Genomic DNA, 57,549 nt, shown 5'->3' with positions numbered 1-57,549 from the left:
TGCGCCAGTAGCGGACGAGGATCTCGCGTTCCTTGGCGGGCAGGATCTCGAAGTTGGCCTCGTAGTACAGCTTGCGGTGGGCCACGAGATCGGAGAGCTCCCGGATCTCGGTGGCGGTGATCCTGCGCGTGATGAGCGAGGAGGCGGCCAACGCGTCCTCGCGGGAGAGCATTTCGCGGGCGCGGGCCAGGCCGACGAGGGCGCGCCCTTCGCGTTCCAGTGCGACGTCGTCGAGTGCGTGCAGGGTGAGCAGGAAGCTGAAGCCAGGGTCGACAAGACGGTTGTAGTACTTCAGCGCCTTGCTGCGGGAGACCGTACTGGTCTCCACGGAGCGGCGCAGGGCACCGAGGCCGTCGAAAGCATCGATCAGTGCGGTGAGCTTCTGCTCGGATTCGGACGTCAGGCCGTCGCGGACCGAGGATTTCTGCGCGTTCGTCTTGATCACGGCGAGCGCGCTGTCGGTGGCCTCACGATCCAGACGCAGGGTCGGGAGAGCATCCGAGGCACGGCGGTCCGCAAGGTAGACGAGGGTCTGCTTGCGTTCCTTCTGGACGGAGTCGATGACTTCCTCGACGGGCCCGCCCAACTGCTCGGCGACGGTGCTGACCTCGAGCAGTCGATTCGCGTCCCGGCCGGTGAGCACGGTGGCGAACCCCCACAGTGCCGTGAGGGAGACCAGCGGAACGAGCAGCAACGCCACGATCTTCCGGCGGATGGACTTCCCGCGAAAGCGCATGGCCTCCCCCTGCTCGACCCGCCCGGTGCGGGTGATGTCCGTCAACAAACGGCGCGAGCCTACTACTGTCACCCAGCCAACTCGAAGGCGTGTCCGGGCAGTTTTCGGCCTGCGACGATCGTCTTGATCATGGGATGTCCTGGTATCCGGGGAGATGCTATCCCCCGTGTCGGCCGACGCGTCTCGCGTAGGTCACTTTTCGGACCGCGTCAGATGGCTGGAATTCTGTGCCGCACGGGAATCATCGCGGAGAGTCAATCGTCGTTCTGTACGGGGTGTTTCGCGCGTCCGGCCGTGGCCTTCCAGGGCTTGTGGGAGTTGTGGGTCCGGGTGCACGCCGCCCACGAGGCGGTGTGGTGCCGTGCGGCGCCGGGGCGGTGTAGGCCGGCGGATCCGGGGCAGCCACCCAGAAGTCGGACAGACGTGGGGAGTGAAACGATCCATGGACACGGACGAGCGTCGCGGCGAGGCGACGGCGTCGCGGGCGGCTGATGCGATCGGTGCGACGGGTGCCGTGGGCGGGCGGCAGCTGTGGGTGGAGGAGCCGGTGGGCAGACGGCGCATGGCCGACCCCGTGCGCACGGCTGCCGTCCGGGCGGTGATCATCGCGTCGGTGACACTGGTTCAGGCGATGGCGGCGGTGCTCTTCACGCTGACGGCGTCGTGGCTGGCCTTCCCCTTGGTGCTCAGCAGCGTGGCGAGCACGGTGGTGGCGACGTGGGCCGTCCTGGATGTGTGGGTGACCCGCCAGGTGTGGAACCAGCGGCACGGCGTGGTGTCGGAGCCCAGCAGCACCGCACGCGGGCTCCGACGCGAGCGCCGCCGGGCGCGGCGGACCGCGCGGGCGGCAGGCCGCGCGGCCGCACGCATACGGCGCCGGAGCGCCAACCGGCTTTCGGAGGCCTGACCTTCAGGGGCCGTCCCCGTCAGGACCGTCAGCCCGGCCGTTCCCCGTCAGGGCGGTGGGCCGGATGCCGTGGCGGGCCGACCCGGCCCGGCGCCGGCCGGCCATCCGCTACTCGGACAGCCCCGCGCCGTGGGGGGCCGACGTCTGCGTGGGCAGTCCGGCGGCCCGTTCCGGCGGGACCGGGGTCCTCTTGAACATGCGGGTCGCGGTGATCTCGCCGTGGACCGTCTCGCCCGACGGGTCGGTCTGCGGCAGTCCGGGGCGCAGATGCTCCTCGACGCTGATGTACTTCAGTCCCGCCCGAAGGTCGGCGTCGTTGCGCAGCCGGATCACCAGAGGGAACTCGGCGAGGGCCGTGGTGTCGAACAGCCCCGTCGTGTACAGCAGCTGCACACCCAGCGCGTCCGAGACCGCCCGCTGGAGCTCCAGCAGATACGTCGCGTTCGCGCGGCCGATGGGGTTGTCCAGGAACAGCGTGCCGGCGTGCCGGTGCTTGTCCCTGCCTCGGTCGTTGCTGCGCAGCGCGGCCATGGTGCAGTAGAGCGCGATGGCCGCGGTAAGCAGCTGGCCGCCGGAGAACACGTCGCCCATCTGCCCGACCGGCACCCGCTCGGCGCGCAGCACGGCATCCGGCTTGAGGATCTCCACCGCCACTCCCCTCGGCTGCAGCGCCGCCTGAACGCCGCGCAGCAGCAGTGACATACCGTCCCGCCGCAGGTCGGAGTTCTTCTTCACAGCGGCGTGGGTCGCCTCGTCGATGACCTCGCCGAGCCGCTCCGCGAGGGTCGCCTGGTCCGGCTCCTCGAAGCGGATGCGGAGGAACTCCTGCCCCGACCACTCGCCCAGGCCTTCGGGCAGCCTGGACAGCCGCTGAGCCGAACGCAGCGTGGTGAGCGCCGACTCCACCAGACCGCGCAGCCGGTCCACGATCGTGTCGCGGTTGCGCTCCAGCTGCTGCAGCTCGTCGGTGAGCACCCGCAGCCGCGGCGCGAACGCCTCTGCCCATTTCGCGGCGTGCTCCGGAAGTGCCGCCGCAGGCAGCTCACGGATCTGCTGGCGCGCGGGGGTGCGCACCTGCTCGTACCGGGTGGCGTTGGCGTGCCGTACGAGCACGTCGCTCGCCTCCCGTACGGCCGCCTCGGCCGCCGACAGGTCCGTCGCACAGCCGCGCAGGGAGCGGCGGGACTCGGCGGCGAGGTGGCGCGCCTCGTCCAGCGTGCCGGGATACGGCTCCGAGGCCTGCCCGCTCTCCTCCTCCTGGTGGTGGTCGCGCAGCAGGTCCCGCAGGAGCGCGGCCGTCTCCTCGAACCCGCCTGCCGCGTCCTCGGCAGCGCGGTGCGCCCGGAGCAGCGTGGCGTGTGCGGCCCGGGCCATGTCCAACGCGTCCGTACGGGAGGACAGTTCGGCGGTCGCCGAGCGCAGCAGGGTCTGGGCCTGCTCCACGTCCGCGGGAACCAGTTCGTCCGGCAGCTCGGTGTGTGAACCGCCGTCGGCGGGAGCGAGCCGCTCGGCCTCGCCCCGCAGCCGGCCGAGCTTCTCGCTCGCCTCCGTCGCGCGGGACTCCAGCATCTGGACAAGGGACTCGGCGCGGGCCGCGGCAGCCTGGCGCGAGGGGCCGTCGGCACCGTCCGTGCTCTCGAGGAGCTGGGCGGCGCGCGTGCGGACCTTGTTGGTGAGCCGGTCCAGCTCGGCGAGCGCGGCGCTCTCGTCGCTCTCGGCCCGGGCCTGCTCGGCCCGCAGGTCAGCGCCGACGCCCACCTTCTCGTACAGCTGCGACGCCGCACGGTAGGCCTCGCGCAGGGCGGGCAGCGCGGCGCGGGGTGCCGTGTCGTCCTGCCCGGGGAGGCTTTCGGGGGCTCCGGCGATCTCGGCACGCTCGGCGCGCAGCGCACGCGCCGTACGGCGGGCGTCGTCGCCCGCGCGCTGGGCGGCCCGGCGGTCCTCGTCGGCGGCCTTCGCCCGCTCCAGGCAGGTCGCCGCACGGGCCTCGGACTCGGCCGCCTCATCGGCCAGTTCACGCAGTTTCGCCTGCCAGCCGGCCCGTTCGCGCAGCCGGAAGGCAAGGCCGGCGAGGGCGTCGGCGACGCGGCGGGCACGCTGGGCGGCGTCCTGCCGCTCGTCCCGCACCCGGGCCGCGTCGGCGGCCGCCTCGTCCGCCTCCGACCGTGCCGTACGGGCCTCGGTGAGGGTCTGCTCTGCTTCCTCGGCCGCTGCGCGGGCCCTGCCGGCGGCGTCGGCGAGCTCGGCGAGCCTGCCGGGCGGGCAGTCCGCGCGCCAGGCGCCGAGCCGGGCCGAGAGTGCGCGGTCGCCCGCGAGCCGGGCCGCGAGCGCACGGATCTCCTCGTCCCGGGCGGTGGCCCGGCCTCGCAGCGCCTGCCGCTCCTCGTCGGCGGCCTGCTCGTCGTGCATGGCCGGGTTGGGCGGCACGAGGAAGACGTCCCCGTCCGCGTCGCCGGTCCCGGGGGCCGGCACGGGCGCGAGCAGTGCGGCGGCGGTGCCGACGGCCACGGTGGACCGGGGCAGCAGCGCTGCCCCGGCGAGCACGTCACGTGCCCGCACGTAGGACACCGGGTCGGTGATCACGACTCCGTCGACCAGCTCGGGCCGCGCGGCCAGCACGGCGGCGTGGTCGGCCGGATCGACGGCCTGGGCGAGATAGCGCCAGCCGGGGAGCGCCGGGATGCCGTGCTCGCCGAGGTACTCGACGGTGGCGAGCACGTCCGGCCCCGGCGGCAGCAGTCCGCCGTCGCCGAGCGCACCGAGGATGCGGGCGTCGTCGGCGGCGGCGGTCCGCAGGTCGAACAGCTGCCGCTCCGCCGAGGAGACGGACCGGTCGAGCAACTCGCGCAGTTCGTCGGCGAATCCGTCGAGCTCCTCGACGGTGAGGGGCCCGTCGCCGTTGCGCAGCGGCCGGCCGGGGACCGGGGCACGGGACACCGCCGCGGCGGTGTGTCCTGCGGGCGCACTGTCCCGGGGGGCGCCGGAAGCGGCAGGCGCCACGTCCGCCGAGGTGTCGCCGCGAGCCGCGTCACGGGTGGCGGCGTGCCCGGCGGGCGTCGTACCGGGTTCTCCGGGGCTGTCGCCCTGCGCTGCGGCTGCCGCGCCCCCGGCGAACGATCCTGCCGTCACGCCGGATACGCGTCCGGCGGACATGCCGTGGGCCGAGCCGGAGCCGGCGTGCCGCGTCTGCCCTCCGCCCGGCGCGGAGGGCAGAGCACCCGCGACCGGGGCACCCGGCGCAGCACCGGACCTGCCGTCGGCTGACACCTCACCACCGGCCGGGCCACCCGCCGCGGAGCCGGACCCGCCTCCGAAGGACACCTCACCACCGGCCGGGCCGGACCCGTTCCCCGCCGGGCCGCCCTCGGCGGTGCCGTCGGGCGCCGCCTCCGGGTCGTCCGGCTGGACCGGCACGGTCGCCCGCACACCCGGTGCGGCGTCATCTGCGGCAGGCGTGGATTCACCCGAGGCGTGGCGCGGGTGCGGGAACGCGGGAGACGGAGCTGCCGTCGGCGGCAGGCTCAGCAGCGCCGCGAGGCGTTCGTCCCGGGCGATCGACTCGGCGGCTCGGCGCTCCGTCTCGTAGGCGTGCTCCGCGGCGCTCGCCGCGTCCGCCGCGCGTGCAGCGGTCAGTTCGGCGCGGGACTCCGCGGCGGCGGCGTCGCGTGCCCGGTCGGCCGTGCCACGGGCGGCCTCGCGTGCGGTGTCCCACGCGGCGACCGCCGTCTTCTCGGCGTCGCTCGCGGCGAGCGCGGCGCGGGCCGGGTCGGCGTCCGGTGCGGTGTCGTCGAGCCAGCCGGCCCGTACCGCCTCGGCGGTCTCCTGCTCGACCTCGGTCAGCCGCTGGCGCAGATGGCCGATCTCGCTGCGGGCGCGCTGCGCCTCGGTCGCGGCGGCCGTGGCGTCGCGGTGCGCGGCCTCGCCGGCCTCCTGCAGCGCCTGGGAACGCTCTTCCTCCTCGTTGGCCACGCGCTCGCCGTCCTCCGCGGCCGCGTGCAGCGCGCGCACCAGGTCACCGGCGGCCTTGGCGCGTGCGGCAAGCGCGGGGGCGGCGTCCCGCTCGGCCTCGCGGATCGCCGCGGCGACGCGCGCGGAGCGGTCGCCCGCGGCGCGGTGGCGCAGTACCGCTTCGGCCGCCTGCCACGCGGAGTGGAGGGTGCGGGCGTCGGTCAGCTCACGTCGCTGTGCCGCGGCACCCTTTTCGGCGACGGTCAGGGCCAGCGAAGCGTGCCGGTAGGCCAGTTCCGCGGCGATCAGCGCACTGCGGCTGCGCGCCTGCTCCGCCTCGGTCACCGTGTGGGCGGCGGCGGTGACCTGCTGCGCGAGGTCGGCGGCCAGGCCCCGTTCGTCCCCGGCGCGGGCGGACATCCGGCGCGCGAGTGTGCGGGTGCGGCGCTCGGCGCCCCCGTGGATGTCGCGGGCACGGGCACGGGTCTCGGCGGCCTCGACAATGCGGCCGAGCAGGTCGACCGATCCGGACGTGAAGTCCCGCTCGGCGGTGAGCTCGGCGCGGCGGCCCAGCTTGTTGCCGAAACCGCTGACCAGGTCGGCCAGTCCGTCGGTGTCACGGGTGTCGGTGACGGCGCGCAGCAGCAGGTCGGTGAAGTCGGAGTCCTTCTTGACCGCGAAGAGGCCTGCCGCCTCGCCCTCGTCGGCGTTCATCTCCCGCTGGTAGCGGAACAGTTCGGGGTCGAGGCCGACGTCGCCGAGGTGCTCGTTCCAGCGGTCGTGGATCTCCTCCCAGTACACGTCGAGGTGCGGATAGACCTTGCCGGCCTCGGTGACGGCGTCGCGGAAGCCCTTCATGGTGCGGCGCCGGCCCTGCGCCCCGGAGGCGCCTTCGACGCGCGGCCGTACGGAGGTGGACTCGGCGACCGGCAGTGAGTCGAGGCTGAGGCCGGGACCCGGCCGGAAGGAGTACCAGGCCTCGGCGAACTTCCGCGGGTCGTTGGAGACCTGGCGGCCCCGCCACTCGCTGACCTTGCCGACGACGATCAGCTCACCGGTGAGCGTGTGCTGCCACTCCAGGGCGACATGGCCGCAGTCGTCGGCGAGCAGGAACTTGCGCAGCACGCCCGAGCTCGCGCCGCCGAGCGTGTTGCGGTGGCCGGGGAGCATGACGGAGAAGATCAGCTTGAGCAGTACGGACTTGCCGCCGCCGTTCTCGAGGAAGAGCACGCCCGCGGGCGCGGGGCGGCGCGGCGGGCCGACCGGCTCCTCCTCGAAGAATTCCGCCTGGGTGGGGGCGGGGTCGGGCACGGGCTCGCCGACACCCCGCAGGTCGAGCACGGTGTCGGCGTAGCGCGCACCGGCAGGACCGATGGAGTAGAGGCGGACCCGGGACAGCTCGTACATGTCGGCGGACTCTCAGTCGTCGTCTGGCGGTTACGCGTGGAAGGGCAGGCCGGCGTCGGCGGCCAGCTCCAGGTCGTCGCCCTCGGGCGGCGGCACGAGGGAGGCGCTGCCGTCGCTGACCGGTACGACACCGAGCTCCAGCAGTTCGGCCATGGCCGCGCTGCCCGCCATGTCTCGCACCTGCAGCTGGTAGCGGGCCGTCGTGCGGTAGGCGCCGCCGGCGTCGTCTCCGGTGCGCTGCAGGAATCCGGAGTCGGTCAGGAAGGCGACGGCCTTGCCCACGATGCCGGTGGTGGATCCGGCGAGACGGCGGGCGTCCTTGGTGGCGCCGGTTGCGCTGCGGCGGGCGTAGATACGCCAGGCGGCCTCGAGGCCGGGGGCGTCGGTGGCCGGGTCGGTGTTCTCGCCGTGCTCGTCGGCGCGCTCCTCGAGGCGCCGGCAGGCCTGGCGTACGAAGGAGTCGACGCCGTTGACGGTGATCCGGCCGATGTAGCCGTCGTCGGCGAGGTCCTCGGGGCGGGGGAACGCCAGGGCGGCGACCGCCAGATGGGCGAGGCCGTGCAGAAAGCGGTCCGCGGAGTCGGCGGCGGCGCGACGCGCGTAGTCCCCCATGCGGACGGCGAAGACCGAGTCCTCGCCCGCGGTCACGGCCATGCCCGCGCGGGGCGAGACCTCGAGGACCACGAGACCGAGGCCGGTGGCGACGGCGTCGGCGAGGCGGGCGAACGCGGTGTCCTCCCGGTAGCGGCGCAGCAGTTCGGCGTACTCGACGTCACGGGCGGGGAGCAGCTTGGGCTGGAGCCCGAAGGAGACGAGGCGCGCGGCGTCGGCGGCGTCGGCGGGGGTGACGCCCCCGGACGCCGAGATCGGTCCGGCCGGGGGCCCCTGCGGGGCGACGGGCTCGCTCAACGCGGCGGCGTGTTCGTGCAGGTCGCTCACGAAGGGGACTCCTCGGTGTGGTGGTGCCGTCGTACGGGGTGGACGGGTGCGCCTGTGGCGGGCGGGGCCCCGTCCCTTCCCGCGGTGTCGATGGACGGCTGCGCCGTCTCCCGCTCGGACCTGGGCGCGCCGGCGCGGACCCCGGGCTCGGTACTCACGCCGCCTCCGTGCGGTCGGCCGCCATGCCCGCAGCGTCCAGCAGCGCGGTACCCACGATCAGGTCGGCGCCGCCGAACTCGGGGTCGTCGAGCTCGGTGCCGTCGTCGACGGCGAACAGCAGGCGCTGTTCGCCCTGACGGTAGGCGGTGCCGACCGGCGGACTCGCCGCGTGGACGGCGAGCAGGGCGACCAGATAGGGCAGATCGGGGTCGCGACGGCGCGCCTCGGCGAGCAGGCCGGAGAGCCGGCGGGGGGCGTCGTGCTCCAGGTCGAGCAGCTGCATGGCGCTCGCCAGCTGCTCCTCGCTGAAGCGGCTGTCGTCGGGGGTGGCGATCAGGTCCGGCTCCGGCATCTCCGCGCCCAGGTGCTCGCGTTCCACGGGCGGGGTGAGCAGCAGGTCGACGAGATCGCCGACCCGGACCGAGGCCGGTGTACGCAGCCCGGTGCCGCGCGCGAAGAACGCGTCGGTGACGCGGATCGCCGACTCCACCGGCAGCGGCAGCAGCGGAGCCACCAGCTGGCCGTAGAGATCGAGACCGGTACGCGTGGTTGGCCGGGCGAAGGCCTGACGGTCCTGCTCGGCGCGGAACAGCGGGCCGGCCTCCAGCAGCCGGGACTGGAGCTGGGTGTGGCGGCGGATGCAGTCCTTGACTATGTCGACGAGCTCGGCGGCACGCCGCTTGTGCTCGGGGTCCTCGGCCTCGTCGCGTGCCTTGCGGATGTTGGTGAGGATCGCGTTCTCGTGGCGGTAGCGGTCGGCGACGTGGTCGAGCGCCTCGGCGATCATGTCGGGTACGGCATTGAGCCAGTCCACGGCGCGCACATTGCGCCGGGTGGCCTCCAGTGTCCTGCGCAGGATCTGCGAGTACTGCACGGTGCGGTAGCGCGCCTGCTCCGCGGCGAGCTGGGCGTCGGCGAGGCGGCCCCGGCTGATGAGGACCTCCAGCTTCACCTCGGCCGCGATCTGCGCGCTGGTGACATCCGTGTCCAGCGCCCCCACCAGGACGTTGACCGCTTCGTCGGTGGTGCGCAGATAGACACTGCCGCCGTAGCCGGGGACCTCTTCGATCAGCTTGAAGTCGTAGTCACGGCGCGTGTAGACGCCGTCGGCCCCGAACGTGCCGTACACGGCGCGGAATCCGCGGTCCACACTGCCGACGTTGATCAGGTTCTCCAGCACCCAGCGGGCGACCCGCTCGTGCTCGGCGACGGGCCGCTGCGGAGCCTGGGCCGCAACGCGCGGCAGGAGGCGCGCCACTATCTGGTCATGGTCGGCCCCGGTGTCGAAGTCCATGTTCAGTGTGACGAGATCGATGGCGGCCAGGGCGATCTCGGCCATCGCGTAGATCGAGTACTCCCCCGCGAGGTTCGCCTTGCGCACGTCGAGGTCGTGCAGCGGCGCGGTGCACGCGAGCGCACGGAGCCGCCGCGCGAGCCCTTCGTCGGCGGCCGGGCCCTGCGCGGGCCGCGGCCCCGCGCTGAGCTGGGGCGGAACGAAGTCCGTCGAGGCAGGCGAAGTCACGGTGCACAGATTAGGTCCTCGCACTGACAACGGTCGAAACGGCGCGATCCGCCCCGGCAGGCGGTGCGCGGTGTACGGGGCGCCCGTCCCGGGCCTGGCGCGAGGGGTACCCGTCGCGGGCCTGACGCGTCGGTGAGCGCGTGCCCATGAGCCCCCGCTCGGAACTGGCGGCGCTTACGGCGCGTTACGGCGCGGACACGACCTCTGCGCGTCCCTCGCCCGCGGCGCTCTTCCCGGGCGGCACGCCGTACCCGCCGCCTCCCGGCGTGCTCATGACCAGGACGTCGCCGGGCCCGACGTCCACGGCGTCGACGCCGCCGAGCCGGGACACGGTCCCGTCGGCGCGCTCCACATGGTTCTCGCCGAGCTCCCCGGGTGCCCCGCCGGCCATGCCGTACGGCGGGACGCGGCGATGCCCGGTCAGCAGCGCGGCCGTCATGGGCTCGAGGAAGCGGATCCTGCGGACGACTCCGCACCCGCCGCGATGACGTCCGTCGCCGCCGCTGCCCGTGCGTACGGCGAAGGAGTCCACGCGGACCGGATAGCGCCATTCCAGGACCTCGGGATCGGTCAGCCTGGAGTTGGTCATATGGGTCTGCACGGCATCGGCCCCGTCGAAGTCCTCGCCCGCTCCCGCTCCGCTCGCCACCGTCTCGTAGTACTGGACCCGCTCGTTGCCGAAGGTCAGGTTGTTCATCGTGCCCGAGCCCTCCGCCTGTACGCCGAGGGCCGCGTACAGCGCGCCGGTGACGGCCTGCGAGGTCTCCACATTGCCCGCGACGGTGGCGGCAGGATGGACGGGAGCGAGCATCGAACCGTCCGGCACGCGCACCTCCAGGGGTTCCAGACAGCCGCTGTTGAGCGGGATGTCGTCGGCGACCAGGGTGCGGAAGACGTACAGCACGGCGGCCATGACCACCGACTTCGGGGCGTTGAAGTTGCCGGGCTGCTGCGGCGATGTGCCGGTGAAGTCGATCACGGCGCTGCGGTGTTCGCGATCCACACGCAGCGCGACCTGGATGACGGCGCCGCCGTCGGTCTCGTAGCGGTACGAGCCGTCACCGAGCCCGGCGATGATGCGGCGCACCGACTCCTCGGCGTTGTCGCGGACGTGCCGCATGTAGGCCTGCACGACATCGTGTCCGAACTGGTCCACCATGCGCCGCAGTTCGGCGATGCCCTTCTCGTTGGCCGCGATCTGGGCGCGCAGGTCGGCGAGGTTGGTGTCCGGCGCACGCGACGGATAAGGAGCGCCCGTGAGCAGTGCGCGGGTCTCCGTCTCGCGCAGCCGCCCGTCCCGTACGAGAAGCCAGTTGTCGAAGAGCACGCCCTCCTCGTCGATGGTGCGGCTGAAGGCGGGCATGGAGCCGGGCGTGATGCCGCCGATCTCGGCGTGATGGCCGCGCGAGGCCACGAGGAAGCGAAGCTCCTCGCCCTCGAACACGGGCGTCACCACGGTCACATCGGGCAGATGCGTGCCACCGTGGTAGGGGTCGTTGATCGCGTAGACATCGCCCGGTCGCATCTGTCCTTCGTTGCGTCGCAGCACCTCCTTGATGGACTCGCCCATCGAACCGAGGTGCACGGGGATATGGGGTGCGTTGGCGATCAGGTTGCCGTCGGCGTCGAACAGGGCGCAGGAGAAGTCGAGACGTTCCTTGATGTTGACGGAGTGGGCGGTGTTCTCGAGACGGACGCCCATCTGCTCGGCGATGGCCATGAAGAGGTTGTTGAAGACCTCGAGGAGCACGGGGTCGACATCGGTGCCGGCGGCAGCCCTGCCGGGGCGGGGCCGGACGCGCGTGAGCAGCAGATGGCCGCCGTCGCCCGCCGCTGCCTGCCAGCCGGGGTCGACGACGGTCGTGGCATCGGCCTCGGCGACGATCGCCGGCCCTTGGAGCACGTCGCCGGGCCGCAGGTCGGTGCGGCCGTACAGCGGAATCTCGCGGCGCCCCCCGTCGACGAACATCCCGACGCGGTCGCGCGGGGCGACGTTCGCGGAGTCCCTGTCTCCTGCGGCCGCTTCCACCACGGTCTCACCGTGTTCGCCGGCCGCACCGATCGCTTCGACGGAGACCGCCTCGACCACGAGCGGCTTGTCCATGGTGAAGGCGTAGCGCGCGCGGTGCGCCGACTCGAAGGCGTCCTTCATGGCGGCGGCGGTGTCCAGCGGGACGGGCAGGCTCGCGTCCGTACCGGCGTAACGCAGCAGGACGCGGGCGCGGGTGCTGATCGCGGATTCGGGGATGTCGTCGGCACGCAGTTCGGTGCGGGTCCGGTCGGCCAGCTCGTCGCACAGGGCCCGGACATGGTCCACGGACCGTTCGTCAAGTTCCGCCTCCACGGACTGTTCGCGCATCGCGGTCGCATCGGCCAGTCCGATGCCGTACGCGGAGAGCACCCCGGCGAGCGGCGGCACGATCACCGTGTTGACGCCGAGCGCGTCGGCCACCGCGCACGCGTGCTGGCCGCCGGCCCCGCCGAAGGACGTGAGGGCGTAGCGGGTGATGTCGTGCCCCCGCTGCACCGAGATCTTCTTCACGGCGTTCGCCATGTTGAGGACGGCGATCTCGAGGAATCCTGCGGCGACCTCCTCGGGGGTGCGCTCTGTGCCGGTCTCCTCGCGAACCCGCGCGGCGAGCTCGGTGAAGCGCTCGCGCACGATGTCGGCGTCCAGCGGCCGGTCGCCGGCCGGACCGAAGACCGCCGGGAAGTGGGCGCCTTGGACCCGGCCGAGCATCACATTGGCGTCGGTGACGGTGAGCGGTCCGCCGCGCCGGTAGCAGGCCGGTCCGGGCACGGCGCCCGCCGAGTCGGGGCCCACCCGGTAGCGGCGGCCGTCGAAATGCAGCACGGAACCTCCGCCCGCGGCCACGGTGTGGATGTTCATCATGGGCGCACGCATCCGGACCCCGGCGACCTGAGTGCCGAGCTCACGCTCGAACTCGCCCGCGTAGTGCGAGACATCGGTGGATGTGCCGCCCATGTCGAAGCCGATGACCTGGCCGAACCCGGCCTGTTCCGAGGTGCGTGCCATCCCGACGACGCCGCCGGCCGGGCCGGAGAGCACTGCGTCCTTGCCGCGGAAGTGGGCGGCTTCGCGCAGCCCGCCGTTGGACTGCATGAACATCAGCCGGATGCCCTCGAGTTCGGCCGCGACCTCGTCGACGTACCGGCGCAGGATCGGCGAGAGATAGGCGTCGACGACGGTGGTGTCCCCGCGCGGCACCAGCTTGATCAGCGGGCTGACCTCGTGCGAACAGCTGACCTGGGTGAAGCCGAGTTCCCTGGCCGCGGCGGCGATGCGCCGCTCGTGGTCGGGGTGGCGGTAGCCGTGCATGAGGACGACGGCGGCGCTCGTGATGCCGTCGTCGCGGGCCGTCCTCAGCTGTTCGGTGACGGCCTCGAGGTCGAGCGGACGGACGGTGTCGCCGCGGGCGTCGGTGCGTTCGGGGACCTCGACGACCCGGTCGTACACCGCTTCGGGCAGCAGGATGCGGCGGTCGAAGATGCGCGGGCGGTTCTGGTACGCGATGCGCAGCGCGTCCCGGAACCCCTCGGTGATGACGAGTACCGTCGGCTCACCGCGCCGCTCCAGCAAGGCGTTGGTGGCAACGGTGGTGCCCATCTTGACGCAGGCGACGCTGTCCGCCGGGACGGGCCGGCCCTCGGGTGTGCCGAGCAGCAGCCTGATGCCGGCGACGGCAGCGTCGTGGTAGCGCTCGGGGTTGTGCGACAGGAGTTTGCGGGTCACGAGCCGGCCGTCGGGGCGTCGGCCCACGATGTCGGTGAAGGTCCCGCCACGGTCGATCCAGAACTCCCAGCGCCCGCTCATTCCCCCATTCTGGCAACGGGCACGTCCCTTGACACGGCGGCGAGCGCGGAGGAGAGGGCGAGCTCTGCGCTGCGGTCCAGGCGTGCGCTGGTGCCGCGCGCCCAGTGCTGGACCTCGTGTCCGGCGAGTCGCAGCAGCTGCGGCAGCAGATCGGTGCACCGGCGGGCGACCCATGCGGTACCGGCCGTGGCGAGCCACAGCACCGAGGCGGCACGGGTGGGCCTGGGCTGGTCGGGTTCCGTGGCGGGTGCGCTGCCGTGGGCGAGTCCGCGGGCGGCGAGCAGCTCGTGGAACCCCCGGGCGAGCATCCGGTGTCCCCGCTCGCCGGGATGCAGCCGGTCGGCGCTCCACATGGACCGGTCGGCGACCCAGGCGTCGTCGGCGGCGTGCAGATGTACGGCGTCGTAGCGGTCGGACAGGGCGTGGACGACGGCGTTGACCGCCCGCTGCCGGCGGGCCAGCGGCCGGGCGAGCGGGGCGGGCAGCCCGAACATCGCGCCGGGGTCGGGCAGACAGGCGGTGAGCAGGACGGTGCCCTTGGCGGCGAGGGAGGCGCAGACCTCGTCGAGGCGGACGGCGAGGTCCGCGATGTCGAAGGTACGGCGCAGCGTGTCGTTGACGCCGACGACGACGGAGGCGACATCGGGCGCGAAGGCGAGCGCCTGCGGCGCCTGCGATGCGGCCACGTCCTTGGTGAGGGCACCGCTGACGGCGAGATTGCGGAACACGGCGGGCTCGGTCGGACTCCCCATGCCGGCGGCGAGCAGGGCGGCCCACCCCCGCCAGCCGCCCTTGACGGGGTCGCCGACGCCTTCGGTGAGCGAATCGCCGAGCGCGACGAACCGCGGGAGGCGCAGCGCGGGCACGATGCGTGCGGCGCCGCGCCCAGGCACGGCGGGCTCCTCCCGCCGCACCGATGCCGTACCGGCCGTGCCCGGGCCCGGAACACCGGACACGGCCTCTGTGGCATGAGCACTCCCGCCGGAGGACACCCCCACAGGCGCTACAGGCACCGCTAGGCCGGCGCTGCCGCCCGAGGACGCCGCACCCGCAGCGCCGGCCCCGGGCACCATCTCGACGGCATGACCGCTCCCGTCGCGGGACACGACGACAGGCACCGCAGCACCACCGTCCGCAGACCCCACCGACCCACCCGCCGGACCCGCAGACCCGTCCCCGGACAGCACTTCGGCTGCCTGACCGCTCCCGTCGGAGGACAGCACCACAGGCACCGGTCCGGCAGTGTGATGCGTTCCGTCAGGGAACGCGGCGACAGGCGCCGCATCGCCGCCGCCCGCGCCACGCGGCGCACCCCCGGCCGTCCCCGCGGGGACGCCGGCGGAGGCAGCGCCGGGCCAGGGCGACGACACGGCCGCACCCCGTGCTTCGGCGCTGATGCACGGCTCGTCGCCCGTAGGGGACACCGCGTCCTCGACGGTTCCGGCAGGGGTCGCTGCCCCGTCGAGCGGTGCGGTGCCGGCCGCGCCGATGTGCTGCGCCCGCCGGGCAGCTGGAACGCCGTCGGGCCGGGCCGGGGCAGCTCGGCCCGGCAACCGCCTGCCGCTTGTCGCGGCGTGCCCGTCCCTGACGTGTCCGGCCGTCGCTCCCGGCGCTCCGTCGGCATGGCCCGACTGCCGGGGTACCGGGTGGACGGCCTCCTCCGGCGATGCCGCGCCGGTCACCTTCCGGCCTCAGTGGCGTTGGCGCCCTCGTGGACAGGGGTGGCGTCATGGGCCGGGACGGCGTCGTGGGCCCTGAGGAAGGCCGCGACGGAACGGTGCCAGTCGAAGAGCTCTGCCCGCGCGCGGGCCGCCTCACGGCGGGTGCCTTCCGGGCGCGCCAGAAGATCCTGGACCGCCGTGGCGAAGTCCTCGCCCGTGTCCGCCGCAGCCGCGCCCGCATCTCCCACGACCTCCGGGAGTGCGGAGGATGCACTCGCGACGACCGGGGTGCCGCAGGCCAGAGCCTCAAGGGCGGACAGGCCAAACGTTTCGGCCGGGCCCGGGGCCAGGCACAGGTCCGCCGCCGCCTGGAGGTCGGCGACCCTCTCGCGGTCCGCGACATGTCCGAGGAACTCGACCGGCAGCCGCTCCGTCTTCGCCCTGCGTATCAGCGAGCCCTTCAGGGGCCCGTCACCCGCGACGACCAGGGCCGCCCGCACACCTCGCTCGCGCAGCGCGGCGAGCGCGTCAAGGGCGGTGCCGGGCCGCTTCTCGACCGACAGCCGGGAGCAGAGCAGCAGGAGCACGTCGGCCCCTGCCGCGTGCCGCGCACGCAGCGCGGTGCTGCGCCGGCCGGGCCGGCAGCGCTCCAGGTCGACCCCGAGCGGCGCCCGCACGACGTTGCGCGCCCCGATCCGTACGAACTCGCGCTCCGCCCATTCCGTTGTGCACACGATGCGCGAATACGCCCATGCGCTGCGCCGGTTGAGCCGGTCCGCGGCCCTCGCCGCGGCCGGCTCGGACAGCCCCCAGGTGCGCAGCACGCCGTCGGCGGTCTCGTGCGACACCATGACCGAGGGGATCCGGCGGCGACGCGCCCATTCGCCGGTCCACCGAAGGGTGGTGCGGTCGGAGACCTCGAGCCGGTCGGGGGCGAGCTCCTCCAGCAGGTGACGCAGGCGCCGCCGGCCGGCGAGCACCCGGTAGCCGCCGGTGCCGGGCAGTTCGGGCCCCGGCAGGGTGATGATCCGCCCCTGGAAGGTCATGCGGTCGCTCTCGGTCTCCCCCGGCACGACGAGCACGGGCTCGTGACCGGCCGCCAGATAGCCGCGGCCGAGCTCACCGAGCGCGGTGCGCAGCCCGCCGGAGGAAGGGGTGACGAAGTTCGCCAGCCGGACGATACGGAGCCCGTTCCCGCCGCTCATGCCGCCACCGCCGTGCGCGCGCCGAGCACATCGGCGTAGTGGTCGAGCAGCATGTCCCCGACGGCGGCCCAGGTGCGGCCTTCCACGGCAAGGCGCCCGGCCTGTCCGTAGGCCTCCCGCAGCGCCGGGGCGGCCGCGAGGTGCGCGACGGCGGACGTGACCGAGTCCACGTCGTGCGGCCGCACCAGCAGCCCGGTGCGGCCGTGGTCGACGAGGTCGAGCGGGCCGCCGGCCGCGGGTGCGATCACCGGTACCCCGCTCGCCATGGCCTCCTGGACGGTCTGGCAGAAGGTCTCGTACGGGCCGGTGTGCGCGAACACGTCCAGCGAGGCGAAGATCCGGGCGAGGTCGTCGCCGGTGCGGCGCCCGAGGAAGACCGCGCCGGGCAGGGCGCTGCGCAGGGACGGCTCGCTCGGCCCGTCGCCGACGACCACGACCCGTACACCGGGCAGTGAGCACACTCCGGCCAGGTTCTCGACCTGCTTCTCGGGGGCGAGCCGGCCGACGTAGCCGACGATCAGCTCACCGTCCGGCGCGAGTTCGCGGCGCAGCGCCTCGTCGCGCAGCTCGGGCCTGAAACGCGTGGTCTCCACGCCGCGCGGCCACAGCCGGACCCGTTCGACCCGGTGCTCCTCCAGGTCGCGCAGCGCGGCGGAGGAGGGTGCGAGCGTGCGGTCGGCGGCGCCGTGCACGGCTCGGATCCGGCGCCACGCGGCGCCTTCTCCGGCGCCGACGTAGGTGCGGGCGTAGCCGGCCAGATCCGTCTGGTAGACGGCGACGGCCGGCAGGCCGAGCTTGGCGGCGGCGGCCATCCCGCGCACCCCCAGGACGAAGGGGCTGGCGAGGTGGACGATGTCGGCCCGGTGGGCGGTGATCGCGGCGGCCACCCTGCGGCTGGGCAGGGCCACCCGTACTTGGGGATAGCCAGGAAGGGGAAGGGAGGGAATCCGCACCACCGGGCAGGGTGCGCCCGGGTCGGCGGCGTCGGCCCCGGCCGCTGCCGGGGCTATGACGAGCGGTTCATGACCGCGTGCGGCGAGATGCCGCGCGGTCTGCAGGGCGCAGTGCGCCACACCATTGACGTCTGGCGGAAAGGACTCGGTGACGATGACGACACGCATACTCGTGTTGTCCTCGGGCCCGGGGTGGCTGGCCCAACGTGGATCTTTCCGGACGGGGAACGTCCCATGAGCGTTTGTGGGCGGCGGCCTGCCCACGCGTCAGATGATCAGGCCGCCGTCACGCCGTCCACACGCGGGGATCACATGGCGGTCATGTCCGGGCCGATTCTGCTCCGCACGGCCGTCTGTACCTCGGCCTCTTCGGCGGGGTCCGCGGCCAGTCGCCGCAATCGCTCGGCCACGCGCACATCACCGGTCTCGGCGTGCAGCGCGGCGACTTCCCTGGTGGTCTCCTCGCAGTCCCACAGGCATTCGACGGCGAAGCCGGTGGCGAAGGAGGCGTCGGTGGCGGCCAGCGCCCGGGCCGCGCGTCCGCGCAGCTGCGAGGAGGCGGTCTCCCGGTACACATGGCGCAGTACGGGTGCGGCGCAGGCGATGCCGAGGCGTCCGGCGCCGTCGACGAGGGAATTCAGCAGGGGCGCGTCGGGCCCGTCGGCGCGTACGGTCTCGCGCAGCGCGCCGAGAACGAGCGCCGCGTCACTCGCGCCGCCGCGGCAGGCCAGCACTCCGGCGGCGGACGCTCCGAGGGCGTCCGGGCGGTGCACCCAGCCACGGGCACGGTCGACGGCTTCCTCGCCGCACATCCGCTCGAACGCGGCCACGGCGGCTTCGGCGACGGTACTCGACGCGGTACTCGCGGCGGCCTCGATCAGATCCAGGACGACGGGATCGCGTGACTCGGCGAGAAAGTGCAGGGCGGCACAGCGAGCGCCCTCCGGGCCGCTGAGGGCGGCTTCGAGGATGGCGGGCCGGTCCTCGGGACCGGCCACGGCCGACAGGCAGCGGGCGGCCGGCACATGGAGCACGCTGCCGCGCTCGAGGCCCTGCTGCGCCCACTCGAAGACGGCCTCGACGCTCCAGCCGGGGCGGGGGCCGGACGGCCGCATCTGCCGCTGCCACCGGTCGAAGGAGCCCGTTTCCCGGGCGGCGCGGATGCGCGCACCGATGGTCTCGCGGGGGTCCTCGGCCCACAGCCGCCACGGCCGGGGCTCGAAGGCGTCGCGTACGGCGGAGGCCAGTTCGGCGTCGCCCTCGGGCGTGGCGGGGAATCTGGCGAGGATCGGGGCGGCGAGCTCGCGCAGGCCTGCGTCGTTGTCGCGCAGGGCGAGCTCGTCGAGTGCCCAGGCCCAGTTGGCGCCGCTCGCGGCGTAGCGCCGCAGCAGGGCCAGCGCGTCACCGCGGCCGTAGGAGGCGAGGTGTCCGAGCACCGCGAGCGCGAGACCGGTCCTGGCCTCGTCGGTATCGAGGTGGTCGTCGACGTCGTTCAGGTGCCGCTCGATCTCCTCGAGGGAGCCGTGGAGGTCGAGGTAGAGGCGCGCGTAGTAGAGGGAGCGGTTCTCGACCTGCCAGTCGTGGCGTGGGTCGTTGAGCACGCAGTGGTTGAGGGCTGCGAGAGCTTCCGCCCGCGGCGCCGCGAGTGCGTGCAGAGTGCCGTCGCCGCGGCCCCTCTGCAGCAGGCCGAGCAGGGTGCCGCTCGGCGCTATGACTGGATCGAACATGGAAAGTGCCTCACATCAAGCTGTCGACGCGACCGGGGGATGACATGCCTAGGCCACGCAGCAGCATGTGGGGCCGCCTGTCGTCGTCTGCGTCTTCCGCTTGGTGTGAACCATCTTCCTCTGCCTCTCCTCGGTGGCCCCAGGGGAACTCCCGGCTGACGTCCGGGACAGGGCTCGACGTCATGATGACCCACCCATTTCGCCACCGCGACCACATTTACGACGAGCCATAGGTGGCTGCTCAGCAGCAGGTCACAAGCTGATCAGCACTCGCCGCGCGCGCCGGTGGCGCGCGTTCCGCTTGGGCTCAGCGACCGTCGAACAGCTCCAGCAGGTCGGCCTTCCCGAACATTCGTGCGGTATCCGCCGCGGACGGTGTGCCCGCCTGCGGATCCGCACCGCCGTCCAGCAGAGCGCGGATGACGTCACCCTCCCCCTTGAACACCGCACCGGCCAGCGGGGTTTGGCCGCGATCGTTGGCCCGGTCCGGCTCGGCGCCCCGTGCCAGCAGGGCCTCCACCGTGGCGGCGTGTCCGTGGTAGGCAGCGAGCATGACAAGGGTGTCGCCCCTGTCGTTGGTGAGGTCGGCCGGGACGCCCGCGTCGAGGTACGCGGCGAGTGTCTCGGTCTCCCCCTGCCGCGCGAGGTCGAAGACCTTGGTCGCGAGTTCGATCACTTCGGAGTCCGGGACCTCGCTCATCGTTCGGACCGCCTTTCACGACGTTGACCTGGGACGCGCGGCAAGGGCAGCCGCACGAATGAACCGACAGGGTACTGCCGCCCGACCCGTGCGAGGGGGCCCGTGCGACGAAGGGACCACACCGGGACGGGAGCGCTGCGGACACTGTGCCGCGCCACTGCACCGCGTGCCCGCCGATCAATGACCGGCCGTCCGCCAACGCAGTGAAAACTCAGGATTTTCACCCATTTGCAGCTTTTGTCACATAGATACCACCCGTAAGCATGGAAGAACTCATGGTGTCTGTCCCCTCAACCAGGAGAAAGCTCATGATTCTGTCCATGTCAGGCGTCGTACTGCTCGGCATCATCGTCTTCCTCTTCTTCAGGAAGGACGGCCTCAAGGCGTCGCACGCCACCGTCTCCGCGCTCTTCGGCTTCTTCCTCTCGAGCACCGCGATCGCGCCGAGCATCACGGCAGGCACGACGAGCCTCGCCGGACTGCTGGGCGGGATCAAGTTCTGACAGCCCCGACCCCGTCAGCTCAGCACCTTCAGGAGACAGATGTGGCCCGGCGACCACTCCCCCGCATTCTGAGCAGTGGCAGCGCACAGATCACACGAAGCCGCGAGATCGCGCGCACGGCCGCCGAAAGCGCCACAGACGTGCTCCACCCGCTGATCACGGTCACCCGTGGTCTGCGGAAACTGGCCGTCCTGGCCCGCCACAAGTGGGCCGGCACCCCCAAGGAACGGCGTGGTCCCGCGCTGTTCGCCGTGGCGGCCACTGTCCTCGCGGTCGCGCTCATCCCGTACGGGCCGCTGCTGGCCCTGATCACGGTGATGGGCGCGGCCGCCTGGCAGGGACGCGTACGCACTCCGGTCAGAACGGGCCCGGACAAGGCGGAGGCGGGGCGGCTCCAGGCCGTGTACGAGGCCCTGGTGCCGTACTTCTCGGTTCCCGAGGACCCCGCGCCGCTCTACGGCCACGGCGGTGAGTGGACCAAGGCCTTCAGCGACTTCGAGTTCGACGGCGACGGGCGGATCAGCAGGCTGCGCGTGAAGTACCCCGCGTACTTCACCGACAGCGAGGCCGCCTCCCGGGCCCGGATCGAGCAGCTGCTGCACGCCAAGTCCGGTCGCGGCCGCGAGTACCGCTTCAGCTGGGACGAGGAAGGCAACCAGCTGCTGATGAGCGTGCTGCCCGCGCTGTCCACCTCCATCGCCGCCCAGCGCTTCGTCACCGTGCCCGGCGAGACCGTGCTGGGGTTCACCGACGCCGACGCGGTGCAGCGGACCGTGCCGGTGACCCGCGGCGAGGAGACGGAACTCGCGCCGCCGGTCGTCTGGCGCACCGGGCCCCGCTCCACAGAGCCGCATCTGCTGGTGGTCGGCGAGCCCGGCAGCGGTACCACGACACTGCTCCGCTCGATCGCGCTGCAGGCACTGCAGCACGGAGAGGTGCTGATCGTGGAGGGCAGCGGGACAGGCGAATACGCGTGCCTGACCGGCCGCGCGGGCGTCCTCGCCGTCGAATGCGGTCTCACCGGTGCACTCACCGGCCTGGAGTGGGCGGCGAACGAGACCGAGCGGCGGCTGATCGCGTCGAACCGCGCACGCCAGGCCGGGCACCCCGCTCCCGACGACACCAAGCGTCCGCTGTGGATCCTCATGGACCGGCCCAGCGTGTTCGGACACCTGGCCGCGGCCGACGGCCGCGCCGACCCCCAGGAACTGCTCCAGATCCCCCTGCGGCACGGGCGGGCGGCGCAGGTGACGGTGGTGGTGGCGGAGCAGTTCGACAGCATGGACTGCCTGACCGAGACCGTGCGGACCCACACCCGGGCGCGGGTCGTGCTCGGGCCCGCCGACTTCGACCAGGTCGCCACGGTCCTCGGCGTCCAACCGCGCACGACGCCGACCGCGGACGTACCGCCCGGCCGCGGGTACGCACGGCTCGGCACCGGCCCGGTCCTGCGGCTCCAGGTCCCGGCGACGCCGGACCCGTTCGACGAGGGCTCGAGCGAGGCGCACCGTCAGGCGGTCCTGGCGCTGCTCCCGGAGCACCCTGAGCTTGACCTGCCGGAGCACCCTGAGCTTGACCTGCCGGACCACCCGGAGCTTGAGCTGCCGGACCACCCGGAGCCGACCACGGCGCCCCAGGTCGCCGCACCGGTCCCGGCGGAGGGCTGACCCCGGTGGGGCCGCCGCCCCACCCGGTCGCCGCCGGCTCCGCCAGGCCTGTTCCGTGCGCAATCCCCGGGGCGCCTCGGTCACAGGCGAGCGAGGGCGGTCACGCCACGAACGTGCGCGGTGCCTCCGTGCCGGTCGACGCGCCCGTTTCCACCAGCCGTGCCGCGGCGGCCAGGCGGACCGCCGCCTCCTCGGCGACCGGGCCGCCGACCGTGAAGGGCAGCCGCACATAGCCCTCGAACGCGCCGTCGACGCCGAAGCGCGGCCCCGAGGGGACCCGGACGCCCACCCGCTCGCCGACCTCGGCAAGGCGTGAACCGGACAGCCCGCCCGTACGGACCCAGAGCGTCAGACCTCCGTGGGGGACCTCGAACTCCCACCCCGGGAGCTCCCTGTGCAGCGCGCCGACGAGCGCGTCACGGTTCTCGCGGGCCTGTTCGCGCCGCAGGGAGACGGCTTCCTCCCAGCCTCCCGTGCTCATCAGCCAGTTGACGGCGAGCTGTTCGAGGACGGGCGTGCCGAGGTCGGCGTAGGCACGCGCCGCGACCAGGGAGCGGATCACGTCGGGGGCAGCACGCACCCAGCCGATGCGCATGCCCGCCCAGAACGCCTTGCTGGCGGAGCCGACGGTGAGGACCGTCGAGCCGGCCGGGTCGAAGGCGCAGACGGGACGGGGCATGTCCACATCGAGGTCGAGACGGAGCTCGGACATCGTCTCGTCGACGACGAGGACGGTTCCGGCCGAGCGGGCCGCGTCCACCAGGGCGCGGCGCTGGTCCTCGTCGGCGAGGGCGCCCGTGGGGTTGTGGAAGTCGGCGACGACATAGGCGAGCCGGGGCGCGGCGTCTCGCAGGACCTGGCGCCAGCGGCTCATGTCCCAGCCGGTCAGCCCCTCGGCCATGGCCACGGGCACCAGGCGCGCGCCGGCCTCACGCATCAGCTGAAGGATGTTGGCGTAGGAAGGGGACTCCACCGCGATGCGCTCACCGCGTCCGGCGAACAGATGGCAGATGGCGTCGATCGCGCCCATCGCCCCGGTGGTGACCATGATCTGCTCGGGCATGGTCGGGATGCCGCGCTCGGTGTACCGGTCGGCGAGCATCTGGCGCAGCGCGGGCAGACCGGCCGGGTAGTCACCGTGGGTGTGGGCGTACGGGGGCAGTTCCTCGAGAGCGCCCTGGACGGCTCGGGTCAGCCAGGGCTCGGGCGCGGGCAGCGCGGCACAGCCGAGGTCGATCATGGACCCGAGCGACTCGGGCGGCAGCGGTTCGAGGCCGCGGGCGGGCAGGGGGTTGCCCGCAGGGACGGCGGTCCAGCTGCCCGCCCCTCGGCGGGACTCCAGAAAGCCCTCGGCGCGCAGCGCCTCGTACGCCGCGGCCACGGTCGTACGGCTGACGGACATCGACAGGGCGAGCTCGCGCTCGGCGGGGAGCCGGGCGGCGACCGGCACCCTGCCTTCGAGGACGAGCAGCCGGATGCCGTCGGCGAGCGCCCGGTAGGCGGGCGGCTTGCGGGTGCCGGGTCCGGCGGGGCGCGGCTGCTGCGCGGTGAGCTGCCTGGCGAGCTGGGCTGCGCCCACGGCCGAGGTCCACTGTGACATGAAAGTCAGTCCACCTTCCTCGAATTGGCCATGGTTGCCATTCATTCCGTAGCCACAGAGTGTCATGCATCAGTCCACTACCACCACTCAGGGGGCAACATCGTGTCCGCGCACCTCACCCGCCGACTCGTGCAGCTGTACGGAGGCCTCGCGCTGTACGGAGCGAGTTCGGCGCTTCTCGTACGCGGCGGGCTCGGCCTGGAGCCATGGGGCGTGCTGCATCAGGGGCTGGCGGAGCGGACCGGGCTGACGATCGGGGTGGTGTCGATCATTGTCGGCGCACTGGTGCTCCTGGCATGGATCCCGATCAGGGAGCGGCCGGGTCTCGGCACCATCTCCAATGTGTTCGCGGTCGGCCTGGGGATCGACGCCACCTTGGCACTGGTGCCGGACGTGCACGGGCTCGGGATGCAGATCGCCGTGCTGGCGGCGGGCATCGTGCTGAACGGCGCGGCGACGGGTCTGTACATCTCGGCCCGGTTCGGGGCCGGGCCGCGGGACGGACTGATGACGGGTCTGCACCGGTTCACGGGCCGCTCGATCCGGCTGGTGCGTACCGGCATCGAGGTCGTGGTGGTCGCGGCCGGCTGGGCGCTGGGCGGCACGGTGGGTGTGGGAACCGTGGCATACGCGCTGGCCATCGGGCCGCTCGCGCAACTGTTCCTGCGGCTTTTCGCCATCCCCGGGACGGAGGGCGGCAGCACGGTCGTGGCCGTCGGGTCACCCGAACAGGCGATACTGCGGAAGTGACTCGTGTACGCCACCCCTATCTCGACCACCCGGCCACGCTCGCCTTCGCCCACCGCGGCGGGGCGGCGGACGGCCTGGAGAACACCGCGGCCGCGTTCCGGCGTGCCGCCGATGCCGGTTACCGCTACTTCGAGACCGATGTGCACACCACCGCGGACGGCCGGCTGGTGGCGTTCCACGACGCCACCCTGGACCGGGTCACCGATGCGCGGGGGCACATAGCGGCGCTGCCGTGGAGCGAGGTCCAGCAGGCCAGGGTCGGGGGCACGGAGCCGCTGTCCCTGTTCGAGGAACTGCTGGAGGAGTTCCCGGAGGCTCGCTGGAACGTGGACCTCAAGGTCGAGTCCGCGCTGGTTCCGCTCGTCGATCTGATACGCCGCACCGACGCCTGGGACCGGGTGTGCGTCGGCTCGTTCTCGGAGAGCCGCGTCACCCGGGCGATGCGGCTCGCGGGCCCGCGGCTGGCCACCTCCTACGGGGTGCGCGGCGTGCTCGCGCTGCGGCTGCGCTCGTACGGGATCCCGGCGGCGCTGCGCAGCGGCGCGGTGTGCGCCCAGGTGCCGGAGACACAGAGCGGCATCCGCGTGGTGGACCGGCGGTTCGTACGGGCGGCCCACGAGAGGGGCCTCCAGGTCCATGTCTGGACGGTCAACGAAGCCGATCGAATGGCCGCGCTCCTGGACCTTGGCGTCGATGGCATCATGACCGATCATCTGGAGACACTGCGCACGGTACTTTCCGACCGGGGAGTGTGGGTCTGACCCCGAACGCGCCTGCAACGGGTATGAGCGAGGGGGCGCGATGACGGCCGGGACCACGGACCGCACCGACGGGACGGATGAGCGCAGACGCGAGCAACGCGGCTGGTACTTCTACGACTTCGCGTGCTCGGTGTACTCGACGAGCGTCCTGACCGTATTCCTCGGGCCCTATCTGACGGCCGTGGCGAAGGCCGCGGCGGACGCCGACGGGTTCGTGCATCCGCTCGGCGTGCCGGTGCGGGCGGGTTCCCTCTTCGCATATGCGGTGTCCGCGTCAGTGGTGATCGCGGTGCTGGTGATGCCGCTCGTGGGTGCCGTGGCGGACCGTACGGGCCGCAAGAAACCGCTGCTCGCCGTCGCGGCGTATCTGGGCGCGACGGCCACGACCGGGATGTTCTTCCTGGACGGCGACCGGTACGTGCTGGGCGCGTTCCTGCTGATCGTCGCCAATGCGTCGCTGTCGGTCTCGATGGTCCTCTACAACGCCTATCTGCCGCAGATCTCCGAACCTGACGAGCGCGACGCGGTGTCGTCGCGAGGCTGGGCCTTCGGCTACACCTCGGGCGCCCTGGTGCTGGTACTGAATCTGGTCGTCTACTCGGGCCACGACACCTTCGGGCTCTCCGAGGGCGACGCGGTGCGGATCTGTCTCGCCTCCGCCGGCCTGTGGTGGGGTGCCTTCACGCTGGTGCCGCTGCGCCGGCTGCGGGACCGCCACGTCGCGCCGGGCGCCGAGGGCACGGTCGGATCGGGCTGGCGCCAGCTGATGGCGACGCTGCGGGACATGCGCCGCCATCCGCTCACGCTGTCGTTCCTGCTGGCGTATCTCGTCTACAACGACGGCGTGCAGACCGTGATCTCGCAGGCCTCGGTCTACGGTTCCGAGGAACTGGGCCTCGACCAGACGACGCTGATCACGGCGGTGCTGCTGGTCCAGGTGCTGGCGGTGGCGGGCGCGCTGGGGATGGGCCGGCTGGCACGGACGTACGGCGCGAAGCGGACGATCCTCGGCTCGCTGGGCGTCTGGACCGTGATCCTGGCCGCCGGCTACTTCCTGCCCGCGCACGCTCCGGTCTGGTTCTACGTGCTGGCGGCCGCGATCGGACTGGTACTGGGCGGGAGCCAGGCGCTCTCGCGTTCGCTGTTCTCACATCTGGTGCCGCGTGGCAAGGAGGCGGAGTACTTCTCGGCCTACGAGATGAGCGACCGGGGGCTCAGCTGGCTCGGCCCGCTGGTGTTCGGCCTCGCGTTTCAGATGACGGGCAGCTACCGGGACGCCATCATCTCCTTGGTGATCTTCTTCGCGCTCGGATTCGTGCTGCTCGCACGGGTGCCGGTGCGCCGCGCGGTGGCTGCCGCGGGCAACCCGGTACCGGAGCGGATTTAGACGTTGAAGTGAAAGGCCGGTAGTGTACGCCTTTGGCCTGCCAGGCGGACCGTTACTGCGTGCGGAAGAAGTGAAATCACTGGGTGACACTTTCTGTCAGATGTGACAAACCGGGCACTGGTGGGTACCCCAAGCAATGGGAAAGCAGCGGCACGACGGGCGACGCATGACCCGGAACGGGAATCTTTACCGCCGACCGGACGTTGACCGGATGACGACGACAGCGACACCTGTCCTGTGGGCGACAAGCCCGGGAGGCACGATTCATGAGTGAGCGAGCTCTCCGCGGCACGCGACTTGTGGTTACCAGCTACGAGACGGACCGCGGCATCGATCTGGCCCCGCGCCAGGCGGTGGAGTACGCATGCCAGAACGGACATCGATTTGAGATGCCGTTCTCGGTCGAGGCGGAGATTCCGCCGGAGTGGGAGTGCAAGGCGTGCGGCGCCCAGGCACTCCTCGTTGACGGGGACGGCCCCGAAGAGAAGAAGGGCAAGCCGGCGCGTACGCACTGGGACATGCTCATGGAGCGGCGTACCCGCGAGGAACTCGAGGAGGTGCTGGCCGAAAGGCTGGCGGTCCTGCGCTCCGGCGCCATGAACATCGCTGTGCACCCGCGTGACAGCAGGAAGTCCGCCTGATCGCACAGCTACAGCTGCAGAGCTGAACAAAGAGCCGTGGGCTGCGACACACCGAGTGTGGTCGCAGCCCGCGGCTTTTCTGTGCCCACGTTGGGGTGTTCCAGAGGTGAGACGCCCACCGGCCCGGACGCACCGCCAGGTGCGGCGAACCCGTCGGAGCGTGCGGGCCGCCGCACGCCGGGCGGTGCACCGCGGCAACCGCGCGCGCACCCGGGGCGGACCGTCGGGTGGTGAGGTTACTCATGGCCCATCGGCCGGACCCGGCACCTGACGTCGGATTCCGCCGCTCGCTCTCGGCCCCGGACGGGGCGGCGGCCGGCGGCGTGTGTCCACAGCGCCGACCGGACGCAGTACACCTGCCCGGGCGGACCCGCCGACCGATGCCCAGGCCCACCGACCGGGTCGACCGACGGCGGCGGGGCTGTCCACGGCCGACCGGACGCAGCACACCTGCCCGGGCGCACCGACGGCGGATGCCGCCGTTCGGTCCCGCGGACGTGGCCTCGCGGTCCGCCGCGCCCGCGCGGTCAGGGCGTCAGCGGCGGCCTCGGGCCCTGCTCCTCGTGGCGGCTCGCGGCCGCTTCCTCGTTCCTGATGACCTCGCCCTGGACGATCTTGCCGTCCGGCCGGTGGATCCTCGCCTGCTGGAAGACATCGCCGAAGCCGCCGGGCGCCGCGGCGCTCATCCGGCGGTCCAGCGACTTCTCCGTGTACCGCCCGAGCCGGGCACGGACCGGCTTCAGCAGCAGGAGCAGCCCCACCGCGTCCGAGATCAGGCCGGGCAGCATCAGCAGCAGTCCGCCGAGCATCAGAAAGCCGTTGCCCTCGCTGCGCGGCGGGGTGGCCGACGTGGGCGGGGCCTGGCCGGTCTGCTGCTGGAGTGTCTCGGTGAGACTGGTGAACGCACGGCGTCCGGCCCGCTTGATCACCACGGCCCCGAGCACGCCGGCGCCGACCAGCAGGACGAGGACGGTGAGCCCACCGGCCACGTCTGCCACGACGGTCAGCAGCCAGATCTCCAGGACCAGCCAGGCGGCGATGCCGAGCGGCAGGAAGGTGCGGGCGCGCGAGCGCCTGGGGGCTGTAGGGGGCGGTGCGCCGGTCGTCATGCCCCCCAGTGTGCCTGGGCGTCCGGCCGATCGGCGTAAGCGGGTGATCAGGAAGATCGCGGAGAGCGGGAATCCGGTGATCCGGACAGGGGTTTGCGGCCCAGCAGCCGGTTCGCCCGGTCCCCCACACCCCACGCGGTGACCCGCCACAGGGCTTCCACAACGATGTCCCGGCTCATCTTGGAGTCGCCGAGTTCGCGTTCGACGAAGGTGATGGGTACCTCGACGACGTGGTAGCCGGCGGCCACCGCGCGGCGGGCCAGGTCGACCTGGAAGCAGTACCCCTGGGAGGCCACCTCCGTGAGGCCGAGCCCCTGGAGGGTCTCGGCGCGGAAGGCCCGGAAGCCTCCGGTGACGTCCCGGATGGGCACACCGAGCAGCAGACGGGAGTAGGTGCTGCCGCCGCGGGAGAGGAACTCGCGGTGCCTGGGCCAGTTGACGACCCGGCCGCCCGGAACCCAGCGGGAGCCGAGGACGAGGTCGGCGCCCTTGAGCGCGGTCAGCAGCCTGGGCAGCTCTTCGGGCTGGTGGGAGCCGTCGGCGTCCATCTCGACCAGGACGCCGTAACCGCGCTCGATGCCCCAGGCGAAGCCCGCGAGGTAGGCCGCCCCGAGGCCTTCCTTGCCCTTGCGGTGCAGTACCTGCACCTGCTCGTCCTGGACCGCGATCTCGTCGGCGAACTTGCCCGTCCCGTCGGGGCTGTTGTCATCGGCGACGAGCACGTCGGCATCGGGCACGGCGGCGCGCACCCGCGAGACGATCGCCTGGATGTTCTCGGCCTCGTTGTAGGTCGGGATGATCACCAGGGCCTTGCCGAGCGGGCCGTACCGCCGCTCCTGGACTCCGCCACGGGGAACCCCACCACCGTCGTTCACTGCTGCCCCTTCGGTCCGTGCACAGAGCCCCACCATAGCGAGCGTGTCGAGAGCGCCTGCGTCGGCACGGACCGGAGGCGGACTCCTTGGCAGGGCGGCGGAACGCAGCGGACAGAAGCGGCCATGCAGGCGGTGCGGTGGGAGGCGGCGGGGTGCGGCAGCGGATCGGACCCGGCGTCCTTCGGGCCGACCTGGCGCCCGCTGGCTGCGGGTCGACCGAGAGCCGTTGTCTACTGAACGCCGGGCCCTACCCGGGTCACACCTGCCGCACGGCTGAAACCTTCCCTCTGCCCCCGAGGCGCGAGCACTGGACCTGGCTCCCAGTGGTGGTGCGCCGGTGCGGCACACCACCCCATGGCCCAGCGGCGGTCGACGACTGCGTGGAAGGTCTGCCGGACGGACGTCCTGTGGTGGACTCGGCCGAACCTACCGGCCGGTGGGCGCTCGCTGTCAACAGTCGCCCGAGCAGCGAGGATTGGTCGAACGACCAGGTCAGCGACGAAGATCCGCAGGTCGCGGCGGAGCTCGGTGCGCACCGGCGGGTGGTGCGGAATGTCCGTACGTCACCCGTTCGGCGTTGCGAAGACGGTGCGCCCGCGGACCACTGTTCGCAGACACTCCGGCAGCTCGGTCCCGGGAGTGAGATCGGGCAGGCCAGGGGTGCCGGAGCGGGGGTCGGTGGACCAGCGTGCGACCCGGTCGTCGGGCGCCTGCACCACCAGTTCGTCGGTGCGCCAGACCGCGTAGTCGGCCGGCGCGCCGGGCACGAGCACCCCGGCGTCGTCACGGCCGACGGCGCGCCAGCCGCCCCGGGTGTGGGCGGTGAAAGCGGCCCGCGCCGACACCCGGTGCTCGGGCGTGCGGTGGAACGCGGCCGCCCGGACGGTTCCCCACGGGTCGAGCGGGGTCACGGGACTGTCCGAGCCGAAAGCCAGGGGGACCCCGGCCCGCAGAAGCGCCGCGTACGGGTTCAGGGTGCGGGCCCGCGCGGCGCCGAGGCGCTCGGCGTACATGCCCGCCTCCCCGCCCCAGGCGGCGTCGAAGGCGGGCTGCACGGAGGCGGTGAGGCCGAACTCCACAAAGGCCGCGATCGTTTCGGGCGTGAGCATTTCGGCGTGCTCGACCCGGTGTCGGGCAGCGCGGACGCGGGACAGGCCGAGCTTTTCGGCGGCGGCCTTCATCCCCTCGGCCACGGAGGTGACCGCCGCGTCGCCGATCGCGTGGAAGCCCGCCTGGAGCCCGGCCTCGGTACAGGCGATGACATGCTCCGCGACGGCCGCCGTGTCGAGGCGGGCCGTGCCGTTGTGTGCCGCGTCGGCATACGGCTCGTGGAGGCAGGCCGTGTGCGAGCCGAGCGAACCGTCGACGAAGAGGTCCCCTGCCGCCCCCAGGGCCCCCAGGGCCCGCGCACGCTCGACGTCCAGGTCGGCCCAGTAGCCGACGACCCGCGGACCCGGCTCGTCGGCCGCCAGCTTCAGCAGTCCGGTGAAATCGTCCTCGGAGGAGATGTCGGGCCCGCCGCACTCATGGACGGTTCCGACGCCGAGCGAGGCGGCGTGCCGCAGCGCGGCGCGCTGTGCCTCGGTGCGCTGCAGCGGGGCGAGCCCGGCATAGGCGGCCGCACGAACGGCGTGGTGGGCGTCGCCCGTGAGCGGCTCGCCGTCCCGGAAGCCGCTCATCGACCGGACACCGGGCACCAGATCCAGCAGGGCCGTGGTGACGACGGCGGAGTGGACGTCGATGCGGGTCAGATAGAGCGGCCGCCCGCCGGTGGCTTCGTCGAGGTCGGCGCGGCGCGGCGGCCGCCGCTCGGGCCAGCGGGAGGCGTCCCAGCCGTGGCCGATCAGGACCCGGTCGCCGGGACGGGCCGCCGCGTACTCCCGTACGAGAGCGTCCGCCTCGGCGAGCGAGGCGGCGCCGGACAGATCGAGGCCGGTGAGGGCCAGTCCGGTCGCCGTGGTGTGGACATGCGCGTCCGTGAAGGCCGGGGTGACCAGGGCGCCTTCCAGGTCGATCACCTCGTCGACCCCGGCGGCGAAGGCGTCGGCCGCGCCTTCGGAACCCACCCAGGCGACATGTCCTTTCTCGACGACCATCGCGGTGGCGAAGGGGTCGGCGGGGCTGTGGACTTCGCCGCCGCGCAGCAGCACGGTGCGGTGTTCGCTCTGGGGGGCGGTGCTCTCGGTCATGGGACCAGCCTAGATACGCGGCGGACGTGCCTCGTACGGGGTGGACAGCACGACCGTGGTGCGTGTGGACACCCCGGACAGGGAGCGGATGCGGCTGAGCAGCTCCTCCAGCTCGTGCGGGGTGGAAACGCGCACCTTGAGGATGTAGTTCTCGTCGCCGGCCACGCTGTGACAGGCCTCGATCTCGGGGACGCCGGCGAGCCGTTCGGCGATGTCGTCGGGAGCGCTGGGGTCGAAGGGTTTCACCGAGATGAACGCGGTGAGCGGCAGCCCCACCGACTCGGGGTCGACGACGGCGGCATAGCCGCGGATGACGCCCCGCTGCTCCAGGCGGCGGACGCGCTGATGCACCGCCGAGGTGGACAGGCCCGTGGCCTTGCCCAGGTCGGTGTAGCTCATCCGCCCGTCCTTGACGAGCAATTCCACGATCTGACGATCCAGCTCCTCCATGCGGTCAACTTATTGCCCCAGGTCGCTTCCGGCACAGTCTCGGAAAGCCCCGAGAGGGCACCGGCCGGGGGCACCTCCCACGGCCGCAGGGCCGTAGGGGGAAGTCATGTGACGAATGCCACAGGGTTGCCGCCGGGTCCACCGTGACCTCGCGGTTACCCACCCGGCGCGATGGGAAGTGCTTGGTGTGGTCGAGGCCACACGTGCCTGCTCGGCCCATCCGAGGGGGAGATTCTCCATGCAGAGCCTTAAGAACACCGGACGTACTGAACCGGAGCCTGTCGATCTGGCGGAACTGGCCGATATCGACGAGCTGGACGCGTACGACACCTTCGAGATGTTCCGGGTGGTCTGCCCGGACTGTGCACAGCCGATCGCGTTGCTCGCGGACGAGGACGTGCTCCCGGAGCACGCGCTGTGCCCCACTCCGTGGAACCCCTTCGGCCTGACGGTGTGCGCCGGCACCGGCCGGCCGGCCGCCGAGGCCCGGCCCGCCGATGAGTCGCTGGAACTCCAGGAGCAGGACACCGCCCTGCTGTTGACGCTTCCTCAGGGCCTTGACTGGCGGATGCAGCCCTTCTCGCACGTCGGCGGTCCGGGTTCGCGTCCCGTGAAGGTGCCGCGTATGCGGCGCGCGGCCTGATCCCGCAGCACGGTGGCCGGCCGGGGATCCGCCCTCTCCGGCCGTGCCGGGTAGCCCGTGCACTGGCGCGCGATTATCCCCGCCGGTAACCCGGTCCGGGGTGCAGCCGTTGGCCAGTCATGACCCTGGTGTACTCCACGACCGGTCAGCGTCGTCGGCGGCTGGTGATGCCGGCTCCGTCGGCCCCGCCGGCCCTGCCGACTCCCGGTCCTGCCGCACCGGCTCCGCCGGTTCCCCCACCTGCGCCTTTGCCCACGGCGCGCGCAGAATCGGTTTACCATCCGGCCGATCCGCCCATCTACCGGGAACTGCTCCAGCTCTGGGCCAGCCACGGCAGAACCCTGCCCGGGCGCCGCGACCCCGAGTGGAGCAGGCTCGCGGCGCCGGTGACGTTCACGCCCGTGTTCAGGCGGGCGGATCAGCTGCGGACGGATCAGCGCGTCTCGGGCCCCGCGAGGTGACGGGCGATGACCATGCGCTGGATCTGGTTGGTGCCCTCGACGATCTGCAGCACCTTGGCCTCCCGCATATAGCGCTCGGCCGGGAAGTCCTGGGTGTAGCCGTAGCCACCCAGCACCTGGACCGCGTCGGTGGTCACGCTCATCGCCGCGTCCGTGCAGAACAGCTTGGCCATCGCGGCCTGCCGGGAGAACGGCTTGCCCGCGTCCCGCAGCCGCGCCGCGGCGAGATACAGGGCGCGCCCCGCCTCTATACGGGTGGCCATGTCGGCGAGCATGAAGCGCAGCCCCTGGAAGTCCGCGATGGGACGGCCGAACTGCCGGCGGCCGGTGGCGTAGGCGAGGGCCTCGTCCAGGGCCGCCTGGGCGACACCGATGGCGCAGGCGGCGATCCCGAGACGGCCCGAGTCCAGCGCCGACAGAGCGATCGCGAAGCCCTGGCCCTCCTCGCCGAGGCGGCGGGAGTCGGGGACCCGGACACCGTCGAAGTGGAGCTGCGCGGTGGGCGAACCCTTCATGCCCATCTTCTTCTCGGGTACCGCCGCGTTCAGGCCCGGCGCGTCGCCCGGGACCAGGAAGGCGGTGATGCCCTTCGCCCCCTCGCCCCCGGTGCGGGCCATGACCGTGCAGAAATCGGCGACACCGCCGTGGGTGATCCACGCCTTGGTGCCGGTGATGACCCAGTCGTCGCCGTCACGGACCGCCTTGGTGCGCAGTGACGCCGCATCGGACCCCGAAGCGGGCTCGGACAGGCAGTAGGCGCCGAGCAGGCCCCCGCCGAGCATCGCGGGAAGGTGTTCGGCCTGCTGCTCCTTGGTGCCGTATCCGGCCAGAGCGTGGCAGGAGAGCGAGTGGACGCTGACACCGAGGCCGACGGTGAGCCGCGCCGCGGCGAGCTCTTCGAGCACCTGGAGGTACACCTCGTACGGCTGGTCGCCGCCGCCGTACTCGGAGTCGTAGGGCAGACCCAGCAGTCCGGCGTCTGACAGCAGCGAGAAGACCTCGCGCGGAAAGTGCCCTGCGTCCTCCTCCTCGGCCGCGCGGGGGGCGATCTCCCGCTGGACGATGTCGCGGACCAGCGTGATCAGATCCCTGGCCTCCTCGGTGGGCAGTTGACGGTCCACCGGCTGCGGGGCGCGGTCGGGCATTACGGCGCTCTCCTCCCTGTCGGGCGCTGCGGCAGGCACGCACAGGGTGTGGGCGCGCCGCCGATCTTCTGCCAGGCCGATGCTGCCCTTCCGGATCACGAAAGCGGCTGGTTGGCGGCTGTGGCGCGTTGAGTATGCCCGATCGGCGGGCGTCCGTCACGAGGTGCCCGCACTCCTGCCGGACGGGGTGGGACTGCCATGGAAACGGAATCGGTGGTTGGTCCGCACCATTGATCGACCGGTCCGGTCCTTCGGTGCCCGCCTTGGACCCGCAAGCCCGCGGGCAACCCTGCGGCGCGGTTCCGGACAGGAGCGGTTCCGGACAGGAGCGGCCCCGTTCACGGGCCGCCACCCGGTCGCGTCGGCCTAGATCAGGCCGATCTGGGTGACGAGCATCGCGAGAACCATGACGAGGGTCCAGCCGAGGACGTGCTCGAGGACCTTGGGGCCGTCGCCGGGGCCACCGGTACGGGTACGGCTCTCGGCGCGGTCCATGGCGGCTGCTGCTGCGGTCGAAGTCATGGCGGTTCTCGTTCGGTCGTCCGGCTGATGGTCGCCCCCCGGTGACCGCACCACAGTGCCAGGGATACGGCCCCCGGGCAGTGACCTGCGTCTCTGCCCGGGGGCCGGTCCCAGCTCAGCGGATGCCGACGGCGGCCAGCGCCCGGCGCTGGGCGGCGGTCGGCTGGTCGGGCCAGTAGAGATAACAGACGCCACCTGTGCCGGAGACCACCTTGCCGCTCGCGTTGTAGCGCTTGGTGCGCAGCCAGATCTTCTCCCATTCGGCGCGCCGGTAGACGCGTCGCACGGCCGAGTTGCCGGGCGACGCCGGGTCGTTCGCGATCACATCGCCGCCGGCGGTGAAGCCGATCACCGTCATCAGATGCCCGGCGGTTCCGTAGCCCGCGCCCGTCAGCTCCTCCTTGAGGAAGGACTGGGACGTTATGGCCGGGATCCCTGCTCCGACCAGGTTCTCCAGGTCGGTGAGTGAGGAAAGCCGGGTGACCACGGCGTTCATGTCCCGGTAGGTGGCGGCGTAGGCGGCGTTGAACGGCCAGTTGCCGCAGCCTTCGTACTGGTGGTCGAAGGTGAACCGGGCCGCGTGGCACACCTGCGGGTCGGCGAAGTCCGGGTTCACCCAGGCCAGGTCGGCCGCGGAGGGCCTGCGTCCCCAGTATTCGATGATCATCTGTGACGAGGTCGGGCTGCACCAGGCCTCGCCGCCGTTGTCGTACTCGGGGTACTGGCCGACATGCGTGTTCTGCGAGTACCGCGGCACGGGCAGTTCACGCGCCGGGCCGGCCGGGACCGACGCGGGCACCGAGAAGCGGTCCGGGATGTCGGATGCCATCGCGCCGAGCCGCCACACGGTCGGCGTGAGCTTGGTCCCGGGTTTGCGGTAGAGGGTGAGCCGCAGCTGGTAGGTCGTCAGCCTCAGCCCGCTCGCAGCGTCGTCGATCGAGAACGTGTCGGTCCAGATGGTCGCCCTGCCGTCGCTCTGGTCGTCGACCGAGGTACGGCGGATGTCCCCGTCGCCCGCGGCCCAGCGGCCCATCACGAACCACGGCGTCCGTGTGCCGTCGGAGTAGGTCCCGCCCAGCTCGACCTGGAGCCAGGTGCCGGCCGGCGTGTGGGCGTTCCAGGAAGCGATGACCTCGGTGGCGGGAACCGGCGAGCGGTGCACCGGCGAGGTCCAGGCGGCGTGCTCCCAGCTCGCCTGGCTGCCCGTGTGCGGGTCGGTGTATTCGGTGAGGCCTGCCGGGGCGGCGATCACCAGGCCGGGCCGGCGGCCGGCGACGGCCTTCGTCCCTGCCGCACCGCCGGAGCGCCAGTCGGTGTAGGAGGACCAGAAGTGGTTGTCGATCAGCGGTGCGGGCGCCTTCGCCCGGCCCGAGGACGGCGGGGCGGCGGCCGCGCCGCTCAGAGAGGACAGCGAACCCGCACTCGCGGCTGCCGCGACGGCGGCGCCCAGGACGGTTCTGCGCGAAGTCGGTCCGGCCATGGGGCCCCCAAGTCAGATGCGCGGCAGTGGGGGCAACTATCCCTGCCCCCCAGGGACTTCTGCCAGCTCTTCCACGCCGCGTCGCGCCACCAATATTGGTCTTGTCCACTGGCGGCCTCACACAGGGCGCAGGGGAGTGACCTGCGGCAGGACGCGGCGCCCTCGTAGGGTGTCGCCATGGACGACCTCGACCGGCAGGCCGCGCGGCTGCGCTCCCTCGCCCCGTCCTGCGGGCCGGTCCGGCTGATCGCGGTGGACGGCCACGCCGGATCGGGCAAGAGCACCTTCGCCACGCGGCTCGCGGCGGCAGTCGGCAGCGGCGAACCGGCGCCGGTGGTGCATCTGGACGATCTGGCCACCCACGAGGAGCTGTTCGCGTGGACCGGCCGGATGCTCGCCGAGGTGATCACACCGCTGTCAGCAGGCCAGGCCGCGCTGTATCACCCGTACGACTGGAATCTGCGCACCTTCGGAGCTGCACGGCGTCTCGAGGCCTCACCGGTCGTCCTGGTGGAGGGGGTGGGGGCGGGCCGGCGGGCGCTGCGCCCCCATCTCGCGTGGCTGCTGTGGATGGAGCGGGGCGCCGAGGAGTCCTGGGCCCGCGGCAGGGCGCGGGACGGCGCCGCACTGAGCGATTTCTGGGACGAGTGGACAGCGGCGGAGACGCGCCATTTCTCGACGGACCCTTCGCGCCCGTTCGCCGACACGGTGGTGCGTGAGTGCCGAGAGGGGTACGAGTGGCGCCGCGGACCTGCTGGGACTCCGCGATCGAACCGAGTCATCACGTAGAGTTATGGGAAATCCCTGGACATACCGATCGGTCGGAATTCTGGCTCAAGAGTGCCTCAACTCTGCTTGACCGACGGGGCTTACAGGTCTTACGTTCTCAATGTGCGGCTTTTAGGAGCCGCCGCAGACGCGAAGCCCCCGGTTGTTCCCCCGTGATCGGGGGCTTCGTTCTGCCCTCCCCCCTTCGCCTTGCAGCGCAGCAGACCCCATTCGCTCACCCTGGGTCACCGTTGCCAGGTCCTCGCGACGCCCTTAATCGCCACCCTCTGCCCGGGTACGATGCACCCCGGTGGGTCAATTCCCGTCCGTGGCTTGGTGGTTGCCCACCCTGCCGAAGGGCGCCACCAGGCGTGACAACACTGGTGCACGGCTTGTGGGGGGAGTGGGGGGACCCTATGAACGTCGGCACGCAGGGCGTGCAGTCACCGGCCGACATTGCCTGGGTGCGCGGCGTGGACGCCTGCACCATGGGCGCGTACCCGCAGGCCGAGGAAGAATTCCGTACGGCCGTACGACTGGACCCCGGGATGGCCGACGCCTGGCTCGGGCTGCATGCGCTGCGCGTCGACACCACCACCGCGCTGCTGCGCATGTACCGCAACCGGGAACGGTTCGGGGAACAGCGGGCCCGTCACCGCCGCACCCTCAACTCCTGGTACTGGCTGGGCTGGTGGGTCCAGCCAGTGCTGGAGAGCCCGCGCGATCTGCTGCTCGCCCACGCCTCCCACTGGCTCGACGGCCGCCATGTGGCCGAACTGGACCGTGCGCTGGCCGCTCTGCCCCCGGTGGACACGGACCCTCAGGTGCGGTTTCTGCACGCCTGCCGGGCCTATCTGGTCAAGGACTGGGAGCAGCTGGTGCGCCACACCGAGCCGCTGGTCAACGATCCGCTGCTGGGCATCGAGGCCGGCCTGTTCGGCGGGATGGCGCGGGTGCGACTGGAGATGTACGGGCAGGCGGAGCCGCTGCTGTCCGCCGCTCTGATGCGCTGTCGCAGCGAACAGCCTCAGCGCAAGGAGCTGCGGTACTGGCTGGCGCGGGCGCACGAGGGCACCGGCCGCAGCGCCGCCGCGCTGCCGCTCTACCGGGCGGTGCACAAGATCGACCCGGCTTTCATGGACACCTCCGCACGGCTTGCGGCGATCACCGACTACGACGGGATCGACGGGTACGACGAGTCGGCGGGCCTGGCCACCGTGACGCTGGCCGGCGTCGGTCAGGATGCCGCGGACGCCCAGGCCGAGAGCGAGACACCGCTCGCGGCCGAGCCGCGCCTCGGCGGTGATGCGCTCTCCCAGCTGCCCGGTGTGGGGCCGCCGCCCCTGCCGCCCGACGCCTTGCGGCACAAGGCGGCCGTTCCCTCCCAGGCCGCTCCCCCGCCGTTCCCGGCCGGCCCCACCGACCCGGTGCTGCTGGCACAGGCGCTGGACGAGCTGGAGCGCATGGTGGGCCTGGAGCCGGTGAAACGGCAGGTCAGGGCGTTGTCCGCGCAGCTGGAGATGGCCCGGCTGCGGGCCGGGCAAGGACTGCCGGTGCAACCGCCCAAGCGCCACTTCGTCTTCTCGGGGCCGTCCGGCACCGGCAAGACGACCGTGGCCAGGATTCTGGGCCGGGTCTTCTACGCGCTCGGGCTGCTCGGCGGCGACCATCTGGTGGAGGCGCAACGGGCCGATCTGGTGGGCGAGTTCCTCGGACAGACGGCGGTCAAGGCCAATGAGCTGATCGACTCGGCGCTCGGCGGGGTGCTCTTCGTGGACGAGGCGTACAGCCTGTCCAACTCCGGCTACAGCAAGGGCGACGCGTACGGCGACGAGGCCCTGCAGGTGCTGCTCAAGCGGGCCGAGGACAACCGTGACCATCTGGTCGTCATACTGGCCGGCTATCCCGAAGGGATGGACCGCCTCCTGGCAGCCAACCCCGGTCTGTCGTCCCGCTTCACCACCCGGGTCGACTTCCCCTCGTACCGTCCGCTGGAGCTCACGGCGATCGGCGAGGTGCTCGCGGCCGAGAACGGCGACATGTGGGACGACGAGGCACGCGACGAGCTGCGGTCCATCAGCGGCCATGTCGTCGACCAGGGCTGGATCGACGAGCTGGGCAACGGCCGCTTCCTGCGCACTCTGTACGAGAAGAGCTGTGCGTACCGGGATCTGCGGCTGTCCACATATCCGGGGACGCCGAACCGCGAGGACCTCTCGACACTGCGGCTGCCCGATCTGATGCAGGCGTACGGGGAGGTCCTGTCGGGCCGCGGTCCGATGGGCCGCGGCCCGCAGGATCCTCCCCTCGGCTGATCCGATCCCGGCAGGTCAGCTGACGAGGGCCGTGTCCGGTGCCGTCCGCGGCGCCCTGGGCCCGGTGAGCCGGTGGGCCGGATCGCGGACCTCACCGACCAGCATCTCCAGTACGTCCTCCAGCGCCACCAGGCCGAGCACCCGTCCCGACGCGTCGGAGACCTGGGCGAGATGCGTGGCCGCGCGGCGCATCACGGTGAGGGCGTCGTCCAGGGGCAGTTCGGCCCGGAGCGTCGCCATCGGCCGCCAGACGTGCTGAGGCACCGCCCGTTCCCGCTCCTCCAGGTCCAGCACGTCCTTGACGTGCAGATAGCCCATGAAGGGCCCGGCCACGTCCTGGGTGCAGACCGGAAAGCGCGAGTAGCCGGTGCGTACCGTCAGCTCCTCCATCTGCCGGGGCGTGACCGAGGGGGGCACGGTCACGAGGGCCGAGCGGGCGATGAGCACATCGCTCACCGGGCGGCTGCCCAGTTCGAGCGCGTCCTCGAGGCGCTCCTGCTCGGCAGGCTCGAGGAGGCCCGCCTGGCCCGCGTCCTCGACAAGCCGGTTGAGCTGCTCGCTGGTGAAGACCGCCTCCACCTCGTCCTTCGGCTCGACGCCGAAGACCCGCAGCACCAGCCGGGCGCAGGCACCGAGCGCCGTGGTGACCGGGCGGCACAGCCGGGCGAAGCCGACGAGGCCCGGGCTGAGCCACAGCGCGGTCTTCTCCGGTGCGGCCATCGCCAGGTTCTTCGGCAGCATCTCGCCGACGACGAGATGAAGGAAGACCACCACGGCCAGGGCGATGACATAGCCGAGCGGATGAACGAGTCCCTCCGGCACACGGGCGGCGTGGAAGACCGGCTCCAGCAGATGCGCGACGGTCGGCTCGGCCACCGCGCCGAGGGTCAGGGAGCAGATGGTGATGCCGAACTGGGCGGCCGCCATCATCTGCGGGAGGTTCTCCAGTCCGTGCAGTACCTGGCGGGCCCGTCCGGATCCTGCCGCGGCGAGCGGGTCGATCTGGCTGCGGCGTACGGACACGAGAGCGAACTCGGCGCCGACGAAGAATCCATTCGCCAGCACCAGCAGCAGGGCGAACAGCAGTTGCAGGACGCTCATCGCACGGCCTCCGTCATGACCGGCACATCCGCGGTGCGCACCAGCCGCACCCGCTCTGCGCGGTAGCGCTCCACCTGGCGGACCGAGAGCCGCCAGCCGGGGAGTTCGGCCCGGTCGCCGGGGGCGGGGATACGGCCCAGCAGATCGGCCACGAGGCCGGCCACGGTCTCGTAGGGACCGTCGGGCACCTCAAGTCCTATCCGGCGCAGGGTGAGCACCCGGCAGCTGCCGTCGGCCTCCCAGGCGGGCCTGCCGTCCTCCGGGGCGACCGGTGCCAGTTCCGGCCGTGCGTCCGTCTCGGCGTCGTGCTCGTCGCGGACCTCGCCGACGAGCTCCTCGACGATGTCCTCGAGGGTGACCACGCCGGCGGTGCCGCCGTACTCGTCGACGACGACGGCTATGGGCTGTTCGCTGCGCAGCCGCTCCAGCAGCTGCTGCACCGGCAGGGTCTCGGGCACCAACAGCGGCGGGACCGCGATCCGGTCGACGCGGGTGCGCAGCCGTTCGGCCACGGGCACCGCGAGTGCGTCCTTGAGGTGCAGCATGCCGACGATCTCGTCGATGCGCTCCCGGTAGACCGGGAAGCGCGAAAGGCCGGTGGCCCTGGTCAGGTTGAGGACATCGGCGGCGGTGGCGTCGGACTGCAGGGCGCTCACCTTCACCCGCGGGGTCATCACATGCTGGGCGGTGAGATGGCCCAGCGACAGGGTGCGCACGAAGAGGTCCGCAGTGTCCTGTTCCAGGGTTCCCGCGCGCGCCGAGTGGCGGGCCAGTGCCACCAGCTCGCCCGGGGTACGGGCGGAGGCCAGCTCCTCGGCGGGCTCGACGCCGAACATCCGTACGAGGCGGTTGGCGGTGGCGTTGAGCAGGGTGATGACCGGGCGGAAGAGGGTGGAGAAACGGTGCTGCGGGCCGGCGACGAAGCGCGCGACCTGCAACGGCCGGGACACCGCCCAGTTCTTGGGGACGAGCTCCCCGATCACCATCTGGACGGCGGAGGCGAGCAGCATGCCGATGATCACCGCCACCCCGGACACGGCTCCCTCGGGCAGCCCGGTGGCGGTCAGCGGCCCGTCCAGCAGCTGGGCGAGCGCGGGCTCGGCGAGCATGCCGACCACGAGTGAGGTGATGGTGATGCCGAGCTGGGTGCCGGAGAGCTGGAAGGACAGCTCCTTCAGCGCGGTGACCACGCGACCGGCGCGCCGGTCGCCTTCGGCCGCTGCACGCTCGGCCTCGGGGCGTTCCACCGTGACCAGGCCGAACTCGGCTGCCACGAAGAAGCCGTTGGCGAGGATCAGCAGGAACGCTGCGGCGAGCAGCAGTAGGGGAACGATCATGCCGCCGCCTCCTGGGAGGGGGCGGCGCAGGTACTACCGGACGATCCGTCCATTGCCGGAGTCAGTCACTCCTCGGTTTGCAGGTGCCCCACGGCCGGGGCCGCGTGGCCGGGGGGCGGCGGCGCACTCGGCGCCGCCGCCACCAGAGTAATAGGGCTTCGGCCGGGTGGGGCAGAGGAGGTGACCTAGACCTCGTCCGGTCGGGTGCCGTGGGTCTCGGCGAGGGCGCGCAGCGCGCGGGCGTCGCTGATGGCATGTGCCTTGGCGATGCCCGGCTGAATGCCGAGCACGGGCAGGCTGGTGCCGTCGCTGAGATCGAGGAACACCCAGGGGTCGCCCGGGCGCAGATTGACGCGGAGGATCTCCGGCCACGCGAGGCGGCGCGTCCGCGTCAGGTTGACGACGGTGACACCGTCCTCGTCGGCGACGACCTTGGGCCGGCTCAGCAGTGCCAGCACGCCGAAGAACAGCAGCGCGGTGAAGATGAAGCTCACCCGTTCGGGCGCACTGAGCCTGTCGAGCAGCAGAGTCACCGAGATGAGGACGGCGCACATCGCCGAGCCCACGGTCAGCAGGACGATCCGGGTCCGGGTCGGCCTGAACGTGACCGGGAGCGCGGGGAGTCGGGGTGCTTGAGCAGACATGCGGGTCGAGTGTCCTTCAGAGCCGGCACGCGTGGATGGCCGTGGTCAGGATGGCGCGGGCGCCGAGGTCGTACAGATCGTCCATGATGCGCTGGGCTTCCTTGGCCGCCACCATGGAGCGGACCGCGACCCAGCCCTCGTGGTGCAGCGGGGAGATCGTCGGGGACTCGAGGCCCGGGGTGAGGGCCACCGCCTGCTCCAGGTGCTCGACCCGGCAGTCGTAGTCCATCATCACGTAGCTGCGGGCGACCAGGACTCCCTGGAGGCGGCGCAGGAACTGCTGCACCTTGGGGTCCTCGCCGTTCGCGCCCGTGCGCCGGATGACGACGGCCTGGGAGTCGAGGATCGGCTCGCCGATGACCTCGAGACCCGCGTTGCGCAGGCTGGTGCCGGTCTCGACGACATCGGCGATGACCTGGGCGACGCCGAGGTCGATGGAGGTCTCGACGGCGCCGTCGAGGTGGACGACCGAGGCGTCGATGCCGTTGTCGGCGAGGTGCTTGGCGACGATGCCCTCGTAGGAGGTGGCGATCGTCATGCCGTCGAAGTCCTCTACGCCCTTGGCGGTGCCGGGCTTGGTGGCGTAGCGGAAGGTGGAGCGCGCGAAGCCGAGCTCGAGGATCTCCTCGGCGTTGGCACCGGAGTCGAGCAGCAGATCGCGGCCGGTGATGCCGATGTCGAGCCGTCCGGAGCTCACGTAGATCGCGATGTCGCGTGGGCGCAGGTAGAAGAACTCGACCTCGTTCACCGGGTCGACGAGCACGAGCTCTTTCGACTCCTTGCGCTGCTGGTAACCGGCCTCATGGAGCATCGCCGACGCAGGTCCGGACAGTGAACCCTTGTTGGGGACGGCGATGCGCAGCATGAGACAGGCTTCCTTTGTTCGCGTGTGTACGTGCGGAGCGGGGCTGGACTCAGAGGTGGGCGTAGACGTCGTCGAGGGAGATCCCGCGCGCGACCATCATCACCTGGACGTGGTAGAGCAGCTGGGAGATCTCTTCGGCGGCGGCTTCCTTGCCCTCGTACTCGGCGGCCATCCATACCTCGGCGGCCTCCTCGACGACCTTCTTGCCGATGGCATGGACGCCCTTGTCCACCAGTTCGGCGGTACGGGAGGTGGCGGGATCGCCGGTGGCGGCCTTCTGCTGGAGCTCGGCGAAGAGCTCCTCGAACGTCTTCTTGGACATGGTGGTCCCACCCTACGCGGAAGTGGCTTCTGCTCAGCGCCAGGGTTCAGATACTGAACGCAGCGTGGCCGCGGTGGCGACGGCGGCGGTGACCGCCTCATGGCCCTTGTCCTCGTTCGAGCCCTCGATTCCGGCGCGGTCCAGGGCCTGCTCCTCGGTGTCGCAGGTGAGTACACCGAAGCCGATGGGGACGCCGGTGTCGATGCTGACCTGGGTCAGGCCCTGGGTGACGCCCTGGCACACATAGTCGAAGTGCGGTGTGCCGCCGCGGATGACGACGCCGAGCGCGACGATGGCGTCGTAGCCGCGGCCGGCCAGCACCTTGGCCACCACGGGGAGCTCGAAGCTGCCGGGGACGCGCAGCAGCGTCGGCTCGTCGATGCCGAGCTCGTGCAGTGCGCGCAGGGCGCCGTCGACGAGGCCGTCCATGACCTTCTCGTGCCACTGGGCCGCGATCACCGCCACCCGCAGGTCGCCGCAGTTGCGTACGGACAGTTCGGGTGCACCCTTGCCGCTCATTTTTCTCCCTAGCCGCTTGCTGACGTGCAGCTTGCTGAATTGCTGACTTACTGATTGCTGGATTACTGGTTGCCGCAGGTCGACGCTGCGTGGGGGTCCTCCCGGCGGAGCGAAGGGGAGTCGAGCCAGGGCAGGTCGTGTCCCATCCGGTCGCGCTTGGTACGCAGATACCGGAGGTTGTGCTCGCCCGCCTGGACGGCCATCGGTTCACGGCCGAGGACGGTGATGCCGAACCGCACGAGCGCGGAGACCTTGTCGGGGTTGTTCGTCATCAGCCGGACGCTGCGCACGCCGAGGTCATCGAGAATCTGCGCGCCCGCCGCGTAGTCGCGTGCGTCGGCGGGCAGGCCGAGCTCGAGATTGGCGTCCAGGGTGTCGCGGCCGCGCTCCTGGAGTTCGTATGCGCGCAGCTTGGACATCAGTCCGATGCCGCGTCCCTCATGGCCGCGCAGATAGACGACGATTCCCCGTCCGGCCTCGGTGATGTGCTGCATGGAGGCCTGCAGCTGGGGGCCGCAGTCGCAGCGCAGCGAGTGGAAGATGTCGCCGGTCAGGCACTCGGAGTGGACGCGCACCAGCAGGTCCTCGCCGTCGCCGATGTCGCCGTGGACGAGCGCGACATGCTCGATGCCGTCGGTGGTGGAGCGGTAGCCGTAGGCGGTGAACCGGCCGAAGGAGGTGGGCAGGTTCACCTCCGCCTCACGCTTCACCGTCGGCTCGGAGCTGCGCCGGTAGGCGATCAGGTCCTCGATGGAGATGATCGTCAGGCCGTGCTTGCGGGCGAAGGGCACCAGTTCGGGCAGGCGCAGCATGACGCCGTCCTCGCCGGCGATCTCCACGATGGCGCCTGCGGGGCGCAGCCCGGCCAGGCGGGCCAGGTCGACCGCGGCCTCGGTGTGGCCGTTGCGGACCAGTACGCCGCCGGGCTTCGCGCGCAGCGGGAAGATGTGGCCGGGGCGTACGAAGTCGGTCGCCTCGGACTTCCCGTCGGCGAGCAGCCGCAGTGTCGTGGCGCGGTCGGCGGCGGAGATTCCGGTGGTCACGCCGTGGGCCGGGCCCGCGTCGACCGAGACGGTGAAGGCCGTCTGCATGGACTCGGTGTTGCGCTCGACCATCTGCGGGAGCTCGAGCCGGTCCAGCTCGTCGCCCTCCATGGGCGCACAGATCAGACCGCGGCATTCGCTCATCATGAAGGCGATGACCTCGGGGGTCGCCTTCTCCGCGGCGATGACGAGGTCGCCCTCGTTCTCGCGGTCCTCGTCGTCGACGACCACCACGGGCCGGCCGGCGGCGATGTCGCGGATGGCCTGCTCGACAGGGTCGAGCGAGAGGTCCTCGGCGCTGTCGGCGGAGTACCACGCGGGCAGGGCAGTCATGCCGGTGCTCCTTCCAGGGAGGGCTCGGCGCTCCGGCGGGAGCGCTGCCACCAGTCGCGCATGCCCCACAGGACGAGCGCGCCGTAGATCACATAGACGAAACCGGAGAAGGCGTAGCCGTTGGCGAAGTTCAGGGGTACGCCGACCAGGTCGACGAGCAGCCATGCGAACCAGAACTCGACCATGCCGCGTGCCTGGGCGTACATCGCGACGAGGGTGCCGACGAAGATGTACGCGTCGGGCCAGGCGTCCCAGGACAGCGACGGGTACGCGGTGAACAGTCCGCCGACGGCGAGGGTGCCGAGGAGGGCTGCGCCCGCCATGACACCGCGCTCGCGCCAGGTGGCGAAGCGGACGGCGATCGCCCCGTCCTCGGCCTGCTTCTGGCCGTGGGTCCACTGCCACCAGCCCCACGCGGCCACGGCCATCACCACGACCTGCTTGCCGGCGCTGCCGGTCAGGTGGGAGGCAAAGGCGGTGAACAGGATGAGACCGGAGACGAACTGCACGGGCCAGGTCCACACCGAGCGCCGCCAGCCGAGCGCGAGCGCGATCAGTCCGATCGTGTTGCCGGTCATGTCCGACCACTTGATGTGCTGCCCGAGGACCGTGAAGGCCTCCGAGTTGAGCCAGGACAGACCGCTCACTTCGCGCTCTCCCTGGCGTCGGCGCCGAGCAGCCGCTCGACGTACTTGGCGATGACGTCGACCTCGAGGTTGACCGGGTCGCCAGGCTGCTTGATGCCCAGCGTGGTCAGGGCGAGGGTGGTGGGGATGAGGCTGATCGTGAAGTGGTCGGGGCCGGCGTCGACGACGGTGAGGCTGACGCCGTCAACCGTGATCGAGCCCTTCTCGACGACGTATCGAGTGAGGTCGGTGGGAAGGGAGATCGTGACGATCTCCCAGTTCTCCGACGGCTTGCGCGCGACGACGGTGCCGGTGCCGTCGACATGGCCCTGGACGATGTGACCGCCCAGCCGGTCGCCGACCGCCATGGGGCGCTCGAGGTTGACGCGCGAGCCGGCCTCCAGGGCACCGAGGCTGGAGCGGTTCAGGGTCTCGGCCATCACGTCGGCGGTGAACTCGCCGTCGCCGAACTCGACGACGGTGAGGCAGACACCGTTGACGGCGATGGAGTCGCCGTGCTTCGCGCCCTCGGTGACGACAGGTCCGCGCAGCCGGAAGCGCGAGGAGTCGCCGAGGTCCTCGATGGCGGTGACCTCACCCAGTTCTTCGACAATTCCGGTGAACACTCTCAAGCTCCCTTGGGGACGGTCGCGGTGATCCGCAGATCGGGGCCGATACGGACGGTCTCGGTGACGTCGAGCCGCAACGCCTCGGTGATGGTGGTGATTCCTGCGTGGGCGAGGGCGGCGGGGCCCTCACCGAGGAGTACGGGGGCGAGGTAGCCGACGACCTTGTCGACGGCGCCCGCGGCGACGAAGGCGCCGGCGAGGGTCGGGCCTCCCTCGAGGAGCACGGAGCGGACGCCGCGCTCATGGAGCTCGGCCAGCAGGGCGGGTACCGACAGGCCCGTGGCCGTCCGCGGCAGCCGTACGACGCCGGGAAGAGCAGTGTCGGCATCCTCCGCGACCGCGATCACGGTCGGCGCGGCGTCGTCGAGGACGCGCGCGCCGGGCCTGACGGCGGCGGCTTCGGTGTCGACGACGACCCGCAGTGGCTGGACGGCGCCGTCGATGCCGCGCACGGCCAGGTGCGGGTCGTCCGCGCGGACGGTGCCGGAGCCGACGACGACCGCGTCGGCCTCGGCGCGCAGCCGGTGGACGTCGGCGCGGGACTCGGGCGAGCTGATCCAGCGGCTGGTGCCGTCGGCAGCGGCGATACGGCCGTCGAGCGTGGCGGCGTACTTCCACAGGACATAGGGGCGCCCGAGGCGTACGGAGGTGAGCCAGGCGATGTTGCCGGCCTCGGCCTCGTCGGCGAGCAGTCCCTGTTCGACCTCTGCGCCGGCCGCGCGCAGGGTGTCGGCACCGCCGGTGGCCTGCGGGTTCGGGTCGCCGACCGCGTACACGACGCGGGCGATCCCGGCGTCGGCGAGTGCCTGGGCGCAGGGGCCGGTGCGCCCGGTGTGGTTGCAGGGTTCGAGGGAGACGTACGCAGTGCCGCCGCGGGCGCGCTCGCCTGCGGCGCGCAGGGCGTGGATCTCGGCATGGGGGCCGCCGGCGCGCTGGTGGAAGCCCTCGCCGACGGGCTCTCCGCAGGCGTCGGTGATGACGCACCCGACGACCGGGTTGGGGCTGGTGGAGCCGAGTCCGCGGGCGGCGAGCGCGATGGCTCGGCGCATGGCGGTCGAGTCGGCTGCGGTGGCCACCGGGTCCTCCTGCCTCTTCGGGCACGGACTCCGGGGCTGTCGATGACGACAGAGAGCGGAGAAACACCTCATGGCAACGCCAGGACCGACAGAACCGGTCGTCGCTGAGGACGATCGGCCACAGACGGCCGGCGAACCACAAGGGTCACCCGCCGCGCACTGCCTCCCATCCGGACTTTAACCGTCGGTCCAGGAATTTCACCTGGTCAACCGGCCGCTGGCTGCGGACGGGTCGCGGACTGTAACCGCCGGTTCGGAATTGCACCGACCCCGGAGTGCGCTGCTGCTGATACAGGGCAAGTGTGCCACGCCCGGCGCTCGGCCATGCAGGTGATGGCTGTGGACTGGCTCACAGACAGCGTACGGAGTGGCCGAAAAGGCTTCCACCTGCGGAATGGTCCAGACCTATTGACGCACTGGTCTAGTCCTCTTAATCTCTGCGACACCTCCGCGGATCACGCCGCGGGCGTGCGCACGCCCGTAGGCCAACCCGCACCATCCCCATGCCAGTTGTGCGAGGCCGAACCCCCCTGCGCCCCCCTGGCGGGGTGCAGCGGGATCCCCACCAGGAGGAGAACGATCGTGCTGTCCCCCACCCGTACCAGAGCCTCGCTGCTCGCGGTCGGCGCGGCAACTGCCGCCTCGCTGCTGGCCGGCGCGCTCTCGTCAGGCGTATCGCACGCCGCAAGCCAGGAGTCCTGTCGCCCCGACGGGCTGTACGCGACTCCGGGCGTGAACGTTCCCTACTGCTCCGTCTACGACACCGAGGGCCGCGAGAAGATGGGCGCCGACCATCAGCGGCGCGTCATCGGCTACTTCACCGGCTGGCGTACCGGAAAGGACGGCGCCCCCGCCTACCTCGCCTCCGACATCCCGTGGGACAAGGTCACCCACATCAACTACGCCTTCGGACACATCGATTCGGCCAACAAACTGTCGGTCGGCGCGGACGGCGCCGACAACGCGGCGACCGGGATGACATGGCCCGGCGTCGCCGGGGCCGAGATGGACCCGGCGTACACGTACAAGGGTCACTTCAATCTGCTGAACAAATTCAAGAAACAGCACCCCCAGGTGAAGACGCTGATCTCGGTCGGCGGCTGGGCCGAGACCGGCGGCTACTTCGACGGCAACGGCACCCGGGTCGCCTCCGGCGGGTTCTACTCGATGGCGACCAACGCCGACGGCTCGGTGAACCAGGCCGGTATCGACACCTTCGCGGACTCGGCCGTCGCCTTCATCAAGAAGTACGGCTTCGACGGAGTCGACATCGACTACGAGTACCCGACCTCGATGAAGGACGCGGGCAACCCGCTGGACCATTCGGTCTCCAACGCCCGCCGGGCGGGTCTCGTCAAGGGCTACGCGGCGCTGATGAAGAGCCTGCGAGAGAAGCTCGACCGGGCCGGGGCGAGCGACGGCAAGCACTACATGCAGACCGTGGCGGCGCCGTCCTCCGGCTATCTGCTGCGCGGCATGGAGACCTTCCAGGTCCAGAAGTACCTGGACTACGTCAACATCATGTCGTACGACCTGCACGGCGCCTGGAACGAGTACGTCGGGCCCAACGCCTCGCTGTTCGACGACGGCAAGGACGGCGAACTGGCCGCGGCGGGCGTCTACTCCACGTCCCAGTACGGCGGGATCGGCTACCTCAACACCGACTGGGCGTACCACTACTTCCGCGGATCGATGCCGGCGGGCCGGATCAACATCGGCCTTCCGTACTACACGCGGGGCTTCAAGAACGTCCAGGGCGGCACGGACGGGCTGTGGGGCAAGGCGCCCTCGACCACCTGTCCGGCCGGCGCCGGTCTGACCAGGTGCGGGGACGGGGCCGTCGGAATCGACAACCTCTGGCACGACAAGGACGCGGCGGGCAACGAGTCCCCGGCCGGATCCAACCCGATGTGGCACGCCAAGAACCTGGAGAAGGGCGTCGTCGGCGACTACGTCACGGCATACGGCTTCCCGGCCGGTACCGCGCTGACGGGTACGTATGTCCGCAAGTACGACGCCACGCTGGTGGCACCGTGGCTGTGGAACGCCCAGAAGAAGGTGTTCCTGTCGACCGAGGACGAGCAGTCGGTGAGCGCCAAGGCCGACTACGTGGTGGACAAGGGAATCGGCGGCACCATGATCTGGGAGCTGGCGGGCGACTACGACTGGAACGCCGCCAAGGGCCAGTACGAGATGGGCGACACGCTCACCACGGCCATGTACGACGCGTTCAAGGCGGCGCCTCCGTACGGCGCGACGCGCGCGACGACCACCCTGCCGGCCGAAGCGGTCGCGATCGACGTCGAGTTCGGGCAGTTCCCGCTCGGCGACTCCAACTACCCGATCAGCCCCAAGCTGAAGATCACGAACAACACGACGGCGACGCTGCCCGGGGGTACGGAGTTCCGGTTCGACTACGGCTCCTCGGCGCCGGGGAACGCCAAGGACCAGTCCGGGTTCGGCACAACGGTCATCCGCAGCGACCACACCGGCACCAATGTGGGCGGGCTGAAGGGCGACTACCACCGTGTCTCGCTGAAACTGCCGGCCTGGCAGACGCTGGCGCCCGGCGCCTCCGTCGAGCTGGACTTCGTGTACTACCTGCCGGTGTCGACCCCGTCCAACTGGACCGTGACGTTCGGCGGGAAGACGTACGGACTCGCCGGTGGCCTCGCCCGCGGTACGACGATCGTGGAGCCCGGCCCGGGTCCGTCCCCGTCACCGACGCCGTCGCCGAGCACGTCGACCGGCCCCTCGCCCTCGCCGACTCCCACGGGCAGCGGCGGCAACGGGCAGTGCGCGGCGCCGGCGTGGAACGCGGCGACCGAGTACGCCGGCGGCGTGACTGTGTCCCACGCCTCGCACAACTGGAAGTCCAAGTGGTGGACGAAGGGCGAGGAGCCCGGTACTACCGGTGAGTGGGGTGTGTGGCAGGACCTGGGAGCCTGCTGACCCCTCCCGTGACAGCCCGGCGGCGCGATCCGGCCCTTGCCGCCGCCGGGCCCTCGGGCGGACGGAGGACCGGTCTGCCCCCCCTCGGGCCGAGCGCGGTGCCTTGGTGCGACGCCCTCGCGCGGGTCGTGGCATCCCGGGTGTGGCCGGCCCTGGGGCGGGCCGCGGGCCGGGGTGACTTTTGCCGGGGCGTGGCCAAGTCGGCGTCCGTGGCGCCCTGGAGGCCGCTGGGTTCTCGTGACTGCGCTCTGTTCACGCGGTCGGCGTCGGGCCGCTCCGGGACGGTGCCCTTCGGCGGGCGGCGCCGGGGTGACGCCCCGGACCTCGCCCGGTCCGGGAGCGTGGCGTCGGGACGCGCCGGGGGTCGTATCCGGGACTGCTTTCCCGGGACCTGACCCGCTCAAGACCTACGACGCCTTACGTCCCGGACACGGCCCCTGCGCGTCCCCGGCCGGGGCGTACGTCCCGGGCCCGCCCGGATCGTGCCACGGTCCGGCGCCCGCCGGCAGGGGTCCCGGATGCCGCACCACGGGAACTTCTACGCGCTCGGAGCGAAGAGGTCCTTCTGGGCCGTCTCGCGGGCAATCAGCAACGCGCCGCTGAGAACCGCCGAGCCGCCCAGCGCCCCCGCTCAAGACCTACGACGCCTTACGTCCCGGACACGACCCCTGCGCGTCCCCGGCCGGGGCGTACGTCCCGGGCCCGCCCGGATCGTGCCACGGTCCGGCGCCCGCCGGCAGGGGTCCCGGATGCCGCACCACGGGAACTTCTACGCGCTCGGAGCGAAGAGGTCCTTCTGGGCCGTCTCGCGGGCAATCAGCAACGCGCCGCTGAGAACCGCCGAGCCGCCCAGCGCCCCCGCTCTCACCTCCGTACGCAGCGGCGAGAGTGCGGCCAGGCGTGCCTCCACCCGCCTCGCCAGTTCCGTGCCGCCCGCGTGCCCCACTTCTCCCCCGAGAACGACGCAGCCCGGATCGAGCACCGCGGCGACCGCCGCCGCCCCGAGGGCCAGCCGGTCGGCGAGTGCCGTCAGGAAGTCCTCACGGCCGTCGGCGACTGCGGACGCGACGACGTCCGCCGCCACGGGCTCCCGCGCCCCCGACGGCACACCGACCCCGTACTGCGCGGCCAGCGCGCAGATCGCCGCCGATCCGGCAAGCGAGTGGAATCCCCCGTCGCAGTCGACGGCCGACGGCACCCCCGCTGTGCCCGGCACGGGAAGGAAGCCGATCTCGCCCGCACCGCCCGAAGCCCCCCGGCGCAGCTGCCCGTCCAGGACGAGCCCGGCGCCCACCCCGGCACCCAGCCACAGGAACGCGAAGGTGTCCCGGTCACGCGCTGCCCCCAGGCGCTGCTCGGCGACGGCCGCCAGGTTGGTCTCGTTCTCGACGACGACCCGCGCCGGCAGCCGGTCCTGCAGCACGGCGACCAGGCTGCGGTGCCAGGCGGGCAGCCCGGAGGTGTTGCGCAGCTCGCCGCCGGCCGGGTCGATCAGGCCGGGGGCGCCGACACCGACACTGTGCAGCCGCTCCGCGCCCGCATCCCGCACCGCGCGTTCGAGCAGCGCCGCGGCGCTCTCCACGGCGGGCTCGGTGCCGGTGTCGCTGCCGATGGGCATGGTGGCTTCGGCGAGCGTCGTCCCGAGCAGATCGGCGACGACGACGGTCACGCTCCGGGTCCGTACGTCGAGCGCCGCCAGATGCGCGCGGTCGGCGACGATCCCGTACAGCCGGGCGTTGGGCCCGCGCCGCTCCGAGCCCGACTCCCCGACGACCCGGACGAGCCCGGAGGCCTGGAGCCGTTCCACCAGGTCGGCGACGGTGGGCCGGGACAGGCCGGTCATGGTCTTGAGCTGGCCTGCCGTCAACGGGCCCTCCTGCTGGAGGAGTTCGAGGGCGAGCCGGTCGTTGATGACCCGGGCGGTACTCGGGGATGCGGGCATGGCCGAATCCTTCCAGACGAGCGTCCGCCGCTATCTATCAGGCAGGGTTCCTGATAGTTTAACCCCGGATTCTCAGGGGAGGGACATACGCATGGCTCACGAACCGATCGTCGGCCTTCGGCAGTTGAAGCGCGCCCGCATCGCAGTGGCCGCGGTCTTCTGTGTGCACGGGGCCGTCACCGGAAGCTTTGCCACCCGCATTCCCTGGATCCAGGATCATGTGGGAGCAAGCGCCGGGCAGCTCGGCCTCGCCCTCGCCTTCCCCGCACTCGGCGCCTCCGTGGCGATGCCGCTGGCCGGGGCGATCAGTCACCGGTTCGGCGCGCGCACCGCGCTGCGGGGGCTGCTGGCCCTGTGGACCCTGTCCCTCATCCTGCCGTCCTTCGCCCCGAACCTGCTCACGCTGTGCGCCGCACTCTTCCTCTTCGGCGCGACCGCGGGCATGTCGGACGTGGCGATGAACGCGCTGGGCGTCGAGATCGAGAACCGTCTCGACCGCTCGATCATGTCCTCACTGCACGGCATGTGGAGCGCGGGCGCCCTCGTCGGTTCTGCGGGCGGGACACTCGCCGCCCATCTGGGCAGTGATGCCCGGCTGCACCACGCACTCGCCGCGCTCACCCTGACCGTGCTCGGGCTGATCGCCTGCCAGGGCGTCCTGGACCTGCAGAGCACACCCGACCAGGAGGCGCCGCCGCGCTTCACGCTGCCGCCCAGGTCTGCGCTGGTCATCGGCGCCGTCGGGTTCTGCGCCGTGTTCGCGGAGGGCGCGAGCCTGGACTGGTCGGCGGTCTATCTGCGCGACATCCTCGGCACCTCCCCGGGCATCGCGGCCGCGTCGACCACGGCCTTCGCACTGACCATGGCGGTGGCCCGGCTCGCGGGCGACCGGATCGTGGACCGCTTCGGCCCGGTGCGCACGGTACGGGTGGGCGGTGTGATGGCGACGGCGGGCGGACTGCTCGTGGTCGCGGCCCGGCATCCGGCGGTCGCGATGCTGGGCTTCGCCCTCATCGGGCTGGGTGTCGCCGTCGTCGTCCCGCTCGCCTTCGCGGCCGCCGGGCGCAGCGGCCCCCACCCGAGCCAGGCGATCGCCGGTGTCGCCACCATCACCTACACCTCCGGCCTGATCGCCCCCTCGGCGATCGGGGCGGTGGCCGACGCGACCAGCCTGGTGGTCTCGTTCGCCCTGGTGACGGCGCTCGCCTGCGGCCTCGTGGCCGGTGCGGGGGTGCTGCGTACGGCGGGGCGGGAGAGCGCGAAGGTCAGTCCTGCGGACGCAGCAGTCCCCGACCCGCGTCCCTGAACGCCTCGCTCCACGGGGCGGGGCGCAGGGTGCCCGGGTCCAGCCGGACCAGGACCCGTGCGCCTTGCGCATAGGTGACGGCGCCGTCCGCCGAGCAGAAGCGGAAGCCGTACGTCAGCCCGGTGCGGCCGAGCCGGTCCAGCCAGAGGTGCACCGCGTACTCCCCTGTGCGGTTCACGGGGAGCTCATAGCCGATCCGCAGCTCCCGTACCGCGTTGCAGGCGTCGCCTGCCGCGGCCCAGTCGCCCTCGAAGCTGAAGCCGCGCTCCTGCCAGTGCGTCACCCAGGCCCGCTCGACCATCAGCGGGTAGCGGGCGTTGTGCAGCAGGCCGAGTGCGTCGAGGTCGTCGAAGTGGACGACCACGGGAACGAGGACGCCGTACTCGACGGCGGGGACGGACGGGGCGCGGGTGGTCACGGTCGGGGCTCCTGAGGGCGCTGGCTGAAAGATGCCGGCGTCAAGCAGTCGGCCGGAACCATCCTAAGCAGTCGCTCAGGTACCCCGTTCGGGCGGGCTCGTCCGGTCGGCGATCGGACTGTCCGCTCCGCCCGCCCCCGGTCCAGGCCACCGCGGGTGTCATCAGCGGCGTCGGCGGCGTCGGCCTCCGGCCCCTCGCCGTACGACAGCGGCGACGGGGGCAGCCGGTCGGGCCACGAGCAGCGGTAGCGGTCAGCCCGTCGCCAACTCGTAGGCGTACTCCGGGGTGAAGGACCCGGCGCCGCCCTTGCAGCCGTCCGACTCCCCCGGCAGCTTGACCCACAGATAGGCGTCGATGTCCGCCTCGCCGGTGTCGGTGGTCGGCGCGCGGCCGATCGCCCGCCCGTCCGGGTCGCACCACTGCCCGGCCTGCGGCGCACCGTTGCCGTTGCGGCTGGTGTCGATGACAGCTCCGAGGCCCGGCCGGCCACCGAGCGCCGCCAGCACCCGGCGCGCGTAGGCCACCTCCTCGGCGGTGCCGTGGAAGTTGGAGACATTGGTGAAGATGCCGTCGCCGCTGGTGCCCGCCTCGGCCGAGCGCAGCGCCGCGGCCTGCTCGGCCACCGGATGCCAGCCGGAGTGCCCCGCGTCGAAGTAGACCTTGGCGCGCGGGTTGGCCGCCTTCAGCGTCCGCGCGGCGCGTCCGAGGGTGGCGAAGCGTGCCGACCGCTGACCGGCGGACAGGCAGTCGGCCTGGGCGATCGAGTCGGGTTCGAGGATCACGAGGACCGGCTTGTCGCCGAGGCCGGCCGCGAACTCGCCGATCCAGCGGTCGTACGCGCCGAGGTCCGGGGCGCCCCCCTCGGAGGCTCCCCCGCAGTCCCGGTCCGGTATCGCATAGGCCACCAGGACGGCCGTGCGGTTCGCCGCCGCGGCCGCCGACGTCACCGAGCGCACCTTGCCCGTGACGGTGCCGGGGTCGTACTCGGTGAACCAGACGGCACTGGGCTGTGCCGCGATCCGCGCCTCTATCACGCTCCGCCTCGGGTCGCTGCGGTGCGCGCGGACCCAGTCGAGCGCCTGTGACCCGGGGTGCCGGTACAGGGCGGCAGCGGCGGTGCGGGTGCGGACGGGTCCGGGGGCGGCGGACCGGGACGGCTCGGGCGCCCGGCTCGGCGAGGCGCTGGGCTTGGGCGGGGTGGGCGTCGGGGACGGCCGGACGGGCAGCGGGGCGGGGGCCGTGGCCTTGGTGACCGATGGGGCCGCCCGCTTGGTCCCGCCGTCCCGCGACGTCTGCGACAGCACACCGGCCGCCGCCGCGGCCGCGACCACGGCCGATGCGGCCGCCACCATCGCCCGACGGCGCGCGGCGCGCCGTCCGGCAGTGCGCTCGGCACGGCGTTGAGTACGGACGCCTGACACGATCTCCCCCTCCAGGTGACACCGGCAGCCCCGTCGTTCCCCCGTTCTGGGGAAGCCCCGGCCGGGCACCACGGCCACGAGCCTATGGCTGGGACCCTTCGTTCATGGCGCAGATGGAGCATTTCGCTGTCCGGCCGGGCTTCGGCCCGGCCGCGGTCGGCTCGGTGATGGAGCGTATGTCCGCGTACGGCTCCGCCTGGCCGGCCGGCGACGGGCTCGCGGTGTTCAACCGGGTCTATCTGACCGTCACCGAAGAGATCGGCCGGCGTATCGACCGCGGCGGCTTCCCTGATCCGCAGGCCGCCGCCACCCTGAGCGTGCTCTTCGCCGAGCGCTATCTCACGGCCGTGGAAGCGGCCGCCGACGGTGTGCGTCCGCCCGCCTGCTGGCGGCCGCTGTTCCAGTACCGCCGCCATCCCGGCGTCCGGCCCCTGCAGTTCGCGCTTGCGGGGGTCAACGCCCATGTCGGCCATGACCTGGCACTCGCCGTGGTGGACACCTGCCGTGCCCTCGGCTGCGAACCGGCGGAGGTGGAGGACGAGTTCGACCGGGTCGGCGACATCCTCGAACTGCTCGAGGAACGTGTCCGCGAGGATCTGATGCCCGGCCCCGACCTGCTGCAGATCGCCGACCCGCTGACCCACCTGGCCGGATCATGGAGTCTGGAGCGGGCGCGTGACGGTGCCTGGACGGCGGCGCGGCTGCTGTGGCGGCTGCGCGATCTGCCGGAGCTGGCCGAGGAGTTCACCCAGCGGCTGGACGCCGGCGTCGGCCTGGTCGGCCGCTGCCTGCTCACACCCTGGCGCTGACCCCGGCTTCCGCCGGCCACAAGATGGTCGACGGGTTGAGCGCCGCCCGGGGCGGCCGGATCGCGGCCGTCCCCGGGCGGCAGGTCGGTCCGCCGGCGGGTGGGGATGCCTCCTGCGGCCGTCGGCCGCAGGAGGAGTGTCGGCGGAAGTCCCCGGGCGGCACCCGCCCTCGGGCGCCGCCGGCGGGTCAGTCCTCGGGCAGCTCGACCGGCGCGATCTCGTCGTAGAGGTCGCCGGGGCCCGGGTTGGTGGGGTCGGTGGCTCCGCCGAACTGGTGCATCACGCCCCACACGGCGTTCAGCGCGGTCTGCACGGCTCCCTCGGCCCAGCCCGCCGTCCACGAGATGTCGTCGCCGGCCAGGAAGATGCCGCGCTTGTCCTCGGGGAGACGGTCCTGCATGAAGTGCGTGAACAGGCGGCGCTGGTAGCGGTAGTGACCGGGCAGGTTCGCCTTGAACGCGCCCATGAAGTACGGCTCGTTCTCCCACGACACCGTGACCGGGTTGCCGATGATGTGGCTGCGGATGTCGACGTTCGGGTAGATCTCGCCGAGCGACTTCAGCATGACCTCCATCCGCTCGTTCGCGGACAGCGGCAGCCACTTGAGGCTGTCGTCGCACCAGGTGTACGAGAGGCAGATGACGGCGGGCTTGTCCGGCCCGTTGTCGAGCAGGTACGTGCCGCGGGTCATCCGGTCGGTGAGGGTCATCGACATCGTGTCGCGGCCGGTGATCTCGTCCTTGTCGAGCCAGAACGGACGGTCGACCGGGACGAACAGCTTGGAGGACTCCATGTAGTGGGTGCGCTCCATCGCCGTCCAGTGGTCGATGGGGAAGAGCGAGTCGTCACACGCGATCTTGGACAGCAGCATCCAGGACTGCGCGGTGAAGATCGCCGCCTGGTAGGTGCGGATGTCGCCGGAGGCGTCGGTGACGGTGATCCGGTTGCCCGCGGTGCGGTGGAGGCGGGTCACGGCCGGCTTCGGGTCGCCGTCGTGCAGCGAGCTCAGCGACGTACCGAGGGGCCAGTGGACGATCTTGGCCGGCTCGCGGTCCCACAGGCGCAGCGGCAGCTGCTGGCTGCCCTCGACGATGCCGCGGTGGTGGTCGTCGGCCTCGGAGTAGACGACCCGCAGGATCTCCAGGATGGAGTTGGGGAAGTCGGTGTCCCAGCCTCCGGTGCCGAAGCCGACCTGGCCGAAGATCTCTCGGTGCCGGAAGGACTTGAAGGCCTCGGAGTC

46 protein-coding genes and 1 riboswitch (2 of these 47 only partly in view) are annotated in these 57,549 nt (G+C 72.0%); of the genes, 13 read left to right on the top strand and 33 right to left on the bottom strand.

All coding sequences use genetic code 11. The features are described from left to right. A protein-coding gene (locus OHS70_RS31465; protein WP_328406050.1) for a sensor histidine kinase crosses the window boundary here: on the bottom strand, positions 1-736 show its start. 2,183 nt of this gene lie to the left of the window's left edge; the window shows 736 of its 2,919 coding nt (coding positions 1-736); it begins with the start codon at positions 734-736; its stop codon lies beyond the left edge, outside the window. A 442-nt stretch (positions 737-1,178) separates the two neighbouring features. On the opposite strand from OHS70_RS31465, the gene OHS70_RS31460 reads away from it, so the two are divergent. Beyond that, on the top strand, positions 1,179-1,643 hold the full coding sequence (locus OHS70_RS31460) for a hypothetical protein (RefSeq protein ID WP_328403003.1): 465 nt from the start codon (positions 1,179-1,181) through the stop codon (positions 1,641-1,643). A 108-nt stretch (positions 1,644-1,751) separates the two neighbouring features. On the opposite strand, the gene OHS70_RS31455 is transcribed toward OHS70_RS31460, so the two are convergent. From OHS70_RS31455 to OHS70_RS31410, 10 genes are all read right to left on the bottom strand, one after another. Continuing rightward, entirely contained in the window at positions 1,752-6,998 is a 5,247-nt protein-coding gene (locus OHS70_RS31455) for a hypothetical protein (protein ID WP_328403001.1), read from the bottom strand. Between the two features lie 30 nt (positions 6,999-7,028). Then, positions 7,029-7,937, bottom strand: a complete 909-nt coding sequence (locus OHS70_RS31450) for a hypothetical protein (protein WP_328402999.1) — start codon at positions 7,935-7,937, stop codon at positions 7,029-7,031. Continuing rightward, positions 7,934-8,095, bottom strand: coding sequence for a hypothetical protein (locus OHS70_RS31445; protein ID WP_328402997.1), 162 nt, complete (start codon positions 8,093-8,095; stop codon positions 7,934-7,936). The genes OHS70_RS31450 and OHS70_RS31445 overlap by 4 nt, the downstream gene beginning before the upstream one ends. Further along, positions 8,092-9,618, bottom strand: a complete 1,527-nt coding sequence (locus OHS70_RS31440) for a hypothetical protein (protein ID WP_328402995.1) — start codon at positions 9,616-9,618, stop codon at positions 8,092-8,094. The genes OHS70_RS31445 and OHS70_RS31440 overlap by 4 nt, the downstream gene beginning before the upstream one ends. A 184-nt stretch (positions 9,619-9,802) precedes the next feature. After that, a complete protein-coding gene (locus OHS70_RS31435; RefSeq protein ID WP_328402992.1) occupies positions 9,803-13,453 on the bottom strand; it encodes a hydantoinase B/oxoprolinase family protein in 3,651 nt (1,216 codons plus the stop codon). After that, entirely contained in the window at positions 13,450-14,310 is an 861-nt protein-coding gene (locus OHS70_RS31430) for an SGNH/GDSL hydrolase family protein (RefSeq protein ID WP_328406048.1), read from the bottom strand. The genes OHS70_RS31435 and OHS70_RS31430 overlap by 4 nt, the downstream gene beginning before the upstream one ends. A gap of 821 nt (positions 14,311-15,131) precedes the next feature. Continuing rightward, on the bottom strand, positions 15,132-16,319 hold the full coding sequence (locus tag OHS70_RS31425; RefSeq protein WP_328402990.1) for a glycosyltransferase: 1,188 nt from the start codon (positions 16,317-16,319) through the stop codon (positions 15,132-15,134). After that, a complete protein-coding gene (locus OHS70_RS31420) occupies positions 16,316-17,440 on the bottom strand; it encodes a glycosyltransferase family 4 protein (RefSeq protein ID WP_328402988.1) in 1,125 nt (374 codons plus the stop codon). Before OHS70_RS31420 ends, OHS70_RS31425 begins: the two co-directional genes overlap by 4 nt. A gap of 140 nt (positions 17,441-17,580) precedes the next feature. Beyond that, positions 17,581-18,999, bottom strand: a complete 1,419-nt coding sequence (locus OHS70_RS31415; protein ID WP_328402985.1) for a HEAT repeat domain-containing protein — start codon at positions 18,997-18,999, stop codon at positions 17,581-17,583. A gap of 307 nt (positions 19,000-19,306) precedes the next feature. Next, positions 19,307-19,699, bottom strand: coding sequence for an ankyrin repeat domain-containing protein (locus OHS70_RS31410; RefSeq protein ID WP_328402983.1), 393 nt, complete (start codon positions 19,697-19,699; stop codon positions 19,307-19,309). 308 nt (positions 19,700-20,007) lie between these two features. On the opposite strand from OHS70_RS31410, the gene OHS70_RS31405 reads away from it, so the two are divergent. Both OHS70_RS31405 and OHS70_RS31400 read left to right on the top strand, forming a co-directional pair. Further along, positions 20,008-20,202 carry a hypothetical protein gene (locus OHS70_RS31405; RefSeq protein ID WP_328402981.1) on the top strand — a complete coding sequence of 65 codons (195 nt, stop codon included), beginning with the start codon at positions 20,008-20,010 and terminating at the stop codon, positions 20,200-20,202. 41 nt (positions 20,203-20,243) lie between these two features. After that, the gene (locus tag OHS70_RS31400; RefSeq protein ID WP_328402979.1) at positions 20,244-21,869 is read left to right on the top strand and encodes an ATP-binding protein; all 1,626 of its coding nucleotides are present in this window, start codon (positions 20,244-20,246) and stop codon (positions 21,867-21,869) included. Positions 21,870-21,969: 100 nt separating this feature from the next. Here OHS70_RS31400 and OHS70_RS31395 read toward each other — a convergent pair whose 3' ends face one another. Beyond that, on the bottom strand, positions 21,970-23,469 hold the full coding sequence (locus OHS70_RS31395; RefSeq protein WP_328402977.1) for an SCO1417 family MocR-like transcription factor: 1,500 nt from the start codon (positions 23,467-23,469) through the stop codon (positions 21,970-21,972). A 102-nt stretch (positions 23,470-23,571) separates the two neighbouring features. On the opposite strand from OHS70_RS31395, the gene yczE reads away from it, so the two are divergent. The 4 genes from yczE (at position 23,572) to OHS70_RS31375 (ending at position 27,008) form a co-directional block, all read left to right on the top strand. Further along, on the top strand, positions 23,572-24,219 hold the full coding sequence (yczE, locus tag OHS70_RS31390) for a membrane protein YczE (protein ID WP_443062681.1): 648 nt from the start codon (positions 23,572-23,574) through the stop codon (positions 24,217-24,219). Then, on the top strand, positions 24,216-24,980 hold the full coding sequence (locus tag OHS70_RS31385; RefSeq protein ID WP_328402972.1) for a glycerophosphodiester phosphodiesterase family protein: 765 nt from the start codon (positions 24,216-24,218) through the stop codon (positions 24,978-24,980). The genes yczE and OHS70_RS31385 overlap by 4 nt, the downstream gene beginning before the upstream one ends. A 40-nt stretch (positions 24,981-25,020) precedes the next feature. After that, positions 25,021-26,367, top strand: a complete 1,347-nt coding sequence (locus OHS70_RS31380; protein ID WP_328402970.1) for an MFS transporter — start codon at positions 25,021-25,023, stop codon at positions 26,365-26,367. A gap of 266 nt (positions 26,368-26,633) precedes the next feature. Next, a complete protein-coding gene (locus tag OHS70_RS31375) occupies positions 26,634-27,008 on the top strand; it encodes an RNA polymerase-binding protein RbpA (protein WP_003959706.1) in 375 nt (124 codons plus the stop codon). 527 nt (positions 27,009-27,535) lie between these two features. Here OHS70_RS31375 and fxsA read toward each other — a convergent pair. The 4 genes from fxsA to OHS70_RS31355 form a co-directional block, all read right to left on the bottom strand. Further along, complete coding sequence (gene fxsA, locus OHS70_RS31370; RefSeq protein WP_328402968.1) at positions 27,536-28,117, bottom strand: FxsA family membrane protein; 582 nt, start codon at positions 28,115-28,117, stop codon at positions 27,536-27,538. Positions 28,118-28,164: 47 nt separating this feature from the next. After that, complete coding sequence (locus OHS70_RS31365) at positions 28,165-28,992, bottom strand: polyprenol monophosphomannose synthase (protein ID WP_328402966.1); 828 nt, start codon at positions 28,990-28,992, stop codon at positions 28,165-28,167. A 563-nt stretch (positions 28,993-29,555) separates the two neighbouring features. Next, entirely contained in the window at positions 29,556-31,181 is a 1,626-nt protein-coding gene (locus OHS70_RS31360) for an amidohydrolase (RefSeq protein WP_328402964.1), read from the bottom strand. A 9-nt stretch (positions 31,182-31,190) separates the two neighbouring features. Continuing rightward, complete coding sequence (locus OHS70_RS31355) at positions 31,191-31,631, bottom strand: Lrp/AsnC family transcriptional regulator (protein ID WP_328402962.1); 441 nt, start codon at positions 31,629-31,631, stop codon at positions 31,191-31,193. A gap of 238 nt (positions 31,632-31,869) precedes the next feature. Here OHS70_RS31355 and OHS70_RS31350 point away from each other — a divergent pair, with 238 nt between their 5' ends. Beyond that, the gene (locus tag OHS70_RS31350; protein WP_328402960.1) at positions 31,870-32,274 is read left to right on the top strand and encodes a hypothetical protein; all 405 of its coding nucleotides are present in this window, start codon (positions 31,870-31,872) and stop codon (positions 32,272-32,274) included. A 433-nt stretch (positions 32,275-32,707) separates the two neighbouring features. Here OHS70_RS31350 and OHS70_RS31345 read toward each other — a convergent pair whose 3' ends face one another. The 3 genes from OHS70_RS31345 to OHS70_RS31335 all read right to left on the bottom strand — a co-directional run bounded on the left by OHS70_RS31345 (position 32,708) and on the right by OHS70_RS31335 (position 35,882). Then, a complete protein-coding gene (locus OHS70_RS31345; protein WP_328402958.1) occupies positions 32,708-33,880 on the bottom strand; it encodes an acyl-CoA dehydrogenase in 1,173 nt (390 codons plus the stop codon). A gap of 366 nt (positions 33,881-34,246) precedes the next feature. Next, the gene (locus tag OHS70_RS31340; RefSeq protein ID WP_328402956.1) at positions 34,247-34,402 is read right to left on the bottom strand and encodes an SCO1431 family membrane protein; all 156 of its coding nucleotides are present in this window, start codon (positions 34,400-34,402) and stop codon (positions 34,247-34,249) included. Positions 34,403-34,517: 115 nt separating this feature from the next. Further along, on the bottom strand, positions 34,518-35,882 hold the full coding sequence (locus tag OHS70_RS31335) for a peptidase C39 family protein (RefSeq protein WP_328402954.1): 1,365 nt from the start codon (positions 35,880-35,882) through the stop codon (positions 34,518-34,520). A gap of 177 nt (positions 35,883-36,059) precedes the next feature. On the opposite strand from OHS70_RS31335, the gene OHS70_RS31330 reads away from it, so the two are divergent. Together OHS70_RS31330 and OHS70_RS31325 are read left to right on the top strand one after the other, a co-directional pair. After that, positions 36,060-36,671: a uridine kinase family protein gene (locus OHS70_RS31330; protein WP_328402952.1), complete on the top strand. Its 612-nt coding sequence runs from the start codon at positions 36,060-36,062 to the stop codon at positions 36,669-36,671. 395 nt (positions 36,672-37,066) lie between these two features. Next, positions 37,067-38,965: an AAA family ATPase gene (locus OHS70_RS31325; protein ID WP_328402950.1), complete on the top strand. Its 1,899-nt coding sequence runs from the start codon at positions 37,067-37,069 to the stop codon at positions 38,963-38,965. Positions 38,966-38,980: 15 nt separating this feature from the next. Here OHS70_RS31325 and OHS70_RS31320 read toward each other — a convergent pair whose 3' ends face one another. From OHS70_RS31320 to ribD, 10 genes are all read right to left on the bottom strand, one after another. Further along, positions 38,981-40,066 (bottom strand): hemolysin family protein, encoded by a 1,086-nt coding sequence (locus tag OHS70_RS31320; RefSeq protein WP_328402948.1) that lies wholly within the window; start codon positions 40,064-40,066, stop codon positions 38,981-38,983. Further along, on the bottom strand, positions 40,063-41,403 hold the full coding sequence (locus OHS70_RS31315; RefSeq protein ID WP_328402946.1) for a hemolysin family protein: 1,341 nt from the start codon (positions 41,401-41,403) through the stop codon (positions 40,063-40,065). The genes OHS70_RS31320 and OHS70_RS31315 overlap by 4 nt, the downstream gene beginning before the upstream one ends. Before the next feature lie 185 nt (positions 41,404-41,588). Further along, entirely contained in the window at positions 41,589-42,047 is a 459-nt protein-coding gene (locus OHS70_RS31310) for a PH domain-containing protein (RefSeq protein ID WP_328402944.1), read from the bottom strand. Between the two features lie 16 nt (positions 42,048-42,063). Further along, positions 42,064-42,912: an ATP phosphoribosyltransferase gene (hisG, locus tag OHS70_RS31305; protein ID WP_328402942.1), complete on the bottom strand. Its 849-nt coding sequence runs from the start codon at positions 42,910-42,912 to the stop codon at positions 42,064-42,066. A gap of 49 nt (positions 42,913-42,961) precedes the next feature. Beyond that, positions 42,962-43,234 (bottom strand): phosphoribosyl-ATP diphosphatase, encoded by a 273-nt coding sequence (locus tag OHS70_RS31300; RefSeq protein ID WP_328402940.1) that lies wholly within the window; start codon positions 43,232-43,234, stop codon positions 42,962-42,964. 33 nt (positions 43,235-43,267) lie between these two features. Next, complete coding sequence (gene ribH, locus OHS70_RS31295; protein ID WP_328402938.1) at positions 43,268-43,753, bottom strand: 6,7-dimethyl-8-ribityllumazine synthase; 486 nt, start codon at positions 43,751-43,753, stop codon at positions 43,268-43,270. A gap of 62 nt (positions 43,754-43,815) precedes the next feature. Continuing rightward, complete coding sequence (locus OHS70_RS31290) at positions 43,816-45,129, bottom strand: bifunctional 3,4-dihydroxy-2-butanone-4-phosphate synthase/GTP cyclohydrolase II (RefSeq protein WP_328402936.1); 1,314 nt, start codon at positions 45,127-45,129, stop codon at positions 43,816-43,818. Continuing rightward, positions 45,126-45,767, bottom strand: coding sequence for a nicotinamide mononucleotide transporter family protein (locus OHS70_RS31285; RefSeq protein WP_328406046.1), 642 nt, complete (start codon positions 45,765-45,767; stop codon positions 45,126-45,128). The genes OHS70_RS31290 and OHS70_RS31285 overlap by 4 nt, the downstream gene beginning before the upstream one ends. A gap of 5 nt (positions 45,768-45,772) precedes the next feature. Beyond that, complete coding sequence (locus OHS70_RS31280; RefSeq protein ID WP_328402934.1) at positions 45,773-46,381, bottom strand: riboflavin synthase; 609 nt, start codon at positions 46,379-46,381, stop codon at positions 45,773-45,775. A 2-nt stretch (positions 46,382-46,383) separates the two neighbouring features. After that, the gene (gene ribD, locus OHS70_RS31275) at positions 46,384-47,460 is read right to left on the bottom strand and encodes a bifunctional diaminohydroxyphosphoribosylaminopyrimidine deaminase/5-amino-6-(5-phosphoribosylamino)uracil reductase RibD (RefSeq protein WP_328402932.1); all 1,077 of its coding nucleotides are present in this window, start codon (positions 47,458-47,460) and stop codon (positions 46,384-46,386) included. A gap of 152 nt (positions 47,461-47,612) precedes the next feature. Beyond that, a riboswitch (FMN riboswitch) is annotated at positions 47,613-47,743 on the bottom strand. Between the two features lie 299 nt (positions 47,744-48,042). Here ribD and OHS70_RS31270 point away from each other — a divergent pair. Continuing rightward, a complete protein-coding gene (locus tag OHS70_RS31270) occupies positions 48,043-50,412 on the top strand; it encodes a chitinase C-terminal domain-containing protein (protein ID WP_328402930.1) in 2,370 nt (789 codons plus the stop codon). A gap of 769 nt (positions 50,413-51,181) precedes the next feature. Here OHS70_RS31270 and OHS70_RS31265 read toward each other — a convergent pair. Next, positions 51,182-52,354, bottom strand: coding sequence for an ROK family transcriptional regulator (locus OHS70_RS31265; RefSeq protein ID WP_328402928.1), 1,173 nt, complete (start codon positions 52,352-52,354; stop codon positions 51,182-51,184). A 91-nt stretch (positions 52,355-52,445) separates the two neighbouring features. Between OHS70_RS31265 and OHS70_RS31260 the strand changes: the two genes are divergently transcribed. Beyond that, positions 52,446-53,660: an MFS transporter gene (locus OHS70_RS31260; protein WP_328402926.1), complete on the top strand. Its 1,215-nt coding sequence runs from the start codon at positions 52,446-52,448 to the stop codon at positions 53,658-53,660. Here OHS70_RS31260 and OHS70_RS31255 read toward each other — a convergent pair. Further along, a complete protein-coding gene (locus OHS70_RS31255) occupies positions 53,620-54,078 on the bottom strand; it encodes an acyl-CoA thioesterase (protein WP_328402924.1) in 459 nt (152 codons plus the stop codon). The genes OHS70_RS31260 and OHS70_RS31255 overlap by 41 nt on opposite strands. Positions 54,079-54,330: 252 nt before the next feature. Beyond that, positions 54,331-55,500, bottom strand: a complete 1,170-nt coding sequence (locus OHS70_RS31250) for a glycoside hydrolase family 6 protein (protein ID WP_443062680.1) — start codon at positions 55,498-55,500, stop codon at positions 54,331-54,333. A 104-nt stretch (positions 55,501-55,604) separates the two neighbouring features. Here OHS70_RS31250 and OHS70_RS31245 point away from each other — a divergent pair, with 104 nt between their 5' ends. Next, positions 55,605-56,309 carry a DUF5995 family protein gene (locus OHS70_RS31245; RefSeq protein ID WP_328402922.1) on the top strand — a complete coding sequence of 235 codons (705 nt, stop codon included), beginning with the start codon at positions 55,605-55,607 and terminating at the stop codon, positions 56,307-56,309. A 187-nt stretch (positions 56,310-56,496) separates the two neighbouring features. On the opposite strand, the gene OHS70_RS31240 is transcribed toward OHS70_RS31245, so the two are convergent. After that, a protein-coding gene (locus tag OHS70_RS31240; RefSeq protein WP_328402920.1) for a flavin monoamine oxidase family protein crosses the window boundary here: on the bottom strand, positions 56,497-57,549 show its 3' portion. It continues 642 nt past the right edge of the window; 1,053 of the gene's 1,695 nt are visible here — the last part of the coding sequence; its start codon lies beyond the right edge, outside the window; its stop codon occupies positions 56,497-56,499.

The sequence above is a fragment of the Streptomyces sp. NBC_00390 genome (assembly GCF_036057275.1).
Classification (GTDB): Bacteria; Actinomycetota; Actinomycetes; order Streptomycetales; family Streptomycetaceae; genus Streptomyces.
Note: the sequence above shows the minus strand (reverse complement) of the source record. Positions and strands in the feature narration are given on the sequence as shown.

What these genes read in the sequence shown, in the direction of transcription:
- OHS70_RS31460 (WP_328403003.1), top strand. Translation starts at nt 1,179, where the DNA reads ATGGACACGGACGAGCGTCGCGGCGAGGCGACGGCGTCGCGGGCGGCT.
- OHS70_RS31455 (WP_328403001.1), bottom strand. Translation starts at nt 6,998, where the DNA reads ATGTACGAGCTGTCCCGGGTCCGCCTCTACTCCATCGGTCCTGCCGGT.
- OHS70_RS31435 (WP_328402992.1), bottom strand. Translation starts at nt 13,453, where the DNA reads ATGAGCGGGCGCTGGGAGTTCTGGATCGACCGTGGCGGGACCTTCACC.
- OHS70_RS31425 (WP_328402990.1), bottom strand. Translation starts at nt 16,319, where the DNA reads ATGAGCGGCGGGAACGGGCTCCGTATCGTCCGGCTGGCGAACTTCGTC.
- OHS70_RS31420 (WP_328402988.1), bottom strand. Translation starts at nt 17,440, where the DNA reads ATGCGTGTCGTCATCGTCACCGAGTCCTTTCCGCCAGACGTCAATGGT.
- OHS70_RS31415 (WP_328402985.1), bottom strand. Translation starts at nt 18,999, where the DNA reads ATGTTCGATCCAGTCATAGCGCCGAGCGGCACCCTGCTCGGCCTGCTG.
- OHS70_RS31410 (WP_328402983.1), bottom strand. Translation starts at nt 19,699, where the DNA reads ATGAGCGAGGTCCCGGACTCCGAAGTGATCGAACTCGCGACCAAGGTC.
- OHS70_RS31405 (WP_328402981.1), top strand. Translation starts at nt 20,008, where the DNA reads ATGATTCTGTCCATGTCAGGCGTCGTACTGCTCGGCATCATCGTCTTC.
- OHS70_RS31395 (WP_328402977.1), bottom strand. Translation starts at nt 23,469, where the DNA reads ATGTCACAGTGGACCTCGGCCGTGGGCGCAGCCCAGCTCGCCAGGCAG.
- OHS70_RS31380 (WP_328402970.1), top strand. Translation starts at nt 25,021, where the DNA reads ATGACGGCCGGGACCACGGACCGCACCGACGGGACGGATGAGCGCAGA.
- OHS70_RS31375 (WP_003959706.1), top strand. Translation starts at nt 26,634, where the DNA reads ATGAGTGAGCGAGCTCTCCGCGGCACGCGACTTGTGGTTACCAGCTAC.
- fxsA (WP_328402968.1), bottom strand. Translation starts at nt 28,117, where the DNA reads ATGACGACCGGCGCACCGCCCCCTACAGCCCCCAGGCGCTCGCGCGCC.
- OHS70_RS31360 (WP_328402964.1), bottom strand. Translation starts at nt 31,181, where the DNA reads ATGACCGAGAGCACCGCCCCCCAGAGCGAACACCGCACCGTGCTGCTG.
- OHS70_RS31355 (WP_328402962.1), bottom strand. Translation starts at nt 31,631, where the DNA reads ATGGAGGAGCTGGATCGTCAGATCGTGGAATTGCTCGTCAAGGACGGG.
- OHS70_RS31350 (WP_328402960.1), top strand. Translation starts at nt 31,870, where the DNA reads ATGCAGAGCCTTAAGAACACCGGACGTACTGAACCGGAGCCTGTCGAT.
- OHS70_RS31345 (WP_328402958.1), bottom strand. Translation starts at nt 33,880, where the DNA reads ATGCCCGACCGCGCCCCGCAGCCGGTGGACCGTCAACTGCCCACCGAG.
- OHS70_RS31340 (WP_328402956.1), bottom strand. Translation starts at nt 34,402, where the DNA reads ATGACTTCGACCGCAGCAGCAGCCGCCATGGACCGCGCCGAGAGCCGT.
- OHS70_RS31335 (WP_328402954.1), bottom strand. Translation starts at nt 35,882, where the DNA reads ATGGCCGGACCGACTTCGCGCAGAACCGTCCTGGGCGCCGCCGTCGCG.
- OHS70_RS31330 (WP_328402952.1), top strand. Translation starts at nt 36,060, where the DNA reads ATGGACGACCTCGACCGGCAGGCCGCGCGGCTGCGCTCCCTCGCCCCG.
- OHS70_RS31325 (WP_328402950.1), top strand. Translation starts at nt 37,067, where the DNA reads ATGAACGTCGGCACGCAGGGCGTGCAGTCACCGGCCGACATTGCCTGG.
- OHS70_RS31320 (WP_328402948.1), bottom strand. Translation starts at nt 40,066, where the DNA reads ATGAGCGTCCTGCAACTGCTGTTCGCCCTGCTGCTGGTGCTGGCGAAT.
- OHS70_RS31315 (WP_328402946.1), bottom strand. Translation starts at nt 41,403, where the DNA reads ATGATCGTTCCCCTACTGCTGCTCGCCGCAGCGTTCCTGCTGATCCTC.
- OHS70_RS31310 (WP_328402944.1), bottom strand. Translation starts at nt 42,047, where the DNA reads ATGTCTGCTCAAGCACCCCGACTCCCCGCGCTCCCGGTCACGTTCAGG.
- hisG (WP_328402942.1), bottom strand. Translation starts at nt 42,912, where the DNA reads ATGCTGCGCATCGCCGTCCCCAACAAGGGTTCACTGTCCGGACCTGCG.
- OHS70_RS31300 (WP_328402940.1), bottom strand. Translation starts at nt 43,234, where the DNA reads ATGTCCAAGAAGACGTTCGAGGAGCTCTTCGCCGAGCTCCAGCAGAAG.
- ribH (WP_328402938.1), bottom strand. Translation starts at nt 43,753, where the DNA reads ATGAGCGGCAAGGGTGCACCCGAACTGTCCGTACGCAACTGCGGCGAC.
- OHS70_RS31290 (WP_328402936.1), bottom strand. Translation starts at nt 45,129, where the DNA reads ATGACTGCCCTGCCCGCGTGGTACTCCGCCGACAGCGCCGAGGACCTC.
- OHS70_RS31265 (WP_328402928.1), bottom strand. Translation starts at nt 52,354, where the DNA reads ATGCCCGCATCCCCGAGTACCGCCCGGGTCATCAACGACCGGCTCGCC.
- OHS70_RS31260 (WP_328402926.1), top strand. Translation starts at nt 52,446, where the DNA reads ATGGCTCACGAACCGATCGTCGGCCTTCGGCAGTTGAAGCGCGCCCGC.
- OHS70_RS31245 (WP_328402922.1), top strand. Translation starts at nt 55,605, where the DNA reads ATGGCGCAGATGGAGCATTTCGCTGTCCGGCCGGGCTTCGGCCCGGCC.